Raw genomic sequence first — 57,671 nt, forward strand, 5'->3', positions numbered from 1 at the left:
CCAAAGCGGCTGCAAATGTACAGCCTTTTTTTTATCCGCCAAGCTTTTTTGAAAAAAAATTATTTTTCTTTTTTCCCGGCACATCAGAAACAGTAACCCTTATGAACGTGGCGCTCCAAACACCCTTTCCGCCGACTCCGTAATTCCTTCGTTAGCGGGGTGCAAATCTACCACCCTTTTTTAAATCCACAAGGATTTTTTGAAACTTTTTTTGCCTTTTTTTAAAGGGCGCGCACAACCCGCTGTCAACAAGCACCTTGCAACACGCAACGACCCCGAAAAAGGGAAAACAATTTAACGCTTTTTCCGATAACAACAAAACAAAGGCCCGTTAAAATTACTGCGGACAGCGTTAGGGGGGCGGAGCGGCATCCCCGAAGCAGGGCAAGGGATACAGCGGAGCACCCGGCCCGACAAATGGAGGGAACGCCAAACAACTATCCTATTATATGTATAAGCATAAAATCGTTCCTATATATTGCCAACATAAATACTAGATGTTATCTTTGCACACTTATTACGACAAAAAAGCATGATCAAAATAACTTTACCCGACGGGAGCATTAGAGAATATGCCGAAGGAACAACACCTTTAGAGGTAGCCAAAAGCATAAGTGAAGGTTTGGCGCGAAATATTATTTCCGCAAAATTTAATGGGGTCACCGTTGAAACCGTAACTCCACTAAAGGAGGACGGATCCCTTATTCTATATAGTTGGAACGACAAAGAAGGAAAAACTGCATTTTGGCATTCCACCTCCCACGTTGTGGCACAAGCTCTTGAAGAATTGTACCCCGGTGTAAAATTGACCATTGGACCAGCCATTGATAACGGATTTTATTATGATGTAGATTTGGCCGAAGGCACCATTTCCGAAAAGGACTTTCCGGAAATTGAAAAGAAAGCCTTGGAAATTGCCAGAGGAAAACACGATTTTAAGATGCGCTCCGCCACAAAGGCAGAAGCATTGGAACTATACCAATCCCAAGGGAACCAATATAAGGTAGAACTTATTGAAAATCTGGAGGACGGTACCATTACCTTCTGTGACCACGACACCTTCACCGACCTATGTAGAGGAGGACACATACCCAATACCGGTATTATAAAGGCTATTAAAATATTGAGCGTAGCCGGTGCCTATTGGAGAGGGAACGAAAAAAACAACCAGTTGACCAGGGTTTATGGTATTTCCTTTCCGAAACAGAAAGAACTTACCGAGTACCTGGAACTACTGGAAGAGGCCAAAAAAAGGGACCACAGAAAATTGGGCAAGGAACTGGAACTGTTTACCTTTTCTCAAAAAGTAGGACAAGGCCTCCCTTTATGGCTTCCAAAAGGAGCTGCTTTACGGGAGCGCTTGGAGAATTTTTTAAAGAAAGCACAGAAGAAAGCCGGATACGAGATGGTGGTTACCCCGCATATCGGACAAAAGGAACTTTATGTAACCTCTGGGCATTATGCCAAATACGGGGAAGACAGCTTTCAACCGATCAAGACTCCAAAAGAAGATGAGGAGTTCTTGTTGAAGCCAATGAACTGTCCACATCACTGTGAAATATACAACACCAAACCATTTAGCTACAGGGAACTTCCAAAAAGATATGCAGAATTCGGAACTGTTTACCGATATGAACAGAGTGGAGAATTACATGGCCTTACCAGGGTACGTGGCTTTACACAGGATGACGCACACATTTTCTGTACTCCGGACCAATTGGCGGATGAGTTTAAAAACGTTATTGACCTAACCTTATATGTATTGGGATCGTTGGGCTTTGGTAATTTTACGGCCCAAGTATCCGTAAGGGATTTGGAAAAACCGGAGAAATATATTGGATCGGTAGAAAACTGGGAAAAAGCAGAAAATGCCATTATAAATGCAGCCAAAGAAAAAGGTCTCGATTTTGTCATAGAAAGTGGAGAAGCTGCGTTCTACGGACCCAAGTTGGATTTTATGGTAAAAGATGCCCTTGGCAGGAACTGGCAATTGGGAACAATTCAGGTAGACTACAACTTACCGGAGCGTTTTGACCTTACCTACAAAGGTAGTGACAATGAATTGCATAGACCGGTAATGATCCACAGGGCCCCCTTTGGAAGTATGGAACGTTTCATTGCATTATTGCTGGAACATACAGGCGGTAATTTTCCACTTTGGCTGATGCCGGAGCAGGCTATTATACTCCCTGTCAGCGAAAAACATGAAATATATGCCCAAAAAGTTTTAAATTCCTTGGAAAATAACGACATTCGCGCCCTCATTGATAACCGAAATGAAACGGTAGGCAAGAAAATACGTGAAGCAGAGATGAATAAAATCCCATTTATGCTGATTGTAGGGGAGAATGAAGAAAAAGAGGAAACCATTTCAATCAGGAGACATGGCGGTGAAGATTTAGGCGCCATATCCGTAAAAGCATTTTCCGACTTGGTATTAAATGAAATAAACAGTACCTTAAAGTCGTTTTAAAAAAAAGTTTAACTAAAAAGATTACGTCATAGCAATTAGAAAAAGATTTAGGCCCCAACCTAGGAGGGAAAACAAAAACCCGCACAACATCAATGAAAGTATTTCATCGCCCACAGTTAGGTTGGTAGGCGACAACATAGAGGTAGGTGTATACAACACCCGCGAAGCCTTGGCGAAAGCAGAGGAACTGGAATTGGATTTAGTAGAAATTTCTCCTAAAGCCGATCCCCCTGTTTGTAAAATAATAGATTACAAGAAATTTCTTTACGAGCAGAAGAAACGGGAAAAGGTCATGAAGGCCAAAGCCACCAAAGTAATCGTAAAAGAAATAAGGTTTGGTCCACAAACGGATGATCACGATTATGAGTTTAAGAAGAAACACGCAGAAAAATTCTTAAAAGATGGTGCCAAGCTAAAGGCTTATGTGTTCTTCAAAGGTCGTTCCATTGTTTATAAGGACCAAGGAGAGATATTATTACTTAAGTTGGCATCCGAATTGGAAGATTTGGGCAAAGTGGAACAAATGCCTAAACTTGAGGGGAAGCGTATGACCATGTTCATTGCCCCAAAAACTAAAAAATAACCTATGCCGTATGGCTTTGGTTACAAAAATAAAATGCTAAATATGTTTTAGCATAAAGATAGTAAGCGAGATAAATTAATAAATAGGAAGAAAATGCCTAAACAGAAAACAAAATCCAGTGCCAAAAAGCGATTTAAGCTTACCGGTAGTGGTAAAATTAAAAGAAAGCACGCCTTTAAGAGCCATATTCTAACGAAGAAGTCTAAAAAGCGTAAGCTAGCGTTAACCCACTCTGGATTAGTTCACGAGGCGGATGTTAACAGTATTAAGGAACAATTGCGTTTAAAGTAATAGTTCCAACGGTAATTATTAACCCTGGAGTTAGGCAGTAAAAGTATTCTACATTAAAGGATCGCCTACTACAAAAAACAATTAAAATTATGCCAAGATCAGTAAATTCAGTTGCTTCCAGAGCCAGAAGAAAAAAGGTAATGAAGCAGGCCAAAGGATACTTTGGAAGACGTAAAAACGTTTGGACAGTAGCCAAAAATGCGGTTGAAAAAGCAATGTTATATGCTTACAGAGATCGTAGAAACAAGAAAAGAAATTTCCGTTCCCTATGGATTACCCGTATCAATGCTGGTGCCAGATTGCACGGAATGTCCTATTCCCAGTTTATGGGCAAGGTAAAAGCCAACAACATAGAGCTAAACCGTAAGGTATTGGCGGATTTGGCCATGAACCACCCAGAGGCTTTCAAAGCTATTGTGAACAAAGTAAAATAAATTAATAAACTTATCTCGCTTATAAGAAAAAACCTGTTCCAAATGGAACAGGTTTTTTTTTATGCTTAGTTCAAAACCTTCAGGAATATCCAACTCAAAACCAACCGTTATCAGGTCGTTTTAATCTTACTGATAGCCGATTTAAATTCTTCCCAATCTATCAACTCATCGCCAGATTTGTCATAACCTTCAATTAACTTAGAAGAAACGATTCCCCTCAAAAATCCACTTATTTCCGCCTTTTTCAGCAATTCAACAATCTCGCTTTTCTTAAGTTTACCATCTCCATCCTCATCAAAAAAGCTATAAGCCTCCTCTGGAGTTTTAAATTTGTTGGTGATCAGGATCTGTATTTTATCTAAAATCATATCTTTTGTAGCCATATCCTATTCATTAAAATGTATAATACACTAATTTACTAAATAAAACGCAGTTGGCTAAACTCCAAAATAGCTTACCACCAAATTGCGACCACTGGCATTATTCCTATGTTCGCACAAATAGATACCCTGCCAAATTCCCAAATTTAATTTCCCATTGCTGATGGGTATCTGTACGGAGGCTCCCATCAAGGAAGATTTTATATGCGCAGGCATGTCGTCCGAACCTTCATAATCATGGAGGTAATAGGGCGCATTTTCCGGAACCAGGATATTCATGTGACTTTCAAAATCGGCCCTTACGGTGGAATCCGCATTTTCATTAATAGTAAGGCTAGCTGACGTATGCTTTATAAATACCTGCAACATGCCTGTTTGAATCGTTTTTATATGGGGAAGGTGCTCCAGTATTGTGCCTGTAATTAAATGGAAACCCCTATTATAAGCCTTTAAACGTAATTCTTTCTGATAAAACAGCATAGCAATTGGTATTTGGAATTTATTCAAATTTCGACAAATATTAAGAAATGTGAAACTTTATCTAAGAAGGCCATAAATTAGGTCAATATCAAATACCTTTGCATCTTAATTTAATTGAATGGATCTATCAAAGGTAAAAATGGTGGTCACCGATATGGATGGCACCCTATTGAACTCCAAGCATGAAGTAAGCAGCAAATTCTTCCAATTATTTGAAGAATTAAAAAAAAGGGACATTAAGTTTGTTGCTGCAAGTGGGCGGCAATATAACAGTATAGTGGACAAGTTGGATTCCATTAAAGAGGATATCATAGTTGTGGCAGAAAATGGAGCTTTTGTTAAAAAGCAGGACCAGGAATTATTGGCTACCCCTTTGGACCAAACCACCATTAAGAATACTATGGAACTATTAAGGAATGTTGAGGGCATACATCCAGTACTATGCGGAAAGAACAATGCCTATATAAATGGAAATTCCGATGATTTTGTAAGTAAATTAAGGGAATATTATTCCGAGTTTAGCATTCTAAACGACATTGCTTCCTTCGATGGCGAAGTCTTAAAAATAGCTATTTATCATTTTGAAAGTTCTGAAAAGTACATTTATCCTTTGGTAAATCATTTAGAATCCGAATTAAAAGTCAAAGTTTCCGGAGAAAATTGGTTGGATATTTCCCATATGAATGCCAACAAAGGTTATGCGCTGCAACATATTCAAGAAAAGTATGGGATTAGCAGACAGGAGACCATGGTTTTTGGGGATTACAATAATGACCTGGAAATGTTGGCAATGGCCGATTTTAGTTTTGCGATGGCGAATGCCCATCCCAATGTTGCCGCGGCAGCAAATTTTAAGACCAAGAGCAATGATGAATACGGCGTGGAGACTGTTTTGGAAAAGCTATTGAATCTTTAAATAACCTGCTGTTTTACACAGGCGGATTATCTACATTTGGGTTAAAAATAATTAATTCCCCTAAGACCACCATGCGGTCTTGATCCCTATTCGATATTAGGTTTTCTGTTTCTTTTTCTGGGCTGCAGGAAACAATACATTGTTTAGAATAAGGCGATAACCGGGAGAGGTAGGATGCAGCTCCAATTCTGTCTTAGGATCCCCTACCCTATGCTGATAGTCTTCCGGATCGTGTCCCCCATAAAAAGTAAAGAATCCCTTTCCTTTAATGCCATGAATATATCTGGCCTCCCCATTAATTTTATTTTCCCCCAAAATCAAGACCGTAGGTTTAATCTCTTCCCTGGCGAATGCAGTGGTCTGCCCCATAAATCCTTTGACCAAGGCTGTATGGTTCTGACATAGCATTGTAGGCACAGGGTCCCATTTTGCAGAGAAATCCATTAAAGAAAAATAATCGGATTCCTTAGGTACATTACCCCGTTTCATCGTCATATCTATGGAAGAAAATTCGTATTGCAACGGATTGCGCTCCAGTATAAAGTTGGTAAAGGCAAAAGTTTTCCCATAGTCCAGCTTAGCTTGATAATTAGCGTCCGATGGGTCTCCATCGAACATTGGCTCGCATATATCCACCTCGTCCGCAGCCAAGGCTATATCAAAACTATCAGTGGCAGAGCACATAGCAAACATAAACCCGCCTCCTATAACATAATTTCTTATTTTTAGTGCTACAGCCCGCTTTTCTTCTGAAACTTTATTAAACCCCAACTTTAAAGCCAATGCCTCTGCCTGCTGTTTACCTTCTATATACCATGGAGCTGCCCTATAGGCCCCATAAAACTTCCCGTATTGCCCCGTAAAGTCTTCATGGTGCAAGTGCAGCCAATCATATAACACCAATTTGTCCTCCAAAACTTCCTCATCATAAATTTGATCATAAGGAATTTCGGCATAAGTAAGCACCATAGTAACAGCATCGTCCCAAGGTGAATTATCCTTAGGGGAATAAACCGCTATTTTTGGAGCCTTCTCTAAAATTACCGCTTCTTGGTTCTGTGAAGGGCTAGCAATTTCTTCTAAAATAACTTGGGTCTGGGAATCTGAAACAATCTCAAAAGATACTCCCCTTATCTGACATTCCCGACGAATGTTTTCCCCATCCGGTAACAAAAAAGATCCTCCCCTATAATTTAACAGCCACTGTACTTTTTGTTGTTTGGTCAATACCCAATAGGTAATTCCGTAAGCCTTTAAATGGTTTTTCTGACTTTCAGCATCCATAGGAATAAGTATGGACGTGGCCGAAATTTCCAGTATAGAAAATAAAATAAAGAAAAGGGAGAAAAAACACTTTTGCATGTACCGATATCTAATGTGCATCTTCCCAAAGATACTGGAAAATTGATATTTCAGTTTTGAAATAGGGTTAAAATTTTCAAAATCACCTATTACTTAGAGCATAGCATAAGCTACTATTTCAGAGCCAATCACCAAAAAGCCAAAAGAATAAGCTATAAGATGAACCAATTTATCACCGTTAAAACGGTACATCGTTATCATCCTGCATGGAATCATCATTCATGGAACTACCAAAGGCTTCGTTGGCATTCGGAAGGTTTTTGGTAATGAAGGGATTATCATCATCGGCGTTCATTTTCGACTGAAATTCAAAAGGAGAATCAAAATCATCCAAGTTGTCAAATTTACCTAAATGCCCAAGGAACTTGAGTCGGATATTTTCCAAACCACCATTTCTATGCTTTGCCACAATAAATTCGGCTTGTCCGGCAGTTGGCGAGCGCTCTTCATCATCCCATTCATCAATCTTATAATATTCCGGTCTGTAGATAAAGGAAACAATATCCGCATCCTGCTCAATTGCTCCAGATTCCCTCAAATCCGATAAAATTGGTCGCTTACTACCACCCCTGGTCTCCACCGCTCGCGATAACTGGGACAGGGCTATAACAGGCACGTTCAATTCCTTGGCCAGGGCCTTGAGGTTCCTGGATATGGTAGATATTTCCTGTTCACGGTTTCCTCCTTTTTGACTTCCTCCTGCCGTCATCAACTGCAAATAATCAATAATGATCATCTTAATATCGTGCTGTGAAGCCAAACGCCTTGCTTTTGCCCGAAGGTCAAAAATGGATAGCGAAGGGGTATCATCAATAAACAAGGGTGCGGTCTCCAAGGCCTTAACCTTAACGTTCAATTGTTCCCATTCATGCTTCTCCAGCCTCCCTGTTCTTAATTTTTCGGAAGACAGGCCCGTCTCCGAGGATATCAATCTGGTAATCAATTGCACAGACGACATTTCCAAGGAAAAGAAGGCTACCCCAATATTGGAGTTTACTGCAATATTTCTGGCCATGGACAGGGTAAGGGCCGTTTTACCCATACCTGGACGGGCTGCCACGATAACCAAGTCACTGGGCTGCCATCCTGAAGTTAGTTTGTCCAATTTGTCAAAACCGGACGGTATACCACTTAGTCCTTCCTTACCTGCAATTTCTTCAATTCTTTTCTTAGCCTGTATCACCAAATTCTGGGCGGTTTCAGCAGAACGCTTCAAGTTACCCTGGGTAACGTCGTACAATTTGGATTCAGCGGTGTCCAATAAGTCGAACACATCTGTAGCATCCTCATAGGCTTCTTCGATAATTTCATTTGAAATCTTGATTAGACTACGCTGGATAAATTTCTGAAGGATAATACGCGCATGAAACTCAATGTGCGCGGAAGAAGCTACTTTTTGGGTTAATTTTATCAGGTAAAAATCGCCTCCGGCACTCTCTAACCGACCATCCTTCTTCAATTGGGACGAAACGGTTAATAAATCCACCGGTTCAGAATTTTCAAACAACTTAAAAATGGCTTCGTAGATATATCTATGGGCATCCTTATAAAAGACTTCAGGATGTAGGATATCTATTACTTCATCGACCCCCTTTTTGTCGATCATCATCGCACCGAGTACAACTTCCTCTAAATCAACAGCTTGAGGGGGAATTTTTCCCTTCTCAAGGCTAATGATGGTCGACTTGTCTATTCGATGACCAATAATGGGGTTCGTTTTTTCCATGAGTGCTAAATTATATAAATAAGAATTAAAAAGAGATTTGGGATATTAACAGTTGTTCAACAATATGCCTGTTGATAAGTTACGAAATTTGTTCATAAGCAAAAAAAAACCGGAGAATTTCCGCTCCAGTTTTTTTTACCTTGACAAAAAGGGATACTATCCATTAAATACCCCCATATTGGCATATTTATCCATTCGGTTTTTTACCAATTCTTTTGGTGATAACTTTTTTAATTCCTCATAATGCGAGGAAATTTTATTTTTTACGATCTCAAAAGTCTTATCCCTGTTGGCATGGGCACCTCCTACCGGTTCACGAACAATCTCATCTATTAATTTCATTTTCTTCATGTCCGTTGCCGTTAGCTTTAAGGCCTCCGCTGCAATTTCCTTGTACTCCCAACTTCTCCAAAGAATGGAAGAGCAGGATTCTGGCGAAATAACAGAGTACCAGGTATTTTCCAACATCAACACCTTATCCCCTACACCAATACCCAATGCACCTCCAGAAGCACCTTCACCAATAATAACAACGATAATAGGAACCTTTAGGCGGGTCATTTCCAAGATATTCCTTGCAATTGCCTCTCCTTGACCTCTTTCCTCCGCCTCAATACCGGGATATGCCCCTGGAGTATCTATTAAACATACTACGGGAATGCCAAACTTCTCGGCAGACTTCATTAAACGCAATGCTTTTCTGTAGCCTTCAGGGTTGGCCATCCCAAAATTCCGCAATTGCCTTGTTTTGGTATTATAACCTTTCTGTTGACCAACGAACATATAACTCTGATCCCCAATTTTACCAAGGCCGCCAATCATTGCTTTGTCATCCTTGACATTACGATCTCCATGTAATTCCAAAAAAGTTTCCCCGCAAATGGCCCTTATATAATCTAAGGTATAGGGTCTGTTAGGATGCCTTGACAACTGCACCCTTTGCCATGCGGTGAGATTCTTATATATTTCCTTTCGGGTCTCAACGAGTTTTTTTTCTATTTGTTTACATGTCTCAGAAACATCAACTTCACTCTCTTCACCGATTATCATGCACTTATCCAATTGCTCTTCCAGCTCTTTAATTGGCAGTTCAAAATCTAAATACTCCATAGGTTTATAGGTTTAGCTCTTTTCAACGAGCAAATATAAAACTTTAATGGGAAGGTAACCCATTAGTCGTTTTTTTTAATTTTTTTCTATTTTTCAAAATCCCGTTTGCCACCACCGTTATCAACACCAATAGTGCCCCGACATAGAAAAGCGGTTTCATTTTTTCACTGTCCCCAAGAAGGAGAACTCCCAATATTATTCCATAGACCGGTTCCAAATTGTTGGTCAACATTACCGTATATGGAGAAATATATTTCAGAATCTTTACCGAAGCAATGAATGCGTAGGCCGTACAGACTGAAGCAAGGATAAATATATACAACCAATCATTAAAGGACAGCTGAAAAAACTTTTGGTCAAAACTACTGGAAAACAACAGATAAATAGACAAAAATAGGACACCACTTCCCAATTCATAAAACGAAATTACCGAAGGTCTTTGCTCTTGTGTTAATTTACCATTGATCAATGAAAAAGTGGCAGATAACAAGGAGGACAACAATGCCAATAGTATTCCATTTAAGTAGCCCGTTTCCACCCTAAACATTATATAAAGGCCCAACATAACGATTAGTCCGAAAACCACTTCATAGCCTACCATTTTACGACCATACCAAAACGGTTCCAACAAGGCCGTAAAAAATGCGCCAGTAGACATTGTTGCCAGAGCAATAGACACATTGGAAACTTTGATGGCCATAAAAAAGGTAACCCAATGCAAGGATACCACGATTCCACCCAAAATTAGCATCAACAGTGTTTTTGGAGATACCTTCAACTGAAATTTCCTAATAAGGATATAGGCCAGGATAATCAGGGAGGCCATCAACATACGATACCAAACCAAAGGAAGGGCGTCAATAGTTATCAACTTGCCAATGACCGCCGTAAAGCCCCAGACAAAAACTATAAAATGTAGGTGAAGATAATTATTGAGCTTAACGTTTGGCATTCTGCAACAAATAAAACGCTATGGCCCCAAACATCACATTGGGAATGATCACTGCCCATAGGGGCGAAAATCCAGATTGTTCTGCGAGGGTCCCAAAAACCTTGTCAAAAAAAATATATATAAATGCCACCCCTATTCCGAAGGCCAAATTTACCCCCATACCTCCACGGCGTTTTACCGAGGATACCGCAACCGCTATAACGGTAAGGATAAATGCAGCAATCGGCAATGCCCAGCGTTTATACTTGACCAATATATAACTATTAATATTGGAAGCACCTTTCCTCTTTTGCGTCTCAATAAATTTATTTAGCTCAAACATATTCTTGGTTTCAGCTATATAGGAAACCGGCGTAAGATCATCGATCTTAAAATCGAAAATAGTATCCAATCTGCGTTTTGTTTCCACAATCTCCTGATTATTAATCAGTTTTCTTTTCTCATACGAAGTGAGCCTATAAACCGTATCCTTCTCTATCCAGCGTATGTTGGCCGCCGATATTTTAAAGTCCAAGGTGTTCTCTTCGTTAAAGCGCTCCATGGTGAAATTATATCCTATCTGTCTGGCCGGATCAAAACTACTGACATAGATATAATCGTTCTCATTTAGTTGATTAAATATATTGGTGGTAACCCTATCCTGTTTTCCCTTCTTTAGATATTTGAAAATAAACTCATTGTATCCCACACTTGCATTGGGCACTATAAACATGCCCATAAAGAACATGATAATTGCAATTATGGAAGCCCCAATTAAATAGGGACGTAGAAATCGCCAATAAGATACCCCAGAACTAAGAATAGCTACAATTTCGGTATTGTTGGCCAATTTAGAGGTAAAGAAAATTACGGATAGAAATAGAAAAATTGGAAACAAGAGATTCCCGATCACAAAAGTGAAATTCAAATAATACATGGCTATTTCTGGAAATGGGACCTCGTTATCGATCATTTTTCCCACCTGCTCGGCCAAATTCGCCATAATTCCAATAGGGACGAACAGCAAGAGCATCACAAAAAAAGTTGCCAGATAGCGCTTAAGTATGTATTTGTCTATTATGGTCAGCACCTAAAGTCGTTTATCCATTTGTTTTACCATTACAGATTTCCATTCATAGAAATCCCCTGCTAAAATATGTTTTCTTGCCTCGCGAACCAACCACATATAAAATCCCAAATTATGAATGGTAGCGATTTGTTTTCCCAAATACTCATTGGCAGCAAACAAATGCCTTAGATAAGCCTTGGAATACTCATGGTCTACAAATGTAGTGCCCATCTCGTCCAAAGGGGAAAAATCGTCTTCCCACTTCTTATTTTTTATATTGATAGTGCCATGTGCGGTAAACAGCATACCATTTCTAGCATTTCTGGTAGGCATCACACAATCGAACATATCTATCCCCAAGGCAATATTCTCTAAAATATTGATGGGGGTACCCACTCCCATTAAATATCTAGGTTTATCCTCTGGTAGTATTTCACAGACCACCTCTGTCATTGCATACATTTCCTCAGCAGGTTCGCCAACGGAAAGTCCGCCAATAGCATTGCCCTCTGCTCCTACCCCTGCAATATATTCGGCCGACTGTCTCCTAAGGTCCTTATAGGTAGAACCTTGAACAATAGGAAAAAAAGTTTGTTCATAATCGTAGACAAAGGGAGTTTTTTCCAAATGCTTAATACAGCGGTCCAACCACCTATGGGTCATGTGCATGGATCTCTTCGCGTAATTGTAATCGCATGGATATGGAGTACATTCATCAAATGCCATGATAATATCAGCACCGATGACACGCTGAATTTCCATCACATTCTCTGGGGTAAACACGTGATAGGAACCATCAATATGGGACTTAAACTTTACCCCTTCTTCCTTTATCTTTCTGTTATCCGATAAGGAATAGACTTGGTAACCCCCACTATCCGTTAAAATATTGCGGTCCCAGTTCATAAACTTATGAAGCCCTCCTGCCTGTTTCAGTATTTCGGTTTTCGGTCTTAAATACAAATGGTATGTATTCCCCAAAATAATATCCGGATTTATCTCCTCCCTCAATTCCTTTTGGTGTACCCCTTTTACGGAAGCTACTGTACCTACAGGCATAAAAATAGGAGTTTCTATCTTACCGTGGTCCGTAATAAGCTCTGCCGCCCTGGCTTTTGTCCTTGTGTCTGAATGTTGTAAGGTAAATTTCAAAAAAATCTATTTAAAGCCGCAAATATAGTCAACTCAAAGCCATTAAATCCTTAACAAAAAAATAAAGTTCTGTTATTGGCAATGATAGTTGATAAAATATTATAATTCCTGCTTGTGTACCCAAAAGATTGCCATTACTTTTGAAAAGTTTAAAAAAATATAGATAAAATGCCAAAACTTCAAGAATTACAAGATTTGACCGTTCAGGTTCGCAGGGACATTCTAAGAATGGTTCATAAGGTAAACTCCGGGCATCCAGGAGGTTCCCTTGGCTGTACTGAATTTATTGTTGCCCTTTACAATGAAATCATGGAGCTTAAGGACGAATTTGACATGGACGGAAAAGGAGAAGATCTTTTCTTTTTGTCCAATGGTCACATATCCCCTGTTTTCTACAGTGTTTTGGCAAGAAAAGGTTACTTTCCTGTTGATGAATTAAATACCTTTAGATTAATTGATTCGCGTTTACAAGGTCATCCTACCACCCATGAAGGTTTACCAGGTGTACGTATCGCATCAGGTTCATTGGGACAGGGCATGTCCGTGGCCTTGGGTGCGGCACAGGCCAAAAAACTAAACAAAGATTCCAAAATGGTCTATACCCTTCACGGTGATGGCGAGTTACAGGAAGGCCAAAACTGGGAGGCCATTATGTATGCTGCCGGTAAGAAAGTAGACAACATTATTGCCACTATAGATTACAATGGCCAACAGATAGATGGGGCTACGGACGATGTACTTCCTATGGGAGACCTTAAGAAGAAATTTGAAGCTTTTGGATGGGATGTTGTGGACATCAAGGAAGGAAATGATCTTGAAGCCATTTTAAAAGGGATGAAGGAAGCCAAGAGTAAAACTGGAAAAGGAAAACCAGTGTGCGTTCTATTGCACACCGTAATGGGACATGGAGTAGATTTTATGATGTACACCCACGCATGGCACGGCAAGGCTCCCAACGACGAGCAATTGGCGACCGCTTTGGCACAGAACCCCGAAACTTTAGGGGATTACTAATCCACAACCTTTTCCAAAAATAATTAAAGAAAATACAGATGAAAAAATATATAGATCAAGGTAAAAATGACACAAGAAGTGGTTTTGGTGCAGGACTGGCCGAATTAGGTAGAACCAACCCAAATGTAGTTGCTTTGTGCGCTGATTTGGTAGGTTCCCTTAAGATGGAGAAATTTATTGAGGAAAATCCAGAACGTTTCTTCCAAATTGGTATCGCCGAAGCCAATATGATGGGTATTGCGGCCGGACTTACCATAGGCGGAAAAATTCCATTTACCGGAACTTTTGCCAACTTTTCCACTGGACGGGTCTATGATCAAATAAGACAATCTATTGCCTATTCCGATAAGAATGTAAAAATCTGTGCTTCCCATGCAGGGGTTACACTAGGTGAAGACGGTGCTACACACCAAATATTGGAAGATTTGGGATTGATGAAGATGTTGCCGGGAATGACCGTCATCAACACCTGTGACTACAATCAGACCAAAGCTGCAACCATTGCCATAGCAGAACACCACGGTCCTGTTTACCTAAGGTTTGGACGACCAAAAGTGGCCAACTTTACCCCTGTAGACCAAAAGTTTGAAATTGGGAAAGCCGTTATGCTGAATGAGGGAACGGATGTCACTATCGTAGCAACCGGGCACTTGGTATGGGAAGCGTTGATAGCAGCCGAAAATTTAGAAAAACAAGGCATATCTGCCGAAGTCATCAACATACATACTATTAAGCCTCTTGACGGCGAAGCCGTGTTAAAATCTGTTAAAAAAACAGGCTGCATAGTTACTGCGGAAGAGCACAATTATTTAGGCGGACTAGGTGAAAGCATCTCTGGATTCCTTGCTACCACGCACCCTACACCACAGGAGTTTGTTGCCACCAAAGATACTTTTGGAGAAAGTGGCACACCTGAACAATTAATGGATAAATACGGATTAAACAATAAAGCTATAGTGAACGCCGTTGTGAGTGTGTTAAAAAGAAAATAATCAGATCCCTTTTAGGGAGATGAGGATTCTTAACATGGAAAATGGCGAAAACTATGGAACAGAACTCAACTAAACTGCTAAAACTACTTATCAGCAATAAAGGTAGAATTTAGCGGTTTTTTTGTGCCATTACCTCACCTTTTCGTGTCAAGATAATTTCTTTTTAGGTTAAACAATTAAAAAGGTTGTGCTTAAAATTGCACAATGTATTCTAATTTTAAAAGAACACAGTATGATGAAGAAAACAGTTTTATTAGCAGCTATTGCCCTTATGGGGATTACAGCACATGCACAAAAAGGTTCAGGATTCGGTGTTAAGGGCGGACTTAACTATGGCGCCAATGGTGATTATTTCGAATCCGCAGAAAACGCCTACAAAGACCCTAAAGGAAATGTGGGATACCACATTGGAATCTTTGGCATCATCGGGGATAAAATTTACCTTAGACCTGAATTGGTCTACACCAAAACAAAATCCGACTACGACAACAATAGTCTGGCTATGAGTAAATTGGATGCTCCAGTATTGCTAGGTGTCAACCTAATTGGACCGTTAAACCTTTTTGTAGGGCCCGCTTTCCAATATATTTTGGACACCGATTATGATGGTATTACGATTGGGGATGTAGAAAATGATTTTACCGTAGGACTAAATATAGGTGCCGGACTATCCTTTGGCAAGTTTGGAATAGACCTAAGATACGAAAGAGGTTTTAGCGAAAATGAGGTAACCGTAGTCGATGGACCATTTACCAATGACCGTATAGACACTAGACCAGACCAATTAATTTTGAGTGTGGCCTTGAAACTATAAAAAAACATCCTTACAGTAACAAAAAATGCCCCCGCAGTTGCAGGGGCATTTTTTATTTAGTGAACCCATGGTTCAATTTCAAATATTTTTATCCAAATAATCGGGAATACCATCGTTATTGGCGTCGCCTAATTCATCCTCGGTAAGGATACCATCACCATCGTCGTCCGTGTCCAAATAATTTGGAAGGCCATCCTCATCGGTATCATCATTAAAGAGATTACCATCCCCATCCAAATCTTCAAGAATAGTACTTACCCCATCCCGATCATGATCGGCAGTATTGACAGCCATTAAGTTTACTTCAAACATTAAAGGTGCATAGGTTGCCCCAGGGGCACTTCCGCTGAAATAAGCAATACCTGAGGGCATAAAAATTAATCCTACCCCACTTCCGGTTACGGTAAAGGTACCATCGCCATTTTCAATTATATCCCCACCCGATTTAAATTTGGGCATTCCTTCCTTAAATCCTTTTATAACTCCAGAATTCCCGGAAACTCCAGATCCCTGCATATCGAACCAGACAGGAGATCCCAGTCTGCTATCGAAAATAGTTCCATCCAAGCGCATACCCTGATACTTTAAATATACAGAATCTACCGGGGTAGGATTTTCACCTAGGCCCTCCCTAGCAACTATATAATATAAGGTATGTGGAATATCAACTTCTTCCGCATCCAATCCCAAATCACTGGAAGATATGTTTATCACCTGCGTAAGGGCATCTTCGAACAGGGATTTCTTGTCTGCATTAGCACCTGCAATGGTATCTATCCTGATCCTTAAGTCGAAACCTTCATCTATAGGTTCCTCAAAATCTTCATAGTTATAAAAATGAGTCTTTAAATAAGCCTGAATTTCAGCATCATTTTCAACAATAACCTCACTTAGCAGTCTGGGAGGTATCACTTCAAAATCATCCCCATCATCCTTTTTACAGGACCAGATAGTCAAAAAAATTAAAGCAAGTAAAAGAAATCTCTTTATATTCATCAGTTTATTTTTATTGGCTTTTAATTACAGGATGCAACCCAATGATTATCATAATAACCATTTCGGCTTCATTGATTTCTTAATTAAAGGGCGCAAGATACAATTTTCAACTATTTTTGTAGAGGACGTTAACAAAGATTTTCAATAGTTTATGCGAATTGACAAATACCTATGGAGCACCCGCTATTTCAAAACGCGAAACATAGCTACGGAGGCCTGCAAAAAGGGACATATAAGAATCAATGAACAAGTGGTAAAACCGTCAAGGGAAGTATATCCCTTGGATAAAGTTGTAGTAAGGAAAAACCAGATCAACTATGAGTTTACCGTACTGGATGTACCCGAAAGCAGGGTAGGTGCTAAATTAGTGGACATCTACCGAAAAGATACCACTCCCAAGGAAGCCTTTGAACACAATGAGCTGTTAAAGTTTTCCAAGGATTATTATAGGAAAAAGGGTGCCGGAAGACCTACAAAGAAAGACAGACGGGATATAGATGGATACTTGGATGAAGAAGCTGAATAAGGAATTTTGGGAACATAAGTATGAGAATGGGGACACGGGATGGGACATAGGTCACATTTCTACCCCTCTAAAGGATTACATAGACCAGCTTACAGATAAGAACTTAAAAATCCTAATTCCAGGTGCCGGTAATGCTTACGAGCTCATTTATTTAGTTGAGAAAGGGTTTTCCAATGTTTTTGTCATTGATATAGCAAGACAGCCTTTGGAACACATAAAAAAAAGAATTCCAAATTTTCCGGAACATCAACTACTGGAAGGCAATTTTTTTGATCTGTCATTAAATAATTTTGATTTGATCCTGGAACAAACTTTTTTTTGTGCCTTGGACCCAAGTTTAAGGACAGAATATGTAAAGAAAATGAAGCAACTGCTAAAACCCAATGGCAAACTGGCAGGGCTCTTGTTTAATTTTCCCCTAACTGAATCAGGACCGCCTTTTGGAGGTAGCCTAGGCGAATATATATCCCTCTTTAAAGAGCATTTTAAAATTAAGACTCTGGAAACCGCATACAATTCCATAAAACCGAGAGCGGATAAAGAACTCTTTTTTATATTTGAATCTAAATAAAAACGACTATGTCCAATAGAATTTTATCTCATGAGCAAATACAGCACAAAATAAAACGTATTGCTTACCAAATTTATGAGACCAATGTTGATGAACCCGAAATTATTATAGCCGGGATTGAAGGGGGTGGATTAAATTTTGCAAAAAAAATTCAGGCCGTACTTCAGAAGATCACCGAGGCCAACATTATTCTGTGCAAAGTAATCATGGACAAGTCCAACCCTTTGGCCAGTGGCGTCAAGACTTCCATTCCAGAATCGGAATATACCAATAAATCCGTTGTCCTGGTAGACGATGTGCTCAATTCCGGAACAACTTTAATATATGGAGTCCATCATTTTCTACGTGTCCCATTAAAACAACTTAAAACGGCCGTATTGGTGAACAGGAATCACAAGAAATACCCTGTAAAGGCAGATTATAAAGGAATTTCCCTTTCCACATCTCTTCAAGAACATATCAATGTAGAATTCAAGGCCAAAAACGATTCGGTGTACCTAAGCGAGTAATTCCTGTATTTCCACAACTAAGGATTCGGGATCCTTATTATCGCACTCAATAATATGATTCGCTTTAAGGTAAAAATTATTGCGCTCAAACAAATGCTTACCAATAAACTCCTGCAGGTCCCCATCGTCTAAATTTTTGATCAAAGGTCTATGTTCTTTTTCCAACATTAACCTTTTTACGAGTCCAGGAATAGAAACTTTTAAATAGAAAACATGATCTGCCAACTCCAACATCGTGTCCATGTTTCCAGAATAACATGGAGTTCCACCACCAGTAGATAGTATAAAGTTGTTTTTTTTGGACAAAACTTCATTTAAATATTCATGTTCTTTTTTCCTGAAAAAAATTTCGCCCTTCCCATTAAAAATGTTGGAAATGGAATCTGCCAGTCCTTCTTCAATGACTTCATCCAAATCTAAAAAACTAATTTTCAATTTCTTAGCCAACAATTTACCTATGGTGGTCTTACCGCTTCCCATATACCCTACCAATACTATTTTCACGCTATTATTTTTTGTAAAATTGGTCTAATTTAATGGTAATTCAAAAAAAATTAAAAATTTCTCAAAAAGGCCTTGCAAAACAAACAAATGATATTATATTTGCACCCGCAAACAACAATAGTTTGCAACACATTTTGACCTGGTAGCTCAGTTGGTAGAGCATCTCCCTTTTAAGGAGAGGGTCCTGGGTTCGAGCCCCAGCCCGGTCACAAAAAAGTTAAGTCTCGTACTTAACTTTTTTTGTTTGAAATAGTTTCTAATTACTTAAATTTAAGAACTATTTAAGCATACATAAAAGTCCTTTAACAAGACTTTTCAAGCCCACGTGGTGAAATTGGTAGACACGCCACCTTGAGGGGGTGGTGTTCGCAAGGACGTGCTAGTTCGAATCTAGTCGTGGGCACCAAAAACCGCTGACTTCTTAAACGAGGTTGGCGGTTTTTTTTATTCCCTTACCCTACTTTGGGCTTAGTCAATAATAAAGGATCAAGAACAATTGTTGTGTTTATGCAAATATTGTGGTTAATCTATAAAGGGACCATGCTTAATTGTTGTGTTTCTGCAAAAATTGGGATTGAGATGATTTGTTGTGTGTTTTTTGTTTGATTTTATCTCTATTTATTGGGCATAATCGAATGAAACTTTTATCAAAATCATTCTTTCATTTTCTTTGCTTGTCCAAAGAAAACGAAACAAAAGAAAAGACCCTTCTTCACTATGTGGCCCCTAAAATCGTTGGATTTTAGGGACCGATGCCATGGCCTAAATTATTTCCAAGGCTTCAATAATTCTTTACGGCCATGTCATCTCCACCACGGAAGAAGACCGACCTAACTACGGACTTCAAGGACAATATTCAACGGTATTCAATAATGGTCAATGATTTATTGACACTATATAGGTTGACGGAACAAAGGAACGGCCTATTTTTATTTTAGTAGTAAATCAAGGGGTTTTCACACCGGGTGTAGGTAGGCGTCCATAGAGCATTTCACCTTAGTGAAAGCGGCCTGGACGCTGCGGCCGTGCAAAGTCCGTAGATTTCAAGAAAAGAAAAATCAGCCTAGCGTTTTTTGGTTCGTTTTTTGGGCGATGCAAAAAATGAACAGAACACGAACTCTGGGATAGTCTATCCTATCTTTATCCAATTCACACACAACTTTTGGGATTGATCCGAAGTTCCAATAAGTGATCTATTAGAAAAATTGCCTTACATATCTAGAAAATAAGCCTTATTTTCATAATATGGCATTTAGCTAAAATTGGAATGCCACAAATTATATACAAATACCTATGGGCAAAAGAGTTATCATCATCGGATCTGGGTTTGCATCGCTTTCTGCATCCTGCTATTTGGCAAAACAGGGATACGATGTGTCTATTTACGAGAAAAACATGACGGTTGGGGGCCGAGCTAGGCAATTTGTCCGGGATGGTTTCACTTTTGATATGGGGCCAAGTTGGTATTGGATGCCGGATATATTTGAAAGTTTTTTCAATGATTTTGGCAAAAAAACATCGGACTACTATCAACTGGATAAGTTGGATCCTGCCTATAACATTTACTTTTCGGACGATGTTATTACCATAGGGGATAGTATGGACAAGATTTGCGAAGAATTTGAGCGAATTGAAAAAGGCAGTGCAGAACCTTTGCGCAAGTTCATTAAAAAAGCACAGGACAATTATGAAATCGCCATTCACAAGATAGTCCTTCGCCCGGGCCTTTCCCCTTTGGAATTGGTTAGTAAAGATACCATAGTGCGTCTGGACCAGTTCTTTAAATCTATAAGTGACGAGGTCCGAAAACGTTTTAAAAACCCAAAACTAATTTCTACCCTAGAATTTCCAGTGCTGTTCTTAGGGGCCAAGCCCAGCAAAACCCCATCCTTTTATAGCTTTATGAATTTTGCCGATTTTGGACTGGGCACCTGGCATCCCAAAGGCGGAATGCACCAGGTTATTAGAGCCATGGAGCTTTTGGCTTTGGAATTGGGTGTCAAAATTTACACAGATCAGGCAGTAACAAAGATTGAAGTAACCAAGGGCAAGGCCACAGGCATTAGTGTTAATGGAAACACCATTAAAGCAGATGTTGTACTGAGCGGTGCCGATTACCACCATTCGGAAACATTGTTGGACCAACAATTTCGCCAATATTCCGAAGCATATTGGAACAAAAAAACCTTTGCCCCGTCCTCCTTATTATTCTATGTGGGGTTTGACAAAAAATTACAAAACGTATCCCATCATAACTTATTTTTCGATACCAGCTTTGAACAACACGCCAAAGAAATATATGATGACCCCAAATGGCCCGAAGCACCGCTCTTCTATGCCAACTTTCCGTCCATCACAGATTCCAGTATGGCTCCCGAAGGATGTGAAACAGGCTTTTTCCTAATTCCCATTGCCCCAGATTTGGAAGACACCCAAGAACTCCGAAATAAGTATTTTGATATTATTTTAAACAGGTTTCAAAAACTTACCGGGCAACAAGTAAAAAATAGTATTCTTTTTAAGGAAGACTTTTGTGTAAATGATTTTATTGACCAATACAATTCCTATAAGGGAAATGCCTATGGCATGGCCAATACCCTGTTGCAAACTGCCTTTCTTAGACCTAAATTACACAGTAAAAAAGTAGATAATCTATTTTTCACCGGCCAGCTTACCGTGCCTGGTCCAGGCGTACCTCCAGCCCTAATTTCCGGAAAATTGGTGTCGGAACTTATTGTTAAATATCAGAAAACTTAAATATGAAGTCAATTTTTGATACCGTTTCCCTGGAATGCAGTAAGCTCGTCACCGAACATTACAGCACCTCCTTTACCTTGGCCACCAAAATGTTGGCTCCGTCCATAAGAGGGGATATATATAACATTTATGGCTTTGTACGGTTTGCCGATGAAATTGTGGACAGTTTTCACGATTATGATAAGTTGTTTTTATTGAATAAATTTGAGAAGGATTTGAAGGATGCTCTGGAACACAAAATAAGTCTTAATCCCATTCTAAATTCATTTCAACATACCTTCCACAAATATGACATTCCACTGCATTTGGTGACCTCATTCCTGAAGAGTATGCGGATGGACTTGGAAAAAAGGATTTGTCTTACTGATAGCCAGTATCAGGAATATATTTATGGCTCCGCGGATGTGGTTGGCTTAATGTGCTTAATGGTTTTTGTACAGGGAGACCAAATAGAGTATGAAAAACTTAAACCCTCAGCTATGGCCTTGGGATCTGCTTTTCAAAAGATGAATTTTTTAAGGGACTTAAAAACAGATTTTGAAGATTTGAACAGAACTTATTTCCCGAACACCAATCTCCAAAATCTGACAGAGGAAGCCAAAAACAAAATTGTTGAAGAAATAAAATCCGATTTTAAATTGGGATATTCCGGCATAATTCAATTGCCCCGTGAAGCTAAATTTGGTGTTTATACAGCATATAGATATTATTTTAAGTTGTTGAAAAAATTGCAGGACACGCCTTCATCGCAGATCATGGGTACTAGAATACGGGTTTCCAATCTACACAAATTTAGATTATTGGTCAATTCGTATATTAACTACAAATTAAAACTGGTTTAGGATGAAAATGTTGATTTGGATTTTAATTTTCTTCGCCACTTTTTCCTTTATGGAATTTATGGCCTGGTTTACCCATAAATATATTATGCATGGTTTCTTATGGTCATTGCACAGGGATCACCATAAAAAGGACCACGATTCATGGTTTGAAAGAAACGATGCATTTTTTTTGTTCTACGCCGCGGTCAGCATGACTTTCTTTTGGCTAGGCTCCCAAACCGATTTTTGGTACGGATGGCCCTTAGGGTTTGGCATATTGGCTTATGGAGCCGCTTACTTCCTGGTTCATGATATTTTTATACACCAAAGGTTTAAATTGTTCAGAAATGCAAATAATTGGTATGCCAAAGGGGTAAGGAGAGCTCATAAAATGCATCATAAACATTTAGGAAAAGAGGACGGGGAATGTTTTGGAATGCTAATGGTACCCTTTAAGTATTTCCGGAAAAAAGAAAAAAAGAATTAGGACCCTAATATTACTTACTTAACAGGCCGTCTATAAGCGCCCTTGTTTTGCTACTGTTCCAATCTGCAGCACCGGTTTCCGCTACAACAATTTTACCTTCCTTGTCAATAATGTATGTAGTTGGAAGGAGCTTGGATCTAAGCGTTTTAGGCGTTTCTGAAGCAGGATAGTAAACAGGGAGATCCAAATTCTTTCTTTTTAAAAAGTTCACCACTTTTTGACGGTCGTCCGAAGTAACGAACATAAACGTAACCTTATCACCATAATCATTATAAAGATCCTGCATACTCGGCATTTCCGCTACACATGGAGGACACCAAGTTGCCCAAAAATTCACAAGGATTACCTTTCCCTTTTGATCTTCAAAATCAAATGACCTATTTTCCAAATCGGTCAATTTCCACTGATACGAATCCAAAGGAACCTGCACCCCCTCCTTTACCATAGCAGCACTTGTAGATAACAATTGGCTAGCAAAAACCTTTACTTTAAATCCTAGCGGAGTAAATAACAACACCAGAACGGCAAGAATAAAAACACCATTAATAATCCACTTCTTGTTAGGTACCATCATATAGTCTCTATTTAGCAATAAGATCGTCCAAGATGGCCTTTACCTTGTCATTGTCCCAATCCGCTACCCCTTCCTTACTAATTACTATCCTTCCCTCCTTATCCAACAAATAGGATCGTGGTGGTTTGGAACCATCTACAGGCATGGGATCCCCTACTATGGAATAAGTTACCGGAAAGGTAAAACCGTGATCCTCCATGAATTTCTCTACCGGTTCCCTTTCCTCATTGGTAATGATATAAAAATCTATCTTACCCTTATAATCATCATATAATTTTTGGATACTTTCCACTTCGGCCTCACTAGGAATATTCCAAGACCTCCAAAAATTGATAAAGACAACACGACCTTTGGACTTCTTAAAATTGAAGAAATTCCAATTGGCATCTTTTAATTTCCAATTGTAATCCTTAATCTGTCCCCTATTGATTTCTTTAGTTACTTCCGGTGAAAAGGAGAACCATTTATTTAACAACACCTTGCTATAGTCGCCCAAGGGCGTTACAAAAAAAGATAGAATTAAAGCCATAAAGGCGATGTTCAAAACAGTTTTTTTACGAATTTTCATTTAATTTATCCTTTTGTCAAAACTAAAAAACTCCTGATGAATATCAGGAGTTTTTATAAAGTATTTACAATACTAAATTAAGCCGCGTTCTCCCTTTTTATAACGTTAAGGGCGGAGCCTTCATTAAACCATTCAATCTGCGATTGATTATAGGTATGGTTTAATTTAATAGTGTCCTTAGAACCATCTTTATGTACCAATTCCAAGGTAATTTGCTTTTCTGGGGCAAAATCCTTTATATCGATAAAGTTGAAGGTATCATCCTCTTGTATCAAGTCATAATCACTTTCATTGGCAAAAGTTAATCCCAACATACCTTGTTTCTTAAGGTTGGTTTCATGGATACGTGCAAATGACTTAACGATTACCACAGCTACACCCAAATGTCTTGGCTGCATGGCAGCATGTTCACGTGACGATCCTTCTCCATAGTTATGATCTCCCACAACTACTGTTTTTATTCCAGCGGCCTTGTAAGCCCTTTGTGCATCAGGAACACCAACATACTCTCCAGTAAGCTGATTCTTTACGAAATTTGTCTTTTTATTGAAGGCATTTACCGCCCCTATCAAGGTGTTATTGGCAATATTATCCAAATGACCTCTAAAACGCAACCAAGGACCAGCCATGGAAATGTGGTCTGTAGTACATTTTCCAAAGGCCTTGATCAATAATTTAGCCCCTTGAAGACTTTCCGGTTTTATAGGAGTAAAAGGATCCAACAATTGCAAACGTTCTGACTTGGGATCTACCTTTACTTCAACACCCGAACCATCTTCCATTGGTGCCAAATAACCTGCATCTTCCACTTCAAATCCTTTTGGAGGCAATTCAATCCCCAATGGCTCGTCCAATTTAACTTCTTGTCCGTCCTCGTTGATCAAAGTATCGTTCATTGGATCAAAATCCAATCTACCTGAAATTGCAATTGCAGCCACCATTTCTGGGGAACCTACAAAAGCGTGGGTATTTGGATTTCCATCTGCCCTCTTGGAAAAGTTACGGTTAAAGGAATGGACTATAGTATTCTTCTCATCACCTTTTAGATCACTACGATCCCATTGTCCTATACATGGACCACAGGCATTGGTAAATACCGTTGCTCCCAAATTTTCGAATATCTGCAACAAACCATCACGTTCCGCTGTAAATCTGATCTGTTCAGACCCTGGATTGATACCGAAATCCGATTTTGGTTTTATCTTTTTATCAACAGCCTGCTTGGCAATAGAGGCAGCCCTGGTCAAATCCTCATAAGAAGAATTGGTACAAGACCCTATTAGGCCCCAATCCACTTTTAAAGGCCATCCGTTAGCTTTCGCCTTTTCTCCCAACTGCCCTACCGGAGTAGCTAAATCTGGGGTAAATGGACCATTAAGATGTGGCTTAAGCGTGTTCAGATCTATTTCTATAATTTCATCAAAATATTTCTCAGGATTGGCATATACCTCAGGATCTGCAGTCAAGTAATCCTTAACGGCATTTGCTGCATCGGCAACATCATTTCTATCCGTAGCCCTTAAATATCTTTCCATAGAGGCATCATAACCGAAGGTAGAGGTAGTAGCCCCAACTTCAGCGCCCATGTTACATATGGTACCTTTACCGGTACAAGAAAGATTTTTAGCCCCTTCACCAAAATACTCTATAATGGCTCCGGTACCACCCTTTACGGTTAGTATACCAGCCACTTTTAAAATAACATCCTTGGCAGATGTCCAGCCAGAGATATTACCGGTTAATTTCACTCCTATCAATTTTGGAAACTTAAGTTCCCAGGCCATTCCGGCCATAACATCCACAGCATCGGCCCCACCTACACCAATGGCAACCATTCCAAGACCCCCGGCGTTAACTGTATGGGAGTCGGTTCCTATCATCATTCCTCCAGGAAAGGCATAGTTTTCAAGAACTACTTGGTGAATAATACCAGCACCTGGCTTCCAAAAACCAATTCCGTACTTATTGGAAACAGATTCCAAAAAATTAAAAACTTCGGCACTGGAAGTATTGGCCACTTTCAAATCTGCCACAGCTCCACTTTTTGCCTGTATAAGGTGATCACAATGAACTGTAGTTGGTACAGCTACTTTTGGTTTTCCAGCCTGCATAAATTGTAACAATGCCATTTGCGCAGTAGCATCCTGACAAGCGATTCGATCCGGTGCAAAATCAACATAGTCCTTACCTCTATTAAATGCCTTGGTAGGCGTACCGTCCCACAAGTGGGAATACAAAATTTTCTCTGAAAGGGTTAAAGGTTTTCCAACAATTTCACGCGCCTTATCAACACGTTCGGACATGTTGGCATACACCTTTTTAATCATATCAATATCGAATGCCATTATCTATAAAATTTTAGTTTAAGTTATTCTTCAAAATTAAGAAAATACCTTACGTTTATAAAACTTTTAAACTAAGAATACGACAAGAATACGCCAATTTTATGTAATTGTAAAAAAGATTGCCCTTATAGGAATGTAAATGCAATAAATTTCATTTTTTTGAGCCTATAAAAATCGAGTAATTCTTGCTTATTTTAGTCTACTATAAAAGCTTTCGAATAATATCCTCTTCGGAAATTCCTTCGGCCTCCGCCTTATAATTTTTAATAATCCGATGTCTCAGGATTCCCAACGACACTGCTTTGACATCTTCAATATCCGGAGAAAATTTACCGTTCACGGCAGCATGTGCTTTAGCTCCCAATATTAAATTCTGGGAAGCTCTAGGCCCTGCCCCCCAATCTATGAACTGCTTTACAAATTCCGAAGCACTATCTTGATTCGGTCTTGTGCTATTCACTAATTTCACTGCATATTCCACCACATTGTCGGGAACTGGAATTCTACGGACCAAATGTTGAATATCCATTATTTCCCCTGGAGTAAACAAAGGAGTGATTTCATGCTTAAAATCGGAAGTTGTTTCCTTTACTACCTTAATTTCCTCAGCGATAGATGGATATTTCAATTCTATGGCAAACATAAATCGATCCAATTGCGCTTCGGGCAATGGGTAGGTGCCTTCTTGCTCTATTGGGTTCTGGGTTGCCAAAACATAATAGGGCAAATCCAATTTATATTGATTACCAGCTATGGTCACCGCTCGTTCCTGCATGGCCTCCAACAGGGCTGCTTGGGTTTTGGGCGGGGTACGGTTTATTTCGTCGGCCAAAATTATATTGGAAAAAATTGGCCCTTTTATGAACTTAAAGTTCCTATTTTGATCCAATACCTCACTACCTAGGATGTCACTGGGCATAAGATCTGGGGTAAATTGAATCCTTTTAAAACCCAATCCCAAAGCCGAGGCAATTGTATTTACCATGAGGGTCTTGGCCAAACCCGGAACTCCTATAAGCAAGGAGTGTCCCCCAGTATAAATAGAAAGTAGTATTTGATCTACCACTTCCTCCTGCCCAATAATTATTTTGGCTATTTCCTTTTTAAGAACCTTATTTTTTTCAACTAGAGCCTTAATTGCAGCTACGTCTGACATGCATTTATTCCTTTACCCAATTATTTGCAAAATCACAATCTTTATTCGCGGAATTAACACTCACATAGGTATCTTCAATATGCTCGTCCATCCATTTTTTAATGGCATTATACTGCTTTTCCCTAAGCGCCAATTCCTGAATCTTTATATAATCCTTTGCAAAATCGGCAACATGTTCATCATAACGATTGGTGATTTTCATGATTTTGTACTTGGGAGCGCCTCCTCTGGGATCATTCTCCAGAATTGGCATGGAAATTTCATTGTCCTTTATGTCCCTCACTTGGTTATAGAGCGATGGCTCCATTTTGGTAAGTTCAAATCTGGAGCTATAGTCCTGTGGGTTTCTTAATAAACCTCCGTCAAACTTGGTTTCCTTTTCATCGGAAAAGTTTAAAGCTGCGGCCGCAAAGGTAAATTTACCATCCAATACGCCTTTTCTTATGCTATCCAATTCCTTCTTTGCATCATCCAATTCTTTTTGGGATATCTCCGGGGTTATAAGAATGTGTCTTAAATCCAACTCACGGCCCCTAATTTTTTCAACATATATAATGTGATAACCAAAATCGGTTTCGAACGGTTCTGAAATCTCACCTTCCCTCAAACTAAAAGCCACATCCTTAAATTCCTTAACAAATGGAGTCTCACGGGTCATACTATAAAACCCACCTTTGGATTTGGATCCGGGATCTTGTGAATATAAAATAGCCTTCACGCTAAAGCTAGCATCATTTTCCTCAATATCTGCCTTAATCCCATTTAGTTTATCTATAACTTTTTGCTTTTCTTCATCGGAAGCCTTGGGCTGCTTTACGATTTGGGCAATTTCCAACTCCGCACCAAAAACGGGTCTCTCATCCACTGGAATCTTATTAAAGAACTGCCTAACTTCCTCTGGAGTAATCTCTATTTCCGAAACAATTTTGTTCTGCATTTTTTCGGAAAGCATCCTTAACTTGTTGATCTTGTATAGTTCTTCACGAAAACTGGCCTCATCATCCTTTTTATAATAATTTAAGACTTTCTCCATGGAACCGATCTGGGACACCAGTTGTTGCAACTGTCTATCCCCTTGGGCATTTACCTCATCATCCGAAACCAAAATACTATCCTGAACAGCCTGATGCGCATATAAGCGATCTTCCATTAACTTGCCCAAAAGACCACATCTTGTTACATCGGCAGTGGAAGCCCCTTGACTCTTAAGATCTATCAAAGTTTTTTCTATATCCGATTCCAAGATTACATAATCTCCTACCACAGCAGCTATCCCGTCCAATTTTATCCTTTTAAAATTGTTGACAGTATCGTTTTTCGAAATCATGGATTCCTCCACAATTACCTCTTGTGGTTCTACCTGAGTGTCTGGAACATTTTCTGATTCCTGTGCAAACATCATCCCTGTCAACAATAAAATAGAAAGGGAAAAACCTGTTTTAATTACCTTGTTCATAAACTTCAAATTCTTTTTCTTTAATAGCTTCATCCATTACCTCTACCTCCAATTTTTTCATATAATCCAACTTCCTTCTATTTAAAAGCAGTTGTTTAATGGTAGGTTCAATATAAGTAAGGGGAGCAATATCGTTGATTTCCAACATATCGTTTACCTTCGCCAAATATACCCCTAAAGAGTCCTGTAATTCAAAAAATTGTGATTTTTTTAAGTACTTGTCCTGATTTTCAACGGTTAACGGAGTAATTTCTTCCATAACCCGAAAAACATTTACCCAAATAGAATCGTTAAAATTGACTTTACTAAATTGTACACTAATAGAATCCAAATAGCGTTTATCCGACTCCTTAAAATCCCTTAATTTCTTGGCAACCAAATCCTTGTCCAAATATTGTATAGGCAATTCTACAAACCTCAACTGTATTATCCGTTCCTTCAATTTAAAATTTTCCTTTTCGCGCTCATAGAACTCAGTGAGCTGGGAACGGGTTATAGCGGTATCATGGGATTGAAGGACCAATGCCTCCTTATAGGCCCCTGTGTATAAATCTGTTCTGTAATTGGACACCAATTGCTCAAAATATTCCAGCTTCTCCTCGGGAAGATTTATTTTGGCCTTGGAAAGCAAAAGTTGTTTATAAGCCCAATTATTAATATAATTATTGACCAAAGAGGTACTGTCCTCCTTGGACATATTGGTCAAAAGCAACTCTTTTAAATCCTCCTTGTACAAATAGGTTTCCCCTACCCGGGCCACAGGAATTTTGTCTTCCTTCTTCTTAAAAAGGGAATCACAGGATATAAAAGTGCATAGCATTACTACACTCAGTAAAAATATCGAGACTTTTTCCAGCTTTATTTCACAAAAATCCATTCCGCAAATTTAGCAATTAAGCAGCATTATGCAAGTCTTCATTTCCCAATAAAAATCCCCAACATTTATCGGATGGTTTACTGCCTATGTTATTCCTTTTATTATTAATTTTATTCCATGGCGGATAGAAAAATAAAACTAATTTGGGATTTTAGGGGTGAATCGGCCCAGAATACAGCGAAGCACCACAAAATACATCTTGAAGAATATGTGCTGGCACAAAATTTGACCTTGAACATTACAGGAAATACGGACCTAAACAATATGCACTCCATTGCATATATGGTTGTAAACGAATCCGAGATGATTGCCGTTAGGGATGCCTTAAAACCGCATCGAGGTGAAGTCTACACCCCAATAGACTAGCCAAAATATAAGTAATAAAACCCATGGGCAGAAGATTCTTTTTTCACATTATCGCCATAACGACCCTGCTTTTTTCATGCGCCACACCTATTGAAGATCCAGACTTATTGAGTATGGCCCTAGCCTCCGACAATTCCAAAATAAGGAACGTTATGGATAGCTTGGCCCAATATGAGCTACAAGTTAGGTATACCCGAATAGACAGGATAAAGGACAGCATAATTTTTACAGACTACAATTTTCAGGTTAAAGACAGTAACTACTTCTACCCGGCAAGCACGGTTAAAATCCTAACCGCCGTCCTTGCTCTAGAAAAATTGAACGAAATGGATTCCCTGGACCTATACACCCAATTTTATGTGGAAGGCGACTCACTGGAAACAACATTTGCCAACGAAATCTCCAAGATTTTTGCAGTAAGTGACAATGAGGCCAATAATCGACTTTTGGAATTTTTAGGTCAGGACAGAATAAACCATAGTTTGAAGGACAAGGGCATAGCAGCTGTGCGCATCTCCCATCGACTTTCAACGGAAAATGCTTTTGAGGTAACTACAAGGCCACTTATTGCTTACTTAAACGACACCACAACAACTTGGTTAAAACCGAGTGTGAACAAACCCCCAGTACCCTTGGCCCTGAACGGGATAAAAAAAGGAACGGCCTATTACGAAGAGAACACCCTAATTAATGAACCGTTCGATTTTAGCTTAAAAAATTATTACCCTCTTAGCACCCAGAATGAAGTGCTAAAAAGGATAATTTTCCCGGAACAATTCCCGAAAAACGAACGATTCAATCTTAGTCCCGACCAACATAGTTTTCTCCTAAAGGCCATGAGTGACCTTCCCAAAAACATGGGGTACGATGAAATGGATTATTATGACGGTTATTGTAAGTTTTTTATGTTCGGAGATACCAGGGATACCATTCCGAAATATCTCAAAATATATAATAAAGTAGGCAATGCCTATGGCACTATTACGGATTGTGCCTATATAACAGACAGTAAAAACGATGTGGAATTTATGCTGGCCGCCACCCTTTTGACCAATAAAAATGGGGTTTTCAACGACAACACCTATGAGTACGAAGATATTGGACTTCCGTTTTTAGCACAATTGGGCAGAGAGATCTACAATTTAGAAATAGCCCAAAAACAACGACAATGACAGCCTTAAGCTTTGACTCCTTTACCAAAAAAATCTACATCAAAACCAATATGGAAAAAATCTATTGGGCCTGGTGTACAGCTGAAGGGATTACGTCTTGGTTTTTGAGCAAGGCCACTTATATATCACCTGATGGCCGTACCAAGACAGCACAAGAGATGATTGCCGAAGGGGACAGCTATATCTGGGAATGGCACAATTGGGACGGTCAGGAAAAAGGAACAGTAACAAAGGCGAACGGCACGGATTTTTTTGAAATCACCTTTGCCAATGTTTGTAAGGTTTCGGTTTCACTCGAAGACTGTGGCGATGATATACTTTTGACATTAAAACAATACAGCATACCCACAGATGATGACAGCAAATTAAACATCCATTATGGCTGCAGCAACGGATGGACGTTCTGGTTGGCAAATCTTAAGGCCTATTTGGAATATGGCATTTTGTTGAATGAAACACAAAATGATCTGCGACACCAACCTCTCGCAGGATTTGAATTTGTGAATATTTAGGGGATGTCAATATTATAAGAATTTAACTAGTTTAAGGACAGCAACAAATCTTCTTATTTCCTATTTTTGGGCATTTTTCAAAAATGATAACAAAACCTCGTATCGCCCTAATTATCGGAATAGTTTGTATTTCCATATTCCCGGTATTGGTGAAACTGAATTATACTCCGGGCCTTATTTCCGCCTTCTATCGCATGGCTATCGCGCTAAGCATAATCTTGCCTTATGTTCTATTTACCAAACAATTGAAAATCCCGGATCTGCGCACATTATTGCTTACCATTATTTGCGGAATATGTTTTGGATCTGACGTGGCGGTCTGGAATATTGCCATTCAGGAATCCACGGCCACACAAGCATCGTTCTTGACCAACCTATCCCCGGTTTGGGTGGGCATCGGTACATTTTTCTTTTTAAAACCCAAACCCTCCATTAATTTTTGGATAGGTACCGTTATTGCCCTTATAGGAATGGTTACCTTGGTAGGATTTAAATTCTTTGCCCATCTTTCTTTTGATATTGGCTTTAGTTTTGGATTATTGTCCGGGGTATTCTATGCCATCTATATTCTAATTAGTAAAGAAGTGCTGGCCAAGACATCTGTCTTAAACTTCATGACCCTTAGTCTAATTTCTTCTTCTTTCTTTTTAGGGATCCTATCATATGTGCTAGGGGAGCCTTTTAACGGCTTCTCAAATATTGGTTGGTTTGTACTTTTTATCCAAGGATTGGTCTGCCAGCTATTGGCATGGTTGTCCATCAGCTATTCCACCCAACATATGCGGGCCACAAGAGTCTCCTTAAGTCTATTGGCACAGGCCATCTTGGCCACTATTCTGGCTTGGATATTTCTCAACGAGCTAATTACCCCACAAATGATTCTTGGAGGCATTATCCTACTCTTTGGAATACGACTTACCTTTTACGACAAGCCACTTGTTCCACCGATAAGGAAAAAGGTTAAACTCCCGCCTCTTTAATGACTTTCAAGGTCTTTTGTAGTCCGGTCTTGGCCACCTCCAACAAATCCATACTGTGGTACTCCGGATTGTACAGCTCCAAGGAAATACAGCCATTGAAACCCGTGCTTTTAAGGTCTTTTAAAATCTGTGGCAACGGTAAAATTCCGTCACCTGGAAAAACACGATGTTTGTCCTCCATATCTTTTAACTCCATGCCTTTAGGTGCATCGTTAAACTGAAAAATAGCAAAAATATCACCGTTCAAAAGCCTTAATCCTTCAAAGCCTCCTTCCGAAATGTACATATGATATACATCCGGTATTATTTTGGCTTTCGGGTGATTGGCATCCAAGGCCACAGCTGTGGCCTGACCCATGGTCTTGAGAGGGAACATCTTAACAAATACCAAGGCCGGTATTACATTGTACTCCTTTATTCCAATTTCCAATAATCTTCGATAGCAGGACGCAACAAAGGCAACATCATAATTCTCCCCCACCTGATTGGGTATGGCCTGTACATAGGTACAACCTATTTCAGATGCCATTCTCATTCTATTTTTGGTGGCTGGCAAGGAATTTTGAAACTCTTCCTCATTCTTGGGAATGCAACCCCATAGCCCTATCATACTGGGCACAAACAATCCGGCTTCCTTTATTTTAGCACCTAATCTCTTAAGATCGCCACCACTCTTCTCATATTCTGCCAAATCACTGTCCCAGGGTTCTATAGCATCGTAGCCAGCCGCTATGGCAATCTCTACTTTTTTTTCCAAACCCTTTGCAGGTCTAATGGTCGCCGTATCCAAACAGATAGGCCACGGACTCTGTCCGTTTTGATATCTTTTTTCTTTCTTTGGAATTTCCATCGGCAGGGTGTTGGCCAATGAGATTGTGGCAACACTAGCAGTTGCTGCACCTGCAATAAAGGATCTGCGATTCATATCAATGTCTGTTATTCGACTAAAATATGAAAAAAAGTGAAGTATATGTTACTTGAAGGCAAGAACCGAAGGTTTAAGATTCAAAATAAAACCAATAAAACACCAAATGGCCCAAAGATCATTTACCCTGTGGCCAGTGAAACCAATTACAACTAAAATTTAATTGATTATCCTTGAATAGGCTCCCCGTAAAGGTCAAAATCTGCTGCTTCAAAAATATGAAGATCAACAAATTCTCCTACTTTCAGATAATGCTTTGCAGCATCAACCAAGACTTCGTTGTCCACATCGGGGGAATCGAACTCCGATCGACCCACAAAATATTTACCTTCCTTACGGTCTATAATACAGCGTAAAGTTTTACCCACTTTTTCTTGGTTCAACTCCCATGAAATCTGTGATTGCAGTTCCATGATCTCCGAAGCCCTTTGTTGTTTCACCTCTTCAGGAACATCGTCTATCAAATTATAGGCGTGTGTATTTTCCTCATGGCTATAGGTAAAACAGCCCAATCTTTCAAAACGCATTGCTTCTACCCAACTTTTCAAGGTTTGAAAATCTTCCTCGGTTTCCCCGGGATAACCAACAATCAAAGTGGTCCTAATGGTCATTTCTGGTACTGCAGCCCTAAAGTCCTGCAACAATTTTGTTGTTTTGGCCTGAGTAGTTCCCCTACGCATGCTCTTTAATATAGCATCTGAAATATGCTGCAATGGAATATCCAAGTAATTACAGACTTTAGGCTCTCGTTTCATCACTTCCAGAACATCCATAGGAAATCCGGTAGGGAAAGCGTAATGCAATCGGATCCATTCAATGCCGTCTACCTTCACCAACTCGTTCAGCAATTCTGCCAAATTCCTTTTCTTATAAAGGTCCAATCCATAATAGGTAAGGTCTTGAGCAATAAGGATCAATTCCTTAACCCCTTTGGCTGCCAATTTATTAGCTTCCGTGACTAGATCCTCTATAGGGGTACTCTTATGTTTGCCCCTCATGATGGGGATGGCACAGAAAGAACAAGGACGATCACATCCTTCAGCAATTTTTAGATAGGCGTAATTTTTTGGAGTGGTCGTTAGCCGTTCCCCTATAAGTTCATGCTTATAATCGGCCCCCAAGGCCTTTAACAAATTGGGCAATTCACTTGTTCCGAAATATTCATCCACATTAGGGATCTCTTTTTGCAGGTCCGGTTTGTATCGCTCACTTAAGCAACCTGTAACAAATACCTTATCCACTTCCCCTGCTTCCTTTTTTTGAACGTATTCCAAAATGGTATTTACACTCTCTTCCTTGGCATTGGCAATAAAACCACAAGTGTTTATAACTACAACATTCCCTTCCTCCTCATGCACAACTTCCTTATTGTTGGCCCTCAATTGCCCCATCAATACCTCTGAATCGTACACATTCTTGGAACACCCCAAGGTTACAACATTAATCCTATTCTTCTTAAGTGATTTAGTACGCATATTTTTGAAATAAAGTGCAAAAGTACAACTTGAAAAAAGATTGTAGTCCCAATATATCTTTTTTTATTCTTTAAACGTTAAACCTTTATAACCAATTGAACTCTAATTCATAAAGCCCTATGAAAACCCAATTTCTTATTTCTGGTTTATTCCTCATTTGTTGTTTAATGGGATGTTCCAAAGGGAATGATGATCAAGTGCCAATTCCACCTGAGGAAGCCTTGTATTTTCCACCATTAAATTCTGACGAATGGGAAACTGTGTCCATCGAGGAACTCCAATGGAATTCAAGTGCTGAGCAACCACTTTATGACTTTCTGGAAACAAATAAAACGGATGCCTTTATCATTTTGAAGGATGGAAAAATTGTTTTGGAAAAATATTTCGGAAGCTTTAACGCCACCAAAAACCATACTTGGAACTCGGCAGCAAAGACTTTGACTGCCTTTACCGTGGGAATTGCCCAAAGGGAAGGATTTCTAGCCATAGACAATGCCTCATCAGACTATATGGGAACGGGCTGGTCCTCCCTCACCCCAGAGCAAGAAATACAGATTACCGTAAAAAATCATCTTACCATGACATCGGGCCTTGATTTTACTGGTGAAAATAGTTTTTGTACTGATGTGGAATGTTTGATATACAAAGATGACCCCAATAGCTTCTGGTATTACCATAATGCGGCCTATACCTTATTGGATAATATTATAAGCGGAGCAGTTGACCAAGATTTTAAGGAGTACTTTAATGAAAAGGTCCGGGACAAAATTGGGATGCAGGGATCTTGGATAAAGACGGGATATCTTAATCTTTATTTTAGCAATGCCAGAAGTATGGCAAGGTTTGGACTGTTGAGCCTCAATAAAGGCATATGGGAAGACACCCCAATTCTGGACGACCCCAACTATTTTAGAGAAATGACCACGACTTCCCAAGAACTGAACAAGTCATATGGCTATCTCTGGTGGCTGAATGGAAAAAGTAGCTTTAGAATACCAGGTTCCGAAGAATTGTTCCCGGGAAAATTAACACCCAATGCTCCGGACGACCTAATAGCCGGACTCGGTGCCTTTGACCAAAAATTATATGTGGTGCCAAGTAAAGGATTGGTAATTATACGAATGGGCGATTCTGCCAATGAAGATGAATTGGGCCCAACTACTTTTGATAACGATTTGTGGGAAAAAATAAATGACGTGATAAACTAAAATCCGTAGGTATCAAAATCATTAATTCACAGGTTGAAGATGAACCACATCTTCCAAGAACCCTATGGTTTCCCTTTTTACAGATTCCAAATCCTTTGACGTAATATAGGAGGTCATTACATGGTTGCCTACCTCCGGAAACGCAACTTTACGTTTTAAATTGCTCTTTACACCCAGTTCATCGTACATTTCCAACAAGGCAGGAACCGAGACTACCTTATCCTGTTCCTCCTCATTTTTATAGTAATATCCTAAAAAGGTAGGTTGATCGATGTGCTGAAAGACTTCCGGTTTCATTGTAACATCCAACAAAGCCTGTAGCTGCGTCAATGCCTCTACCCTGTATTTTGTAGTCCAATAGCTCTGTTTTAAAGAATCCGCTTCAGATTCATAAAAATCGCTATCCATAATGGTTTTGGCTATCTCCAATCCCCAAGGTCCGGAAAGTAATACTGCAGCAGGGTCGTAAATCCTAACATTCGGGGAATACAAAAGAAGGCCTGCGATATCCTTATCCCCTTGAGCCAAATAAAGCGCCAGGGTACCTCCTGTGGAAGTGCCCATAACAATAACCTTTTTGCCAATCTGTTTTGCTATCGCCAAAGCCTCTTTGGCCGATTCAAAGTAGTCCGTTGCCGTTAAATGAAGCATTGCCTGTTCTTCCTGTACACCGTGACCTTTCAAACGGGGCAAGTATACATTGGCACCATACCTCTGTCCCAATTCCCTGTGCAGAGGCGCACCTTCCTCATGACTAGCAGACCAACCATGGAGATAAAGGATAGCATATTCGGTTTTGCTGGGGATAGAATCGTACCAAAGAATTTGCGATTCGTTATTGGCCTTAATTTTGGTATTTACCTTTTCCCTCTCGTATACACTATTTTGAAGTTTGATCAAATCGGTTTCCATTGCAGGAAGGTCCATGGTCAAAAGGGGTTTATCCACTTTGGGCCCCAAAAAATAGACAATCAGCAATAACAATAATAAAAGAAATACAGCTTTAAATAATCGACGGATTATCTTCATTATTTTCCACTAAAAAATGAATCCACAAACTCAATCTTATTAAAGACTTGCAAATCATCCATTCCTTCCCCTACCCCAATATACTTCACCGGAATCTGGAATTGATCTGAAATACCAATAACCACACCGCCTTTAGCGGTACCATCCAATTTTGTAACCGCCAAGGAAGTCACTTCTGTAGCCTTTGTAAACTGTTTTGCCTGTTCAAAGGCATTCTGGCCTGTAGAGCCGTCCAAAACTAGTAGAACCTCATCCGGAGTACCCTCCATCACCTTTTGCATAACGCGCTTCACCTTGGTCAATTCATTCATTAAATTAACCTTATTATGCAATCTTCCAGCGGTATCAATAATTACCACGTCCGCATTCTGCTTAAGGGCAGAACTCAGGGTATCAAAGGCCACTGAGGCCGGATCACTCCCCATATTTTGTTTTACAATAGGCACATCTACACGATCTGCCCAAACCTGAAGTTGGTCTATTGCAGCCGCCCTAAACGTATCGGCCGCTCCGAGCACTACCTTTAAACCTTGCTTTTTAAATTGATATGCCAATTTACCAATAGTGGTTGTCTTACCTACCCCGTTAACCCCAACTACCATTATAACGTAAGGCTTTCTTACCAAGGGCACCATGAATTCTGTGTCATTTCCAGAATTGGTTTCGGATAGCAATCCCGCTATTTCCTCCCTTAATATGACATTAAGCTCATCTACGCCAAGATATTTATCCTTGGATACACGGGCCTCTATACGGTCTATTATCTTTAAAGTGGTATTTACACCCACATCGGAAGAAACCAATACTTCCTCCAAATTATCCAAAACATCATCATCTACCTTGGATTTTCCTACTACCGCCTTACTAAGTTTGGATAAAAAATTGGTCTTGGTCTTTTCTAGACCCTTGTCCAAAGATTCCTTTTTTTGTGTGGAAAATATTTTCTTAAATAAACTCATATTTTTGGCATGTTCCTTTTTATCAAAGATATAAAAATAAAAAAGCTACTTTCATCAGAAAGTAGCTTTATAACCAATAAATTTAGGTTATTAATTTTTTTTCAACCAGTCGTTTACCATTTCTGGGCTCATTACAGACTCCATAAAAGTGTAAGCACCTGTTTTAGGTGACTTTACCATTTTAATGGCCTTGGTCAATCTTTTTGAACTTGTTTGTAAACTCGCTACCGTTTTCTTTGCCATGACGTATTATTTAATTTCTTTATGAACTGTCATTCTCTTTAGAATAGGATTGAATTTTTTAATTTCCATCCTATCTGGAGTGTTCTTTTTGTTCTTAGTGGTTATGTACCTTGAAGTACCTGGCATGCCAGATTCCTTATGCTCTGTACACTCCAAAATAACCTGAATTCTGTTACCTTTCTTTGCCATTGTTATCTTAGTATTTCAGGATTATTTAATTAACCCTTTTTCCTTTGCTTCTTTTAAAACAACGGAAATTCCTTTTTTATTAATACTCTTTAGAGCTTTAGCGGAAACCTTTAAGGTTACCCAACGATCTTCTTCTGGAATATAGAAACGCTTTTTAGAAAGATTTACATCAAATCTTCTTCTGGTTTTATTAATCGAGAAGGACACATTGTTCCCAAACATGGCTCTCTTTCCAGTAACATCACAAACTTTTGACATCTCTCTACTTTTATTTTGTTATAAACAGGGTGCAAATTTAAATTAATTTTATGGGACGGACAAAATTCTTTGTCAGAATTTTAAAATTTCTTTTTGAAGCATTTCAAAAGCCTTATTTACAGTCTTTTGCACAATTCTTTCACGCTGACTTCCCATACGATATTTCTCTACCACTGTAGCTTTAGGGGAAACAACCGCTATAAACACAGTCCCCACCTCAGCATCTGAGTCGCCTTTTGTTGGACCTGCATTCCCTGTAGTAGCAATAGCAAAATCCGTCTTTAACATTTTTTGCAGATTGGTGGCCATTTCAACGGCAACTTCGGCACTTACCACAGAAAACTGGTCAATTGTAGTCTTCGACACCTTGAGCACCTCTATTTTGGTTTCGGTGGCATAACTCACAATACTCCCTTTAAAATAAGCCGATGCCCCCGGTATACTAGTTATCTGTTGGGCTATTTTTCCTCCGGTACAGCTCTCCGCCGTCCCCAAGGTCATCCCCTTTTTTGTCAATAATTGGGCAATTACAGATTCCACGGGCTCGTCCCCTGCCTCTCCAAGGACAAGGTCCCCCAAAAGATTTCTAATTTTTTTCGCCTCAATATCGACCAAGTCATTTAACTGCTCACTGTTGTTTCCTTTTGCAGAAAGCCTGAGCCTTACAGAACCAAGGCTAGGTAGATAGGCCAATTTCACCATACTGGGCAGGTTGTCCTCTACAGAGGATATCCTATCCGCCAAGGAACTTTCCCCTATACCATAGGTAATGATGGTCTTATGCACAATATATGGCCGCTTAAACTCCTGTATAATTCGTGGAATTACCTTGGATGTTATTAGATTCTTCATCTCGAAGGGCACACCTGGCAATGAAACAAAGGCTTTCCCTTCCCTTTTAATCCACATTCCGGGTGCCGTACCAAATTCATTGTGGAGCACATCTGCCTTGGAAGGCACCAAAGCTTGATTTTTATTGACCTCCAACAAGGGTATTCCCAAGTGTTTTTTAAAGATAGCCTCTACATGGGCCAGCACTTCCTTGTTTTCCACCAAAGTATCATTGAAATATTCGCAAAGCGTATGTTTGGTGATATCATCTTTGGTAGGGCCCAGTCCACCCGTTATTATAATAACATCGGCCCTAGCTTCCGCTTCCTTAAGTGCTTCGAGAATATGCAGCCTTTCATCCTGTACCGAAGAAATCTGGTACACGGAAACCCCAATCTTATTTAGTTCTTGGGCAATGAAGGCAGAATTTGTATCTATAATTTGACCAATGAGAATCTCATCGCCAATAGTTATGATTTCAGCAAACATTAAATCCTAAAGTCGTTTTTCAATTCTGATACCACTTGATCTACGTCCTTTTTAAGCAAAGGCACCAGTCGCTCAATTTCTTCCGTATTCTCTTCCTTTTTTCCCAAAGTTTCTATCTGAAGAGCTATTGCCCGGGTTTGTTCCATACCCAGCAAATCTACATTAGGTTTAATTTTATGCGCCAATTTATATACACTATCATAATTTTTCACCACTAATGCTTTCTCCAGTTCGTCCAAATCTTGGGGAACTTCTTCCAAAAAAACAGCAACGACCGATTTAATGAATTCATCATCACCATCTGCCATTTCATTTATCTTGTCCAGACTATAAATCATCTATTTTATATTTAATGAGAACATTTGTTCATTCTCCAAAGTACCCGAAAGATAATCATTTGCACTTATTCTACCAACACCGGCAGGGGTACCTGTAAAAATAATGTCTCCTTTTTTCAACGTAAAAAAACTGGAAACATAGGAAATTATTTCATCGATCTTCCAAAGCATTAAACTGGTGTTCCCTTCCTGTACAACCTCATTGTTCTTTTTAAGTTGGAAGTTTAAATGGTTTACATCACCAAAACTGGATTTCGGCAACCATTTACCTATGACCGCAGATCCATCAAAACCCTTGGCCTTTTCCCAAGGCAATCCTTTTTCCTTTAATTGGGACTGAAGATCCCTGGCCGTAAAATCTATTCCTAAACCAATTTCATCATAATAGGTATGGGAAAACTGGGCATCTATGTGCTTGCCCACTTTTTTAATTTTCACCAAAACTTCCACTTCGTAGTGTATGTCATTGGAAAACTCGGGGATATAAAAATCCTGTTCTTTTGGTAAAACAGCGGAGTCCGGTTTAATAAACAGGACCGGATCTGTAGGTCTCTCGTTGTTCAATTCCTTTATGTGATCAACATAGTTGCGACCAATACAAATAATCTTCATATTATATAGAAATGTTTAGCACCCAGCTTTGGAATTTAAACCCAGCATGTATATCAAATAAAGCTTTCAACAATAAATAATTACCCTTATTAAACCCTTAACCCAGCTTATTGTTCAACTTGCTCAATTTTATTTGGGTCAAAACCTTTTTAGTGTACAGTGGAAAATCGGCGTTCAATATCCAACCAAAATATCCAGGTTCATTTTCCAAAACGGCATGTACTTTTTTACCCTTGTGTTTTCCGAAGGAAAAAATCTCCTCCCCATCTTCATCCAACACAATAAATCCCGCAAAATCTACCGATTGTTTTCTAGTTGTAAATTCGGATAGCTTTTTAATGTTGTTTTCCAATTCAGGATAACGGTCCAATTGTGACAATAGCACTTCATAGGTAGCCAAGGTATCCGCCTCCGCACTATGGGCATCTATAAGATTTTTATCGCAATAGAATTTATAGGCCGCCTCCAAGGTTCTTTTCTCCATTTTATGAAAAATGGTCTGCACATCCACCGAAACGGTATTCTTCATATCAAAATCTATTTCGGCCCTGAGCATCTCTTCTGCCAAAAGTGGAATATCGAAGCGATCGGAATTATAACCTCCCAAATCACAGTCCTTGATCATTTTATGAATTTCTTTGGAGAGCTGTTTAAATGTAGGTTCGTTGGCCACTTTCTCGTTAGAAATGCCATGAATAGCCACCACTTCGGCAGGGATTTCCATTTCTGGGTTAACCAGCCATGTTTTGCTTTCCTTATTCCCATTTGGATAGACTTTTAGAATAGCTATTTCCACTATTCTATCCTTGGCAACATTAGTACCTGTGGTCTCCAAATCGAAAAAACAAATTGGCCTTGTAAGCTTTAATTGCATGATGTAGGTTCTTTATGCAAATATAGTTTTTACAAAGGTTTTGGCTAAAAATAGACCCACAAAATGTTCAAAATCCTCTTCATTGCAGGGAAATCTATGGATATGAATCAAAATTAAATGTGTAGACTCCTGGCCATCCCTACAAACCATGGAACAAAGCAATACTTTAAAACCAATAGAGGACTGAACAAAACAGTAGAGATTTACTAAATCTCCCTATTCACGTCCCAAGCCTCCAAGTAATCGGCTACGGCCTTTACAAACATTCCGCCCAAGGCCCCGTTCACTACCCTGTGATCATAGCTATGGGATAAATACATCTTACTTCTGATGGCAATAAAATCGCCCTCCTTGGTTTCGACCACTGCGGGCATTTTACGTATAGCCCCCAATGCCAGGATACCCACTTGGGGCTGATTTATAATTGGCGTGCCAAAAACACTGCCAAAGGTACCTACATTGGTAACGGTATAGGTACCGTCCTTTACCTCATCTGGTTTTAATGCATTGTTCCTGGCCCTCTTGGCCAAATCGTTGACCGCTTTGGCCATGCCCACCAAGTTTAACTGATCGGCATTTTTAATCACGGGAACAATCAAATTTCCATCGGCCAAAGCCGCGGCCATACCTATATTTATGTTCTTTTTCTTTATTATGGTATCTCCGTCCAGGGATATATTCACCATAGGATACTTCTTCAAAGCAATGGCCACAGCTTCCATAAAAATAGGGGTAAAAGTAAGTTTCTCACCTTCCCTTTTTTCAAAGGCATCCTTGACCTTATTCCTCCAATTGACCACGTTGGTCACATCTACCTCTACAAAACTTTGTACGTGTGCCGAAGTAGCAACACTTGTGGTCATATGCTGGACTATCAATTTACCCATACGGGTCAAAGGAATATGCTCGTCCCCGTTAGTGGGCTGTTCCTTTTCCAAAGCTGGTTTAACCACTTCTTGTATTGGTTCCTCTTTTTTAACAGGAACAGGCTTGGTTACTTGCTCCACTTTTTCGACCACAGGCATTACATGCTCTTCCTTTTTTTCCTCAAAAGGTTGTCCCCCGCTTGCCTTTCCGGAAGCAACATATTCCAAAATATCATTTTTTGTCACCCTGCCTTCACTTCCCGTACCATTAATGGTATCCAACTCGGCCAAGGTAATTCCTTCCTGCTTCGCTATATTTTTTACCAAAGGGGAATAAAATCTATCGGATCCACTATAATCCATTACCGGAGCGGTAGCGCTTTCCTTGGCACTCAACACCGCTACTTCCAATTCCTCGACCGCTTTGTTCGGGGCATCTTCTTTTGCCGCAGAAACTTCACCATCCTGTTCATGTTCAGAACTAAAACCACTTCCGTTTAATTCTATAATGGCCACGGTCTGACCCACCTTAACAACATCATCTATATTGAATAATTTCTCCACCAAAATGCCATCTACCTCGCTAGGAACTTCGGAATCCACCTTATCCGTAGCAATTTCAAAAACCGCTTCATCCATTTCTATGGTATCACCAACTTCCTTCAGCCATGAGGTAAGTGTTGCCTCTGCAACACTCTCTCCCATTTGTGGTAATTTTAGCTCAAATTTTGACATATCCTTATTTAATACACTTATAATGATTAATAATTTGCAAAACTAATAAATAAAAGGCCATATTTTTGACTTTTATTCATGCTTTTTACTTACAACTCCTATACTTTTAACGAATTCTCAAACGGAATTCTATTCAGAATGCTTCTTCCCAAAGTCACTTCATCGGCGTATTCAAGTTCATCCCCCACGGCAATACCCCTTGCAATGGTCGAAGTTTTTACCCCCAAACCTTCTAATTGCCTGTATATATAAAAGTTGGTGGTATCCCCCTCCATGGTAGAGCTTAAAGCGAAAATTAATTCCTTAATTTTCCCTTGCTTCGCCTTGTCGACCAAAGAGTAAATTGTCAAATCTTGTGGCCCCACACCTTCCATGGGGGAAATTTTCCCGCCAAGGACATGGTATAGCCCTAAAAACTGACCTGTATTCTCAATGGCCATCACATCCCGAATATCCTCCACCACACAAACAAGACTTTCATCCCTCCGAGGGTTTGAACAAATCTCACAAACCTCTACATCGGAAATATTATGGCAATTTTTACAGAATTTAATATTGTCTTTTAAGTTGACCAACGCATTGGCCAATCTGGCAGTTTGCTCCTTTGGCTGCTTTAAGAGATGCAGGACCAACCTCAAGGCCGTGCGTTTTCCTATTCCCGGTAATTGGGACATCTCATAGACCGCATTTTCCAATAATTTAGATGAAAATTCCATATCCACAAAATTACAATTTTATACCATTATATTAAGGCATTCCCCCTAAAAGTAAATTTCAGGGATTGAACAATCCAAATCATCAAGGCACAACAATAAAACATTTACTTAAGTCGCAATTGTAAACACGACCTACTTAATGGATGTTGACATACTTCATTCCCAAGCATCCAATTTAGCAACACACTTCTTTTCCGAATTACTACTTACCTTTTACCGAAACATACAACCTTTCATCGACAGACCTGCTTTATGTAATTACATTTATTTTCAAGCCCAAAACCCACCATCTAATTAAGCCTTCACCTAAAAAAAATACAATACAAGAAGTCGAATCCAATGGAATAAATAAGTACATTATATTCTGATTTACAATAAATTAAGAACATATACCAAAACATATATTTCATATTTCGAATTCTTGTAAATGCCTTTTAGAACATTAAATCCCATAAAATTAACGCTGATTTTCAGAAAATTAAGATAAACTTGTGAGAGGTTTATTTTGATAATATAATTATTAACCTTTATTTTGTCCCAGGCATAGTTCCCCCAGTCCTATAGCCGCAACGCAATTAAAATTTATTGGCTTATTCCCTATAAGGAACGGCACCCAAATATTGGTGTTAACACTCTGCTATTTTGAAGTTAAAGTGTGTTAATACTTGTAAGCAGGTAATAGAATATTCGTACTTTAAGGTGTATATAAAGAAATTGGTCATTGATAACGCTATATATTTATAGTTAATGGTTAGTGTTTAGTATAGTCTATCAATGAAAGAAACCCGGAACATTTGTTCCGGGTTTTATTTTTTATATCATAATTCTTAGTCCCTTACCACCTTATTATGGCGCTGCCCCAAGTAAATCCACTACCAAAGGCGGCGAGCACCACCAAATCTCCAGACTTAATTTTTCCCTGCTCCCAAGCTTCGGTCAATGCAATAGGTATAGAGGCTGCAGTTGTATTACCGTATTTCATAATATTATTGAACACCTGGTCATCCCCTAGGCCAAACTTATTTTGTATATACTGGGATATCCTTAGATTCGCTTGATGGGGCACCAACATATCTATATCCTTAGCTTCCAAATTATTAGCTTTTAGCCCTTCTATGATTACTTCACTAAACCGGACCACGGCGTTCTTAAAAACAAACGGACCGTTCATATGGGGCAAATAAGATTCATCGTTGGGATCATTATCTTCCAAAATATCATTGACCCAACGCTTTCCCATCCCTGGCGCTATAAGGGACAATTCCTCAGCATGCTGTCCTTCGGAATGCAAATGGGTGGAAAGAATACCCTTTTGGTTATCTTCCTCCCTACTTACGATAGCAGCTCCTGCCCCATCGCCAAAAATCACTGAAACTCCCCTACCCCTGGTAGTCATATCGAGTCCGTGGGAATGAAGTTCGGATCCTATCACCAGAACATTTTTGTACATCCCCGTTTTTATATATTGATCTGCGACGGACAATGCATAAACAAATCCCGAGCATTGATTACGTACATCCAAGGCACCAACTGTCTTTATGTCCAAATCCCGTTGCACCAAGACCCCGGGACCAGGAAAATAATAATCAGGACTTAGTGTGGCAAAGACGATAAAGTCTATATCATTTTTATCTATTCCAGAGCGTTCTATAGCAATCTTTGCTGCTTTAACGCCCATAGTGGTAGTGGTGTCCCCATCACCTTTTATAACGTGTCGTCTTTCCTGAATACCAGTACGCTCCTGAATCCAAGCATCATTGGTGTCCATTATTTTTGACAAATCATCGTTGGTAACCACATTTTTAGGTACATAGTAACCTAGACCAATTATTTTTGAATTGAACATCTATTGGAAAATTAAGTTTTTGGGAAGCCGTTGCCCCCTTCTTTTTCTATTACAAAATCTAAAATATGAGAAATAAATTTAGTTACACCCAATTTAAATAAAAATATATACGAATATGATGATTTTGGTCATACGGCCATAAAGGGAATTTTAATAAGCACAATGACATTAGTATCATTTTAAACCCACTAAAAAATGTCAGTTTGTCACCTCTACCAACAATGGTATTTTTTTTGACAGTGTTAATTCGTTAAACTTAAAAAAAATAGAAGTATGGCCACAGGCAAGATCAATGTTTCCGTAGAGAACATATTTCCGCTCATAAAAAAATTCCTATACAGCGACCATGAAATATTTTTACGGGAGCTCATTTCGAACGCAACAGATGCAACTTTAAAATTAAAGCACCTTACTACTATAGGGGAAGCCAAGGTAGAATATGGAAATCCACTTATTGAGGTAAAGATCGATAAGGAAGGAAAGAAAATACATATTATTGATGAAGGTGTAGGTATGACCGAGGAGGAAGTACAGAAATACATCAATGAAATTGCGTTTTCAGGGGCTGAAGAATTCTTGGACAAATACAAGGATTCTGCCAAAGACTCAGGTATAATTGGTCATTTTGGACTAGGATTCTATTCTGCGTTCATGGTGGCATCCAAAGTAGAAATTATCACCAAGAGCTATAAAGACGAACCTGCAGCACATTGGACCTGTGATGGATCGCCCAATTTCACCCTTAAAAAGGCTAAGAAAACTACCCGTGGTACGGAAATAATCCTTCACATTGCAGATGATTCCACAGAATTTTTGGAAGAAGGTAAAATTGGCACCTTACTTAGAAAGTATAACAAGTTTATGCCTATCCCCATTAAGTTCGGGACTACAACGGAGACCCTTCCCAAACCGGAAGGAGCTAAAGAAGAAGATCCTGCACCTACAAAGGAGGTAGACAACATAATCAACAATCCCAATCCGGCTTGGACCAAACAGCCAACGGAATTAACGGATGAGGATTATAAGGGGTTCTACAGGGAACTCTACCCAATGCAATTTGAAGAGCCTTTGTTCCATATCCACCTAAACGTAGATTATCCTTTTAATCTGACAGGGATTTTGTATTTCCCAAAATTGACCAATGATTTAAATACCCAAAAGGATAGGATTCAATTATACCAAAACCAGGTTTTTGTCACTGACAACGTGGAAGGAATTGTCCCTGAGTTTTTAACCATGCTGAGAGGGGTTATAGATTCTCCGGATATTCCGTTGAACGTTAGTAGATCTTACTTACAGGCCGATGGAGCGGTCAAGAAAATATCGACCTATATCACCCGTAAAGTTGCCGATAAACTAAGCTCCTTATTTAAAAATAATAGAGAAGATTTTGAAGCAAAATGGAACGATATCAAAATCGTTATAGAATACGGAATGCTTTCCGAGGACAAATTCTTTGAGAAAGCGGATAAGTTTGCATTATATCCTACAGTAGACGGAGCATATTATACATTTGAGGAACTACAGGAGAAACTAAAAGCCAACCAAACGGACAAGGACGATAAATTGGTAATACTTTATGCCTCCAACAAGGAAGAACAACACAGTTATATAGAGGCTGCCAAGGCCAAGGGATTTGAGGTTTTATTGTTAGATTCCCCTATAGTATCCCACTTAATGCAAAAACTGGAAACTTCCAAGGAGAAAATTTCCTTTGCCAGGGTAGACGCTGATCATTTGGACAATCTCATCAAAAAAGAGGACACCCAAATCTCCAAGCTGTCCGACGAGGAAAAAGAGACCTTAAAAACCGATATCGAGACTGCCATCAACAACAAAAGCTATACCATTCAATTGGAAGCTATGGATAGTAGCTCTTCTCCGTTCATTATTACAGAACCGGAGTTTATGCGACGTATGAAAGAAATGCAGCAAACCGGCGGTGGTGGAATGTTCGGCATGGGAAACATGCCGGAAATGTACAATTTAGTGGTGAACACCAACCATGAATTGGTTTCTGAAATATTAAACACAAAAACGGCCAAAAAGAAAGAGCGACTTATTAACCAGTCCCTCGATCTGGCACGTTTATCCAAAGGATTGTTGAAAGGTGAAGAACTTACCAAGTTCATTAAGAGAAGTTATGAAATGGTGAAATAATCATTTTTTAATGATAATTATAAGAAGCTGAATTGCCTTGTGCAATTCAGCTTCTTTTATTTATACCTTTAGCAAATGGACTACCCTTGGCACCTCTATCTTTTGGCATCTATTTATGTATTGGCAGGTATAATGCATTTTATTGTTCCAAAAGTCTATTTGCGCATAATGCCCAGATACTTGCCCAATCATAAGCTATTGGTATCCCTAAGTGGCCTGGCTGAAATTCTTTTGGGTCTGGGACTGTGCTTCCCTGCTACTAAAAATAGCTCTATCATCGGCATCATTTTAATGCTTACCGTATTTCTATTGGTTCACTTCTATATGCTAAAGGGCGAAAAAGAATCGGCAGGAATCCCAAAATGGATCCTAATTCTAAGAATCCCCCTTCAATTTGTGCTTATGTACTGGGCCTATTCCTATTTTGGAATATAGTGTACCAAGGCAAAAATCCTCTTGCACAAAACCTCTTTGGAACAAAAATTTGAACATAATAGGAATAAGGCAAATGCCCAAATAAAGTAAAACCATCTTAATATTAATTTACAGTGGTTTTCTATCTTTATCATATGAAAGTTATCTCCACAAATATTGGAAAAGCTACCACCTTTCTATGGAATGGAAGGGAGGAGCAAACAGGGATATTTAAATATCCAACGGACGAACCTCTTTTTCTAAGTAAAATGGATGTTCTAAAGGATACCGTTATAGATAGGGTACACCATGCCGGATTCAATAAAGCCTGCTACCTTTTTGCATCAGGCCACTACCCGTATTGGAAAGGGTTATATCCGGATTTGGAATGGGATTGGGGAATGTTCGGAGAAAATCTTACCGTAGAAGGCTTGGATGAATCCCAAATGAGAATCGGTGACATTTATAGTATTGGAAGGGCCTTAGTACAGGTCTCACAGCCTAGGGAACCCTGTTATAAGTTGGGAGTTCGCTTTGGCAATGCCAAAATATTAAAGGAATTTATAGATTATGGCTATTCCGGAACCTACGTTCGTATATTGGAGGAAGGCCAAGTAAAAACAGGAGATAAGATTATATTGCTGAAAAAATCCGAAAACACTCTGACAGTAAAAGAATGCTTTCAAATTATTCTTGCAAAGGAAAAAGACCCCATAATTCTTCAAAAAGCGATCAATAACCCTTCGCTACCTGAGTATAAAAGAGATCGACTTAAAAAATACGTATAGCAGAAAAGTAAAATAGGGACCGATTGGCCCCTATTTTTTACTTTAATGATATTTACTTTTTCATAAATTAATTCACCGAAATGGTTTCGTAATAAGTTTTGGTACCTTCACTAACAGATACTGTATACTCATCTTTTACAGCATTGGTAAAGTTGAAAACCTTTCCTACAACCAATTCTTTATCAAATTTTTGAGTGAAGACAACCCTGTTGGAACTGTCTACAACATTAATAACTACAGGACTTAGCTTTTGGTTCAAGTAGTTTAAATAAAGAACATCACCGTTTTTTCTAAAGAATGGTTTTGTAATCTCATCACGTGCTATAACATTTACTTCAGAATCCTCTACACTTATGGTAAACTCTACAGTCCTGGTAAGGCTTTCCATCTTTAAAAAATAAAGACCTTCCTCTAATTTCGATAAGTCGAACTTTTTGGTATAATCTTCGTCTTCCTTAATATTCTCCATGAATATTTGATGCTTCTCCGTATCGGTCAAAGTCAATGTAGAAGATTCAGTTTGCTTATTTAATTTAAGAACCAATCTTTTTGCTTCTTTAACTGTTGTCAAGTACATTCCTGGGTCGTTGGCCATAGCTATAGTACTACTAAGTAATAAGGCTGCCACTGCTGTTAATTTTAAAACTGCTTTCATAACATTTAGGATTTAATATTAATAAATCATTTATATGGCAAATGTAGACCAGGTATTCCCTTCCCACTACTCCAGAATTCTCCAGTTTCTATTCTATTTTACCATAGCTGTATATTAAATAATTGTTAAGAGGTTAATTTTAGACACATTTAGGTTAATTTTGCACAGAATTGTCCAAAATAGCTGTATTACCTTTACTTAACCTAATGAAATTAACTTATGATACCTAAACCTACATTTGAGGCCATAGAACCTGATTTCGGTCATTCTTACACCTATCAACAGTATGATGAACACAACCCTAATAAAATTGGGGTATGGCACTATCACCCTGAAATTGAACTGGTTTATGTCAATGGGGGTTCTGGAAAGCGACAAATTGGAAGCCACGTTTCCTATTATACCGATGGAGATTTAATCCTAATTGGATCCAACCTGCCCCATTGTGGCTTCACTGATGTACTTACAGGCAATAAAAACGAAAGCGTGGTACAAATGAAACAGGATTTTTTAGGGAACGATTTTTTCAATATCCCCGAAATGAAAAAAATTCAAAGCCTTTTTCAAATTGCTAAAGGAGGGGTTGCCTTTACTGGTAGTACGAAGAAAAAAATTGGTGAAAAAATTGAAATCATGGAATATCAGACCGATTTTCAACGTCTTCTCTCCATTCTGAATATTTTAAATGAGTTGGGGAATTCCAAGGAATATCAGGTATTGAACGCACAGGGTTTTTCACTTCAAACGGAAGTAAAGGACAATGACAGGATAAACATTGTTTTCAATTACGTAAAAACAAACTTTAAGGAGGAAATAACCCTAGAAGAGATTTCTGATTTGGTGAGTATGACAGTACCGTCGTTCTGCAGATACTTTAAAAAAATAACAAATAAGACCTTCGTACAGTTTGTTAATGAGTGTAGATTGGTACATGCCTCAAAATTATTGGCAGAAAAACCCATTAGTATAACAGAGGTATGTTTTGAAAGTGGATTCAACAATTTCTCACATTTCAACAAGTCCTTTAAAGCTTTTACCGGTCAGAATCCGTCAGAATATAGAAACGAGCTGAAAAGTGTACTTCAATCGTGAACCCTTTATGTACGAAAAAAATAGAGCTACAACTCCCAGATAGTGACATAGTTTATTATCCCAATTTTTTAAGCGCAATTGAAGCGGATCATTATTTTAAGGCGCTTAAAGAAACTACCCCTTGGCAGCAGGATGATATTACAGTATTTGGCAAAACATATCCCCAGCCCAGGTTAACCGCCTTATTTGGGGAAAACAGCAAACCCTATTCCTATTCCAATATTACAATGCATCCACATGCATTTACAGCCGAGTTACTGGAATTGAGGAATAAGCTGCAAAGGGAAATTGGCATACACTTTACAAGCTGCCTGTTAAACCTATATAGAGACGGTAAGGATAGTAATGGCTGGCATGCCGATGATGAGAAGGCCTTGGGAAAAAATCCCGCAATTGCATCCATAAGCCTTGGACAAGAACGCTACTTTCACCTAAAACATAAATTGAAAAAAGATTTAAAGCAAAAATTATTATTGGAACACGGGAGTTTACTTCTTATGAAAGGGGAAACCCAGCATTGTTGGTATCACCAAATTCCAAAAACTGCCAAACCAATACAGGAACGCATCAATATTACCTTTAGGGTCATTAAATAAAAAAATCGGTTACGAAAACCGATTTTTTTATGCCTTTGTTATTTCCGTTGGACACTGCCCCTAACCTACCAGGCATTTACGTTAGTCTCCTCACACCCAACTTCAATAACAATAACTCAACTTCTTTGCCAATTAATATAAAAATTGGTCAAAAGTCATGTTTTTTTCGATAATAGGCCCAAGAAAAACAAAATACACCATAAGACATTGATTTTAAGCTACCTATAATTAAATATAACACCATACTATAAGATTAGTTTTGAAAGAAGAAAGGCAAGTTATTTTTAATAAAATTTGCAAAAATTACTTAAGAAAAAAGCTCGTTCAACACCTTGGCCAAGCGTAAACCTCCCTTTTGCAGTTGTTTCTCCAGGGTAGCCCAATATTTATAATCATAGGCATAGCCCAATTTTTCACCTACCTCTACCGAACCATAAAGTTCATTGGCAATATCCTGGGATTCCTCTACCCAGTCATATATATTGCCCTGCTGAATAAATTTAATTTGACCCTTGGTAAGCTCCGGTAAATTATTTGCCAATTCCGAATAGCTCATTCCATAGTCATCTATCATATTGGAGTCCCATAATCTATGGAGATTGGTACCTCTTCCAAACCATTGCAATTGGATATCATTGCCCCCTTTATCCTCCAACCTGCCCACATGCATAGGTTGGTGCAGATCCCCTATCAAATGGATCAACATTTTTAAGTAAAATACTTTATCCTCTTCCGTGCTATTCTTATCCTTAACTATTTCAATACACTTTTCTATTCCTATAATTATATCTCCCGCCTCACTAGGTGGAACCTCTGTGTATTTTTTATCGGATGGGTAATTTACATAATGCCAGGGGCTAAATTTGGAAAAGCTACGATCTGCCTTTATTTCATCTGCATAATTTGAAACCAAAGCCAGACTTTGCCCATTTAAAAGTTTCTTTAAGGCCTTTTTGGTCTTTCCAGACAAATGTTGCTGCGCAACCTCCCCAATGGTTCTGTGTCCGGTCTTGGACCATTCCATATCGTTGCCATAGCTTAGTTGAAAAATAAGTAGGCACAGTACCGTAATTCTTTTCATATTACTATATGTTGTTTGCTTTATCAATACCAAACGTATCAAAAACTAGCTAATATTTAAAAACTGGATAATAACCTTTGAAAAAATTCAAGGAAATTCTATAAATCTAAATCTTGAGGGAGCTCAAAATTAATGAATTGAAGTATAACTAATTGTTAAGAAGTCAATCCTTTTGATTTTTTAATTTAATCTTGCAGTTCTTAATTGTAAAAGATGATGTTGAAGAATATAAAAAATCCCTTTCTAAGGATTGGAATAATTTCTTTACTGGTAATAGGTAGCTCCGTTCTTTTATTGGTCCTGAGTATATATATGGGGGCATGGGGAAAACTTCCCGGCAAGAAGGAACTTTCGGATTTCAAGTACCAAAGAGCTTCCGAAGTCTATTCTGCAGACAGTGTCCTTATAGGTAAGTATTTTCTGTTCGACAGGCAGCCCGTACAATATGAGGATGTACCTAAAAATTTAATAGAGGCCTTGGTGGCTATTGAGGATGAGCGCTTTTATGATCATTCTGGAATAGATTACAAGAGTCTTGTACGCGTGGCCTTCAAGACCATCCTAATGCAGGATCAATCGGCAGGTGGTGGTAGCACCATTAGCCAACAACTTGCCAAGAATTTATATCCCAGGGAAAAATCCGGAAAGTTTAATCTGGCCATATCAAAATTTAAGGAAATGATAATAGCTTCCCGCTTGGAATCCATGTACTCCAAGGAAGAAATTCTGATGCTTTATTTGAACACCGTTTCCTTTGGAGACAACACTTTCGGAATAGAAAGTGCTTCCTTAAAATTCTTCAATAAATCTGCAAAGGAACTTGAGCTGCAAGAAAGCGCTACACTAGTAGGCATGTTAAAGGCAACCTATGGTTATAACCCCCGCGTTTTTCCAAAAAACAGCTTAAACAGGCGTAATTTGGTATTACAATCCATGTATTCCAATGATTTTATATCACAAAAAGAGGCAGATAGCCTTAAACTACTTCCATTACAACTGGATTATCGGGAATACGATTACAATGAGGGCATAGCTCCCTACTTTAGGGAAGAGGTAAGAAAACAAATGCTAAGTTGGGCCAAAGCGCAAAAAGAAAAGGGATTGGAATACAATATTTACACTTCCGGACTTAAAATTTATACCACATTGGATTCCAAAATGCAGTTATTGGCAGAAGAAGCAATGGAGCAACATATGAAAGCACTTCAAAACAGCTTTGAAAAAAGCTATGGTAAGCGCGCGCCCTGGATTAGGGACCAAAAGCTCATTAATAAAATTATACAGAGTTCCGAACCCTATAAAAAATGGAAGAACGCAGGGCTCAACGAGAAGGCAATAATGGACTCGATGAACTTAAAAAAAGAAATACAGTTGAGCAATTGGAATCAGGATGAAATGCGCTCTGCCAGTACCATAGATAGTTTATTGCACTATCTTAAATTCTTAAATACCGGATCTCTATCCATGGATCCAACAACCGGAGCGGTTAAGACTTGGATCGGTGGAATTAATTTTAAACACTACAAATACGATCATATTTCACAGAGCAAGCGTCAAGTAGGCTCTGCATTTAAACCCATTGTCTATACCGCTGCCCTTGAAAATGGCATAACGCCCTGCACCTACTTTTCCGCTCAAGAAGTTGCCTATAAAAATATGGAGGGTTGGTCTCCCAGTAATTCCGGAAAGAAAGATGAGGCCTACCTAAATTATTCCATGGAAGAGGCCCTGAGCAACTCTGTTAATACCGTGGCGGTGAAGGTTTTGGAAAAAACAGGTATTCCCAATGTAATAGGGCAAGCACAGAAAATGGGTATTGAAACCCCATTGCCCTCACTACCTTCATTGGCATTGGGCACTGCCGAGATCAAAATCAATGAATTGGCAGGTGCCTATGCCAGTTTTCTGAACAATGGCAAATCTGTCACCCCATTTTTAATCCACAGAATTACCAACGAAAAGGATTCCATAATTGAGACCTTTAAGCCAGTTGTAGCCGAAAAAAGGGCCTTTTCAGAAGAAACAGGCCAAATTATGTTAGAGATGATGAAGGCCACAGTGAATAGCGGTACTGCTGCCCGTATTCGTTCTACCTATGGAATTAAAAATGACATTGCCGGAAAAACCGGAACAACACAAAACAACAAGGATGCCTGGTTCGTAGCTTTGACCCCTAAGCTACTTAACATAACATGGGTGGGATTGGACAACCATGAAATTGGCTTTAGCAGCACAAGCTTGGGACAGGGCGCCAATGCGGCATTGCCCATTTTTGCGCTTTGGATACAAAAGTTAAATGCTGACAAATCCTTTGACCACATAACCAAAGCCAAATTTCCCTCTCCTAGTTCCGCTGTGATGAACAAACTGGATTGCGACCCGGTAAAAAGGGATGGCTTTTTTAAAAGGCTTTTCAAGAATCCCAAAAAGAAGAAAACCAAAGATTTTAAAACCGGTAATACAAAGACTTAAACGCTCGAGATTTATTTAGTACCAAAGTGTTCATGGTTATTAAATTATTTATATCTTTATGATATCATTTTAATATCATTATAAATCAATCACCATGAAACAAGAAAAAAATATTATCCCTACCAATGGCTATATTATGCTACCTGTATTATTAGGGCTCTTCATATTAGCCATTGTGCTAGTAGTCGGTGGCGTACCGCTGGCGTTACCAATCTTCGTCATATGTATTATATCATTACGTGGGTTTGTTTTGGTAAATCCCAATGGATCCAGGGTGCTACTCCTCTTTGGGAAGTATATGGGTACCATTAAAAAAAATGGCCTTTTCTGGGTCAATCCCTTTTATAACAAAAATAAAATTTCCCTGAGGGCCAGTAATTTTGACAGTGAGCGCCTAAAGGTCAATGATAAGCTTGGAAATCCAATCATGATCAGTACCATTTTGGTATGGAGGGTTACCGATACATATAAGGCTGCCTTTGAAGTGGACGACTATAAGAATTTCGTCCGCGTACAAACAGATGCCGCTGTACGCAAATTGGCCAGCATGTACCCCTATGACAATTTTGCGGATGAGGGCCATACGGAGGATATTACCTTACGATCCAGTGTAAATGAAGTAAGCGAAGCCTTGGAAAAAGAGGTTCAGGAAAGATTGGCCATGGCAGGCATAGAAGTATTGGAAGCCAGAATTGGATATCTGGCCTATGCCCAAGAAATTGCCAATGCCATGTTAAAAAGGCAACAGGCCACGGCAATTGTAGCTGCGAGACATAAAATAGTGGAAGGTGCGGTAAGCATGGTAGAAATGGCGCTGGATCAATTAGGAAAGAAGGAAATAATTGACTTGGACGAGGAACGAAAAGCGGCTATGGTAAGCAATCTTATGGTAGTCCTTTGCTCGGATAAGGATGCATCGCCAATTGTCAATGCCGGGACACTTAACCATTAATCATTGCAAGGTAATATTATACGCCCGTTATGGTCTGGTTTTTATGGTCAACATACCGTTGGCTATCTTTGGCAATAGACCTATGTACCCTTATCTTTGCCGATATATAGGGCAGAACCTTGTTAAAAAAATCGAAGTATAATATTGGATTCCAAGTTTGAAAACGAAGCGAACACCTAGGCCAAGGAATATTGAAAGGTGAAATAAATCTATCAGGACCTTCTTTAAAGTTTTTAAAATAATTTTAAAGTGGTAAAAACTGATCATATGAGTAAAAAGAAAGCTTTTGCATTGCGATTAAATGAAGATATGCTGAAAGCCATTGAGAAATGGGCTTCGGATGAATTTCGTAGTGTAAATGGCCAAATAGAATGGATGTTGATGAAGGAACTAAAAGAGGCCAAACGTGCGCCCAAACAAAAAGAGGAATAATTTTAAACATACTTCAGACAGGTGCAATAAGTACCATTGAAACAACTCCATTACCTATTTTGTACTTAAAACTTATCTTTGCCAACAAATTAATTCCAAAAACCTAAACCCAGTCCCCCAATATGGATTTCAAAATTTTATGTTCCGATTTGGATGGCACTTTATTGACCTTTAAGGATAATGTCTCCGATTTTACAATTTCGGAAATCAAAAGAATAAAGGACCATCTAAGGATTATACTGGTCTCGGCCAGAATGCCGCAGTCCATGACCTATATTCAAAAAAATCTAGGCATAGAAAATGAACCCATTATATGTTACAATGGGGCGTTGGTACTGCACGGTTCAAAAGAATTGTTCTCCACTTATATCAATATGGACCAAATAGCCTCAATATATGACATGGCCAACAAGGTCGGAATTCAGCTGGGCCTATATTCAAAAAGCGAATGGTATGTAGAAATGGACTCTGAGCGCGTACAAAAAGAAATAAAATATACTAAAACCCTTCCCACCTATAGGCATACCCAAGC

Annotated in this window: 60 protein-coding genes and 2 tRNA genes (1 of these 62 running past the window's edge); 30 read left to right on the forward strand and 32 right to left on the reverse strand. The window is 39.1% G+C overall.

Annotated elements, in window-relative coordinates; all coding sequences use genetic code 11:
* The first annotated feature begins 532 nt into the window (after positions 1–532).
* The 4 genes from thrS to rplT all read left to right on the forward strand — a co-directional run bounded on the left by thrS (position 533) and on the right by rplT (position 3,781).
* Positions 533–2,473, forward strand: coding sequence for a threonine--tRNA ligase (gene thrS, locus KO529_RS06590; protein WP_215947142.1), 1,941 nt, complete (start codon positions 533–535; stop codon positions 2,471–2,473).
* A 28-nt stretch (positions 2,474–2,501) separates the two neighbouring features.
* Positions 2,502–3,056, forward strand: coding sequence for a translation initiation factor IF-3 (gene infC / locus KO529_RS06595; protein ID WP_436835195.1), 555 nt, complete (start codon positions 2,502–2,504; stop codon positions 3,054–3,056).
* 93 nt (positions 3,057–3,149) lie between these two features.
* Positions 3,150–3,347 (forward strand): 50S ribosomal protein L35, encoded by a 198-nt coding sequence (gene rpmI, locus KO529_RS06600; protein WP_031444751.1) that lies wholly within the window; start codon positions 3,150–3,152, stop codon positions 3,345–3,347.
* Positions 3,348–3,436: 89 nt separating this feature from the next.
* Complete coding sequence (rplT, locus tag KO529_RS06605) at positions 3,437–3,781, forward strand: 50S ribosomal protein L20 (protein ID WP_031444752.1); 345 nt, start codon at positions 3,437–3,439, stop codon at positions 3,779–3,781.
* Positions 3,782–3,891: 110 nt separating this feature from the next.
* Here rplT and KO529_RS06610 read toward each other — a convergent pair whose 3' ends face one another.
* Entirely contained in the window at positions 3,892–4,164 is a 273-nt protein-coding gene (locus KO529_RS06610; RefSeq protein WP_215947143.1) for an EF-hand domain-containing protein, read from the reverse strand.
* A 54-nt stretch (positions 4,165–4,218) separates the two neighbouring features.
* A complete protein-coding gene (locus tag KO529_RS06615) occupies positions 4,219–4,641 on the reverse strand; it encodes a secondary thiamine-phosphate synthase enzyme YjbQ (protein ID WP_215947144.1) in 423 nt (140 codons plus the stop codon).
* A 118-nt stretch (positions 4,642–4,759) separates the two neighbouring features.
* Between KO529_RS06615 and KO529_RS06620 the strand changes: the two genes are divergently transcribed.
* Entirely contained in the window at positions 4,760–5,557 is a 798-nt protein-coding gene (locus KO529_RS06620) for an HAD family hydrolase (protein ID WP_215947145.1), read from the forward strand.
* 96 nt (positions 5,558–5,653) lie between these two features.
* Here KO529_RS06620 and KO529_RS06625 read toward each other — a convergent pair whose 3' ends face one another.
* The 6 genes from KO529_RS06625 to tgt all read right to left on the reverse strand — a co-directional run bounded on the left by KO529_RS06625 (position 5,654) and on the right by tgt (position 12,907).
* Entirely contained in the window at positions 5,654–6,919 is a 1,266-nt protein-coding gene (locus tag KO529_RS06625) for an asparagine synthetase B (RefSeq protein WP_215947146.1), read from the reverse strand.
* Positions 6,920–7,097: 178 nt separating this feature from the next.
* Positions 7,098–8,645 (reverse strand): replicative DNA helicase, encoded by a 1,548-nt coding sequence (dnaB, locus tag KO529_RS06630; RefSeq protein ID WP_110358106.1) that lies wholly within the window; start codon positions 8,643–8,645, stop codon positions 7,098–7,100.
* 156 nt (positions 8,646–8,801) lie between these two features.
* Positions 8,802–9,755 carry an acetyl-CoA carboxylase carboxyltransferase subunit alpha gene (locus KO529_RS06635; protein WP_031444761.1) on the reverse strand — a complete coding sequence of 318 codons (954 nt, stop codon included), beginning with the start codon at positions 9,753–9,755 and terminating at the stop codon, positions 8,802–8,804.
* Positions 9,756–9,798: 43 nt separating this feature from the next.
* Positions 9,799–10,707 (reverse strand): DMT family transporter, encoded by a 909-nt coding sequence (locus tag KO529_RS06640; RefSeq protein ID WP_215947147.1) that lies wholly within the window; start codon positions 10,705–10,707, stop codon positions 9,799–9,801.
* Positions 10,694–11,773: an LptF/LptG family permease gene (locus tag KO529_RS06645; RefSeq protein WP_215947199.1), complete on the reverse strand. Its 1,080-nt coding sequence runs from the start codon at positions 11,771–11,773 to the stop codon at positions 10,694–10,696. Before KO529_RS06645 ends, KO529_RS06640 begins: the two co-directional genes overlap by 14 nt.
* A gap of 3 nt (positions 11,774–11,776) precedes the next feature.
* Positions 11,777–12,907: a tRNA guanosine(34) transglycosylase Tgt gene (tgt, locus tag KO529_RS06650; protein WP_215947148.1), complete on the reverse strand. Its 1,131-nt coding sequence runs from the start codon at positions 12,905–12,907 to the stop codon at positions 11,777–11,779.
* Between the two features lie 168 nt (positions 12,908–13,075).
* Between tgt and KO529_RS06655 the strand changes: the two genes are divergently transcribed.
* The 3 genes from KO529_RS06655 (at position 13,076) to KO529_RS06665 (ending at position 15,727) form a co-directional block, all read left to right on the forward strand.
* Positions 13,076–13,921 carry a transketolase gene (locus KO529_RS06655; protein WP_215947149.1) on the forward strand — a complete coding sequence of 282 codons (846 nt, stop codon included), beginning with the start codon at positions 13,076–13,078 and terminating at the stop codon, positions 13,919–13,921.
* 38 nt (positions 13,922–13,959) lie between these two features.
* On the forward strand, positions 13,960–14,913 hold the full coding sequence (locus KO529_RS06660; protein ID WP_215947150.1) for a transketolase family protein: 954 nt from the start codon (positions 13,960–13,962) through the stop codon (positions 14,911–14,913).
* 235 nt (positions 14,914–15,148) lie between these two features.
* On the forward strand, positions 15,149–15,727 hold the full coding sequence (locus KO529_RS06665; RefSeq protein ID WP_215947200.1) for an outer membrane beta-barrel protein: 579 nt from the start codon (positions 15,149–15,151) through the stop codon (positions 15,725–15,727).
* A gap of 78 nt (positions 15,728–15,805) precedes the next feature.
* Here KO529_RS06665 and KO529_RS06670 read toward each other — a convergent pair whose 3' ends face one another.
* Positions 15,806–16,723, reverse strand: a complete 918-nt coding sequence (locus tag KO529_RS06670) for an FKBP-type peptidyl-prolyl cis-trans isomerase (RefSeq protein ID WP_215947151.1) — start codon at positions 16,721–16,723, stop codon at positions 15,806–15,808.
* 151 nt (positions 16,724–16,874) lie between these two features.
* On the opposite strand from KO529_RS06670, the gene KO529_RS06675 reads away from it, so the two are divergent.
* The 3 genes from KO529_RS06675 to KO529_RS06685 are packed head-to-tail and all read left to right on the forward strand — an operon-like array spanning position 16,875 to position 18,329.
* Positions 16,875–17,249 carry an RNA-binding S4 domain-containing protein gene (locus tag KO529_RS06675; RefSeq protein ID WP_215947152.1) on the forward strand — a complete coding sequence of 125 codons (375 nt, stop codon included), beginning with the start codon at positions 16,875–16,877 and terminating at the stop codon, positions 17,247–17,249.
* On the forward strand, positions 17,233–17,820 hold the full coding sequence (locus KO529_RS06680; RefSeq protein ID WP_215947153.1) for a methyltransferase: 588 nt from the start codon (positions 17,233–17,235) through the stop codon (positions 17,818–17,820). The genes KO529_RS06675 and KO529_RS06680 overlap by 17 nt, the downstream gene beginning before the upstream one ends.
* Positions 17,821–17,828: 8 nt before the next feature.
* Positions 17,829–18,329, forward strand: a complete 501-nt coding sequence (locus KO529_RS06685) for a phosphoribosyltransferase family protein (RefSeq protein WP_215947154.1) — start codon at positions 17,829–17,831, stop codon at positions 18,327–18,329.
* Here the strand turns inward: KO529_RS06685 and KO529_RS06690 are convergent.
* Positions 18,318–18,833 carry a shikimate kinase gene (locus KO529_RS06690; protein ID WP_215947155.1) on the reverse strand — a complete coding sequence of 172 codons (516 nt, stop codon included), beginning with the start codon at positions 18,831–18,833 and terminating at the stop codon, positions 18,318–18,320. The genes KO529_RS06685 and KO529_RS06690 overlap by 12 nt on opposite strands.
* 136 nt (positions 18,834–18,969) lie before the next feature.
* On the opposite strand from KO529_RS06690, the gene KO529_RS06695 reads away from it, so the two are divergent.
* The 5 genes from KO529_RS06695 (at position 18,970) to KO529_RS06715 (ending at position 22,898) form a co-directional block, all read left to right on the forward strand.
* Positions 18,970–19,042, forward strand: a tRNA-Lys gene (locus tag KO529_RS06695).
* A gap of 110 nt (positions 19,043–19,152) precedes the next feature.
* A tRNA-Leu gene (locus KO529_RS06700) sits at positions 19,153–19,239 on the forward strand.
* A gap of 887 nt (positions 19,240–20,126) precedes the next feature.
* On the forward strand, positions 20,127–21,590 hold the full coding sequence (locus KO529_RS06705) for a phytoene desaturase family protein (RefSeq protein ID WP_215947156.1): 1,464 nt from the start codon (positions 20,127–20,129) through the stop codon (positions 21,588–21,590).
* Between the two features lie 2 nt (positions 21,591–21,592).
* Positions 21,593–22,432 (forward strand): phytoene/squalene synthase family protein, encoded by an 840-nt coding sequence (locus KO529_RS06710; RefSeq protein ID WP_215947157.1) that lies wholly within the window; start codon positions 21,593–21,595, stop codon positions 22,430–22,432.
* Between the two features lies 1 nt (position 22,433).
* Entirely contained in the window at positions 22,434–22,898 is a 465-nt protein-coding gene (locus KO529_RS06715) for a sterol desaturase family protein (protein ID WP_215947158.1), read from the forward strand.
* 10 nt (positions 22,899–22,908) lie between these two features.
* Here KO529_RS06715 and KO529_RS06720 read toward each other — a convergent pair whose 3' ends face one another.
* The 6 genes from KO529_RS06720 to KO529_RS06745 all read right to left on the reverse strand — a co-directional run bounded on the left by KO529_RS06720 (position 22,909) and on the right by KO529_RS06745 (position 29,874).
* Positions 22,909–23,472 (reverse strand): TlpA family protein disulfide reductase, encoded by a 564-nt coding sequence (locus KO529_RS06720; RefSeq protein ID WP_215947159.1) that lies wholly within the window; start codon positions 23,470–23,472, stop codon positions 22,909–22,911.
* Between the two features lie 7 nt (positions 23,473–23,479).
* Positions 23,480–24,040, reverse strand: a complete 561-nt coding sequence (locus KO529_RS06725; protein ID WP_215947160.1) for a TlpA family protein disulfide reductase — start codon at positions 24,038–24,040, stop codon at positions 23,480–23,482.
* Between the two features lie 77 nt (positions 24,041–24,117).
* Positions 24,118–26,385, reverse strand: coding sequence for an aconitate hydratase (locus tag KO529_RS06730; protein ID WP_215947161.1), 2,268 nt, complete (start codon positions 26,383–26,385; stop codon positions 24,118–24,120).
* A 202-nt stretch (positions 26,386–26,587) separates the two neighbouring features.
* A complete protein-coding gene (locus tag KO529_RS06735; RefSeq protein WP_215947162.1) occupies positions 26,588–27,541 on the reverse strand; it encodes an AAA family ATPase in 954 nt (317 codons plus the stop codon).
* 4 nt (positions 27,542–27,545) lie between these two features.
* Positions 27,546–28,997 (reverse strand): peptidylprolyl isomerase, encoded by a 1,452-nt coding sequence (locus tag KO529_RS06740; protein ID WP_215947163.1) that lies wholly within the window; start codon positions 28,995–28,997, stop codon positions 27,546–27,548.
* Complete coding sequence (locus KO529_RS06745) at positions 28,981–29,874, reverse strand: peptidyl-prolyl cis-trans isomerase (protein WP_215947164.1); 894 nt, start codon at positions 29,872–29,874, stop codon at positions 28,981–28,983. The genes KO529_RS06740 and KO529_RS06745 overlap by 17 nt, the downstream gene beginning before the upstream one ends.
* A 117-nt stretch (positions 29,875–29,991) precedes the next feature.
* Here KO529_RS06745 and KO529_RS06750 point away from each other — a divergent pair, with 117 nt between their 5' ends.
* The 4 genes from KO529_RS06750 (at position 29,992) to KO529_RS06765 (ending at position 32,904) form a co-directional block, all read left to right on the forward strand.
* Entirely contained in the window at positions 29,992–30,240 is a 249-nt protein-coding gene (locus KO529_RS06750) for a hypothetical protein (RefSeq protein ID WP_215947165.1), read from the forward strand.
* 23 nt (positions 30,241–30,263) lie between these two features.
* Positions 30,264–31,412 (forward strand): serine hydrolase, encoded by a 1,149-nt coding sequence (locus KO529_RS06755; RefSeq protein WP_215947166.1) that lies wholly within the window; start codon positions 30,264–30,266, stop codon positions 31,410–31,412.
* Positions 31,409–31,924, forward strand: coding sequence for an SRPBCC family protein (locus tag KO529_RS06760; protein WP_215947167.1), 516 nt, complete (start codon positions 31,409–31,411; stop codon positions 31,922–31,924). The genes KO529_RS06755 and KO529_RS06760 overlap by 4 nt, the downstream gene beginning before the upstream one ends.
* An 83-nt stretch (positions 31,925–32,007) precedes the next feature.
* On the forward strand, positions 32,008–32,904 hold the full coding sequence (locus KO529_RS06765; protein WP_215947168.1) for a DMT family transporter: 897 nt from the start codon (positions 32,008–32,010) through the stop codon (positions 32,902–32,904).
* Here KO529_RS06765 and KO529_RS06770 read toward each other — a convergent pair.
* Both KO529_RS06770 and rimO read right to left on the reverse strand, forming a co-directional pair.
* The gene (locus KO529_RS06770) at positions 32,885–33,829 is read right to left on the reverse strand and encodes a sugar phosphate isomerase/epimerase family protein (protein WP_215947169.1); all 945 of its coding nucleotides are present in this window, start codon (positions 33,827–33,829) and stop codon (positions 32,885–32,887) included. The genes KO529_RS06765 and KO529_RS06770 overlap by 20 nt on opposite strands.
* Before the next feature lie 167 nt (positions 33,830–33,996).
* Complete coding sequence (gene rimO, locus KO529_RS06775) at positions 33,997–35,304, reverse strand: 30S ribosomal protein S12 methylthiotransferase RimO (RefSeq protein ID WP_215947170.1); 1,308 nt, start codon at positions 35,302–35,304, stop codon at positions 33,997–33,999.
* Between the two features lie 119 nt (positions 35,305–35,423).
* On the opposite strand from rimO, the gene KO529_RS06780 reads away from it, so the two are divergent.
* Complete coding sequence (locus KO529_RS06780; RefSeq protein ID WP_215947171.1) at positions 35,424–36,512, forward strand: serine hydrolase domain-containing protein; 1,089 nt, start codon at positions 35,424–35,426, stop codon at positions 36,510–36,512.
* Between the two features lie 21 nt (positions 36,513–36,533).
* On the opposite strand, the gene KO529_RS06785 is transcribed toward KO529_RS06780, so the two are convergent.
* The 12 genes from KO529_RS06785 to KO529_RS06840 form a co-directional block, all read right to left on the reverse strand.
* On the reverse strand, positions 36,534–37,541 hold the full coding sequence (locus KO529_RS06785; protein WP_215947172.1) for an alpha/beta hydrolase: 1,008 nt from the start codon (positions 37,539–37,541) through the stop codon (positions 36,534–36,536).
* Entirely contained in the window at positions 37,541–38,500 is a 960-nt protein-coding gene (ftsY, locus tag KO529_RS06790) for a signal recognition particle-docking protein FtsY (RefSeq protein WP_215947173.1), read from the reverse strand. The genes KO529_RS06785 and ftsY overlap by 1 nt, the downstream gene beginning before the upstream one ends.
* Positions 38,501–38,590: 90 nt before the next feature.
* Positions 38,591–38,743 (reverse strand): DUF4295 domain-containing protein, encoded by a 153-nt coding sequence (locus KO529_RS06795; RefSeq protein WP_069859169.1) that lies wholly within the window; start codon positions 38,741–38,743, stop codon positions 38,591–38,593.
* Between the two features lie 6 nt (positions 38,744–38,749).
* Complete coding sequence (rpmG, locus tag KO529_RS06800) at positions 38,750–38,932, reverse strand: 50S ribosomal protein L33 (protein WP_031444791.1); 183 nt, start codon at positions 38,930–38,932, stop codon at positions 38,750–38,752.
* 21 nt (positions 38,933–38,953) lie between these two features.
* Positions 38,954–39,190, reverse strand: coding sequence for a 50S ribosomal protein L28 (gene rpmB / locus KO529_RS06805; RefSeq protein ID WP_031444792.1), 237 nt, complete (start codon positions 39,188–39,190; stop codon positions 38,954–38,956).
* 72 nt (positions 39,191–39,262) lie between these two features.
* The gene (locus KO529_RS06810) at positions 39,263–40,510 is read right to left on the reverse strand and encodes a competence/damage-inducible protein A (protein WP_215947174.1); all 1,248 of its coding nucleotides are present in this window, start codon (positions 40,508–40,510) and stop codon (positions 39,263–39,265) included.
* A complete protein-coding gene (locus tag KO529_RS06815) occupies positions 40,510–40,848 on the reverse strand; it encodes an Hpt domain-containing protein (RefSeq protein WP_215947175.1) in 339 nt (112 codons plus the stop codon). The genes KO529_RS06810 and KO529_RS06815 overlap by 1 nt, the downstream gene beginning before the upstream one ends.
* Positions 40,849–41,460 (reverse strand): fumarylacetoacetate hydrolase family protein, encoded by a 612-nt coding sequence (locus KO529_RS06820; RefSeq protein WP_215947176.1) that lies wholly within the window; start codon positions 41,458–41,460, stop codon positions 40,849–40,851.
* 97 nt (positions 41,461–41,557) lie between these two features.
* The gene (locus KO529_RS06825; RefSeq protein ID WP_215947177.1) at positions 41,558–42,334 is read right to left on the reverse strand and encodes a 3'-5' exonuclease; all 777 of its coding nucleotides are present in this window, start codon (positions 42,332–42,334) and stop codon (positions 41,558–41,560) included.
* Positions 42,335–42,540: 206 nt separating this feature from the next.
* A complete protein-coding gene (locus KO529_RS06830; RefSeq protein WP_215947178.1) occupies positions 42,541–43,935 on the reverse strand; it encodes a dihydrolipoamide acetyltransferase family protein in 1,395 nt (464 codons plus the stop codon).
* Positions 43,936–44,033: 98 nt separating this feature from the next.
* The gene (gene recR / locus KO529_RS06835; RefSeq protein WP_215947179.1) at positions 44,034–44,651 is read right to left on the reverse strand and encodes a recombination mediator RecR; all 618 of its coding nucleotides are present in this window, start codon (positions 44,649–44,651) and stop codon (positions 44,034–44,036) included.
* Between the two features lie 835 nt (positions 44,652–45,486).
* Positions 45,487–46,497: a 3-oxoacyl-ACP synthase III family protein gene (locus KO529_RS06840; protein ID WP_215947180.1), complete on the reverse strand. Its 1,011-nt coding sequence runs from the start codon at positions 46,495–46,497 to the stop codon at positions 45,487–45,489.
* A gap of 273 nt (positions 46,498–46,770) precedes the next feature.
* Between KO529_RS06840 and htpG the strand changes: the two genes are divergently transcribed.
* From htpG to KO529_RS06855, 3 genes are all read left to right on the forward strand, one after another.
* A complete protein-coding gene (htpG, locus tag KO529_RS06845; RefSeq protein ID WP_215947181.1) occupies positions 46,771–48,657 on the forward strand; it encodes a molecular chaperone HtpG in 1,887 nt (628 codons plus the stop codon).
* A 75-nt stretch (positions 48,658–48,732) separates the two neighbouring features.
* Complete coding sequence (locus KO529_RS06850) at positions 48,733–49,092, forward strand: DoxX family protein (protein ID WP_215947182.1); 360 nt, start codon at positions 48,733–48,735, stop codon at positions 49,090–49,092.
* 134 nt (positions 49,093–49,226) lie between these two features.
* Entirely contained in the window at positions 49,227–49,859 is a 633-nt protein-coding gene (locus KO529_RS06855) for an MOSC domain-containing protein (RefSeq protein WP_215947183.1), read from the forward strand.
* Between the two features lie 67 nt (positions 49,860–49,926).
* Here the strand turns inward: KO529_RS06855 and KO529_RS06860 are convergent, their stop codons facing one another.
* On the reverse strand, positions 49,927–50,514 hold the full coding sequence (locus KO529_RS06860; protein WP_215947184.1) for a hypothetical protein: 588 nt from the start codon (positions 50,512–50,514) through the stop codon (positions 49,927–49,929).
* A gap of 219 nt (positions 50,515–50,733) precedes the next feature.
* Between KO529_RS06860 and KO529_RS06865 the strand changes: the two genes are divergently transcribed.
* Together KO529_RS06865 and KO529_RS06870 are read left to right on the forward strand one after the other, a co-directional pair.
* Positions 50,734–51,606 (forward strand): AraC family transcriptional regulator, encoded by an 873-nt coding sequence (locus KO529_RS06865; RefSeq protein WP_215947185.1) that lies wholly within the window; start codon positions 50,734–50,736, stop codon positions 51,604–51,606.
* Positions 51,603–52,202 carry an alpha-ketoglutarate-dependent dioxygenase AlkB family protein gene (locus KO529_RS06870; RefSeq protein WP_215947186.1) on the forward strand — a complete coding sequence of 200 codons (600 nt, stop codon included), beginning with the start codon at positions 51,603–51,605 and terminating at the stop codon, positions 52,200–52,202. Before KO529_RS06865 ends, KO529_RS06870 begins: the two co-directional genes overlap by 4 nt.
* A 307-nt stretch (positions 52,203–52,509) precedes the next feature.
* Here KO529_RS06870 and KO529_RS06875 read toward each other — a convergent pair whose 3' ends face one another.
* Complete coding sequence (locus tag KO529_RS06875) at positions 52,510–53,283, reverse strand: S1/P1 nuclease (RefSeq protein WP_215947187.1); 774 nt, start codon at positions 53,281–53,283, stop codon at positions 52,510–52,512.
* Between the two features lie 213 nt (positions 53,284–53,496).
* On the opposite strand from KO529_RS06875, the gene KO529_RS06880 reads away from it, so the two are divergent.
* From KO529_RS06880 to KO529_RS06895, 4 genes are all read left to right on the forward strand, one after another.
* Entirely contained in the window at positions 53,497–55,755 is a 2,259-nt protein-coding gene (locus KO529_RS06880; protein WP_215947188.1) for a penicillin-binding protein 1A, read from the forward strand.
* A 94-nt stretch (positions 55,756–55,849) separates the two neighbouring features.
* Positions 55,850–56,707 (forward strand): SPFH domain-containing protein, encoded by an 858-nt coding sequence (locus KO529_RS06885; RefSeq protein ID WP_215947189.1) that lies wholly within the window; start codon positions 55,850–55,852, stop codon positions 56,705–56,707.
* 267 nt (positions 56,708–56,974) lie between these two features.
* Positions 56,975–57,139, forward strand: a complete 165-nt coding sequence (locus tag KO529_RS06890; protein WP_215947190.1) for an Arc family DNA-binding protein — start codon at positions 56,975–56,977, stop codon at positions 57,137–57,139.
* A gap of 122 nt (positions 57,140–57,261) precedes the next feature.
* A protein-coding gene (locus tag KO529_RS06895) for a Cof-type HAD-IIB family hydrolase (protein WP_215947191.1) crosses the window boundary here: on the forward strand, positions 57,262–57,671 show its 5' portion. The gene runs 394 nt beyond the window's last position; 410 of the gene's 804 nt are visible here — the first part of the coding sequence; it begins with the start codon at positions 57,262–57,264; its stop codon lies beyond the right edge, outside the window.

It is taken from the genome of Arenibacter algicola, assembly GCF_018860365.1.
Taxonomy (GTDB): Bacteria; Bacteroidota; Bacteroidia; order Flavobacteriales; family Flavobacteriaceae; genus Arenibacter; species Arenibacter algicola_B.

Coding starts and splice junctions, on each gene's coding strand:
- thrS (WP_215947142.1), top strand. CDS start 533: ATGATCAAAATAACTTTACCCGACGGGAGCATTAGAGAATATGCCGAA.
- rpmI (WP_031444751.1), top strand. CDS start 3,150: ATGCCTAAACAGAAAACAAAATCCAGTGCCAAAAAGCGATTTAAGCTT.
- rplT (WP_031444752.1), top strand. CDS start 3,437: ATGCCAAGATCAGTAAATTCAGTTGCTTCCAGAGCCAGAAGAAAAAAG.
- KO529_RS06610 (WP_215947143.1), bottom strand. CDS start 4,164: ATGGCTACAAAAGATATGATTTTAGATAAAATACAGATCCTGATCACC.
- KO529_RS06615 (WP_215947144.1), bottom strand. CDS start 4,641: ATGCTGTTTTATCAGAAAGAATTACGTTTAAAGGCTTATAATAGGGGT.
- KO529_RS06620 (WP_215947145.1), top strand. CDS start 4,760: ATGGATCTATCAAAGGTAAAAATGGTGGTCACCGATATGGATGGCACC.
- KO529_RS06625 (WP_215947146.1), bottom strand. CDS start 6,919: ATGCAAAAGTGTTTTTTCTCCCTTTTCTTTATTTTATTTTCTATACTG.
- dnaB (WP_110358106.1), bottom strand. CDS start 8,645: ATGGAAAAAACGAACCCCATTATTGGTCATCGAATAGACAAGTCGACC.
- KO529_RS06635 (WP_031444761.1), bottom strand. CDS start 9,755: ATGGAGTATTTAGATTTTGAACTGCCAATTAAAGAGCTGGAAGAGCAA.
- KO529_RS06640 (WP_215947147.1), bottom strand. CDS start 10,707: ATGCCAAACGTTAAGCTCAATAATTATCTTCACCTACATTTTATAGTT.
- KO529_RS06655 (WP_215947149.1), top strand. CDS start 13,076: ATGCCAAAACTTCAAGAATTACAAGATTTGACCGTTCAGGTTCGCAGG.
- KO529_RS06660 (WP_215947150.1), top strand. CDS start 13,960: ATGAAAAAATATATAGATCAAGGTAAAAATGACACAAGAAGTGGTTTT.
- KO529_RS06665 (WP_215947200.1), top strand. CDS start 15,149: ATGAAGAAAACAGTTTTATTAGCAGCTATTGCCCTTATGGGGATTACA.
- KO529_RS06670 (WP_215947151.1), bottom strand. CDS start 16,723: ATGAATATAAAGAGATTTCTTTTACTTGCTTTAATTTTTTTGACTATC.
- KO529_RS06675 (WP_215947152.1), top strand. CDS start 16,875: ATGCGAATTGACAAATACCTATGGAGCACCCGCTATTTCAAAACGCGA.
- KO529_RS06680 (WP_215947153.1), top strand. CDS start 17,233: ATGAAGAAGCTGAATAAGGAATTTTGGGAACATAAGTATGAGAATGGG.
- KO529_RS06685 (WP_215947154.1), top strand. CDS start 17,829: ATGTCCAATAGAATTTTATCTCATGAGCAAATACAGCACAAAATAAAA.
- KO529_RS06705 (WP_215947156.1), top strand. CDS start 20,127: ATGGGCAAAAGAGTTATCATCATCGGATCTGGGTTTGCATCGCTTTCT.
- KO529_RS06710 (WP_215947157.1), top strand. CDS start 21,593: ATGAAGTCAATTTTTGATACCGTTTCCCTGGAATGCAGTAAGCTCGTC.
- KO529_RS06715 (WP_215947158.1), top strand. CDS start 22,434: ATGAAAATGTTGATTTGGATTTTAATTTTCTTCGCCACTTTTTCCTTT.
- KO529_RS06720 (WP_215947159.1), bottom strand. CDS start 23,472: ATGATGGTACCTAACAAGAAGTGGATTATTAATGGTGTTTTTATTCTT.
- KO529_RS06725 (WP_215947160.1), bottom strand. CDS start 24,040: ATGAAAATTCGTAAAAAAACTGTTTTGAACATCGCCTTTATGGCTTTA.
- KO529_RS06730 (WP_215947161.1), bottom strand. CDS start 26,385: ATGGCATTCGATATTGATATGATTAAAAAGGTGTATGCCAACATGTCC.
- KO529_RS06735 (WP_215947162.1), bottom strand. CDS start 27,541: ATGTCAGACGTAGCTGCAATTAAGGCTCTAGTTGAAAAAAATAAGGTT.
- KO529_RS06740 (WP_215947163.1), bottom strand. CDS start 28,997: ATGAACAAGGTAATTAAAACAGGTTTTTCCCTTTCTATTTTATTGTTG.
- KO529_RS06745 (WP_215947164.1), bottom strand. CDS start 29,874: ATGGATTTTTGTGAAATAAAGCTGGAAAAAGTCTCGATATTTTTACTG.
- KO529_RS06750 (WP_215947165.1), top strand. CDS start 29,992: ATGGCGGATAGAAAAATAAAACTAATTTGGGATTTTAGGGGTGAATCG.
- KO529_RS06755 (WP_215947166.1), top strand. CDS start 30,264: ATGGGCAGAAGATTCTTTTTTCACATTATCGCCATAACGACCCTGCTT.
- KO529_RS06760 (WP_215947167.1), top strand. CDS start 31,409: ATGACAGCCTTAAGCTTTGACTCCTTTACCAAAAAAATCTACATCAAA.
- KO529_RS06765 (WP_215947168.1), top strand. CDS start 32,008: ATGATAACAAAACCTCGTATCGCCCTAATTATCGGAATAGTTTGTATT.
- KO529_RS06770 (WP_215947169.1), bottom strand. CDS start 33,829: ATGAATCGCAGATCCTTTATTGCAGGTGCAGCAACTGCTAGTGTTGCC.
- rimO (WP_215947170.1), bottom strand. CDS start 35,304: ATGCGTACTAAATCACTTAAGAAGAATAGGATTAATGTTGTAACCTTG.
- KO529_RS06780 (WP_215947171.1), top strand. CDS start 35,424: ATGAAAACCCAATTTCTTATTTCTGGTTTATTCCTCATTTGTTGTTTA.
- KO529_RS06785 (WP_215947172.1), bottom strand. CDS start 37,541: ATGAAGATAATCCGTCGATTATTTAAAGCTGTATTTCTTTTATTATTG.
- ftsY (WP_215947173.1), bottom strand. CDS start 38,500: ATGAGTTTATTTAAGAAAATATTTTCCACACAAAAAAAGGAATCTTTG.
- KO529_RS06795 (WP_069859169.1), bottom strand. CDS start 38,743: ATGGCAAAGAAAACGGTAGCGAGTTTACAAACAAGTTCAAAAAGATTG.
- rpmG (WP_031444791.1), bottom strand. CDS start 38,932: ATGGCAAAGAAAGGTAACAGAATTCAGGTTATTTTGGAGTGTACAGAG.
- rpmB (WP_031444792.1), bottom strand. CDS start 39,190: ATGTCAAAAGTTTGTGATGTTACTGGAAAGAGAGCCATGTTTGGGAAC.
- KO529_RS06810 (WP_215947174.1), bottom strand. CDS start 40,510: ATGTTTGCTGAAATCATAACTATTGGCGATGAGATTCTCATTGGTCAA.
- KO529_RS06815 (WP_215947175.1), bottom strand. CDS start 40,848: ATGATTTATAGTCTGGACAAGATAAATGAAATGGCAGATGGTGATGAT.
- KO529_RS06820 (WP_215947176.1), bottom strand. CDS start 41,460: ATGAAGATTATTTGTATTGGTCGCAACTATGTTGATCACATAAAGGAA.
- KO529_RS06825 (WP_215947177.1), bottom strand. CDS start 42,334: ATGCAATTAAAGCTTACAAGGCCAATTTGTTTTTTCGATTTGGAGACC.
- KO529_RS06830 (WP_215947178.1), bottom strand. CDS start 43,935: ATGTCAAAATTTGAGCTAAAATTACCACAAATGGGAGAGAGTGTTGCA.
- recR (WP_215947179.1), bottom strand. CDS start 44,651: ATGGAATTTTCATCTAAATTATTGGAAAATGCGGTCTATGAGATGTCC.
- KO529_RS06840 (WP_215947180.1), bottom strand. CDS start 46,497: ATGTTCAATTCAAAAATAATTGGTCTAGGTTACTATGTACCTAAAAAT.
- htpG (WP_215947181.1), top strand. CDS start 46,771: ATGGCCACAGGCAAGATCAATGTTTCCGTAGAGAACATATTTCCGCTC.
- KO529_RS06850 (WP_215947182.1), top strand. CDS start 48,733: ATGGACTACCCTTGGCACCTCTATCTTTTGGCATCTATTTATGTATTG.
- KO529_RS06855 (WP_215947183.1), top strand. CDS start 49,227: ATGAAAGTTATCTCCACAAATATTGGAAAAGCTACCACCTTTCTATGG.
- KO529_RS06860 (WP_215947184.1), bottom strand. CDS start 50,514: ATGAAAGCAGTTTTAAAATTAACAGCAGTGGCAGCCTTATTACTTAGT.
- KO529_RS06865 (WP_215947185.1), top strand. CDS start 50,734: ATGATACCTAAACCTACATTTGAGGCCATAGAACCTGATTTCGGTCAT.
- KO529_RS06875 (WP_215947187.1), bottom strand. CDS start 53,283: ATGAAAAGAATTACGGTACTGTGCCTACTTATTTTTCAACTAAGCTAT.
- KO529_RS06880 (WP_215947188.1), top strand. CDS start 53,497: ATGATGTTGAAGAATATAAAAAATCCCTTTCTAAGGATTGGAATAATT.
- KO529_RS06885 (WP_215947189.1), top strand. CDS start 55,850: ATGAAACAAGAAAAAAATATTATCCCTACCAATGGCTATATTATGCTA.
- KO529_RS06890 (WP_215947190.1), top strand. CDS start 56,975: ATGAGTAAAAAGAAAGCTTTTGCATTGCGATTAAATGAAGATATGCTG.